At 52.0% G+C, this 57,671-nt stretch carries 56 protein-coding genes and 3 pseudogenes (1 of these 59 running past the window's edge); 46 read left to right on the forward strand and 13 right to left on the reverse strand.

Translation table 11 applies throughout. The annotated features are described in order from the left end of the window. The first annotated feature begins 116 nt into the window (after positions 1–116). The 19 genes and pseudogenes from IPI86_RS06260 (at position 117) to IPI86_RS06350 (ending at position 12,477) form a co-directional block, all read left to right on the forward strand. Positions 117–810, forward strand: a pseudogene (locus tag IPI86_RS06260) (aldo/keto reductase). After that, positions 804–962, forward strand: a complete 159-nt coding sequence (locus IPI86_RS06265) for an aldo/keto reductase (RefSeq protein WP_345297138.1) — start codon at positions 804–806, stop codon at positions 960–962. The pseudogene IPI86_RS06260 and the gene IPI86_RS06265 overlap by 7 nt, the downstream one beginning before the upstream one ends. A 1-nt stretch (position 963) precedes the next feature. After that, a complete protein-coding gene (locus tag IPI86_RS06270) occupies positions 964–1,155 on the forward strand; it encodes a hypothetical protein (RefSeq protein WP_345297139.1) in 192 nt (63 codons plus the stop codon). Positions 1,156–1,191: 36 nt separating this feature from the next. Further along, complete coding sequence (locus IPI86_RS06275) at positions 1,192–1,413, forward strand: hypothetical protein (protein ID WP_345297140.1); 222 nt, start codon at positions 1,192–1,194, stop codon at positions 1,411–1,413. 92 nt (positions 1,414–1,505) lie between these two features. Further along, positions 1,506–1,868, forward strand: a pseudogene (locus tag IPI86_RS06280) (chromate transporter); the annotation flags it as partial. 773 nt (positions 1,869–2,641) lie between these two features. Further along, the gene (locus tag IPI86_RS06285) at positions 2,642–2,980 is read left to right on the forward strand and encodes a hypothetical protein (RefSeq protein ID WP_345297141.1); all 339 of its coding nucleotides are present in this window, start codon (positions 2,642–2,644) and stop codon (positions 2,978–2,980) included. A 26-nt stretch (positions 2,981–3,006) separates the two neighbouring features. After that, positions 3,007–3,663, forward strand: a complete 657-nt coding sequence (locus IPI86_RS06290) for a M3 family metallopeptidase (protein ID WP_345297237.1) — start codon at positions 3,007–3,009, stop codon at positions 3,661–3,663. 93 nt (positions 3,664–3,756) lie between these two features. Beyond that, positions 3,757–4,791: a sugar phosphate nucleotidyltransferase gene (locus tag IPI86_RS06295; RefSeq protein ID WP_345297142.1), complete on the forward strand. Its 1,035-nt coding sequence runs from the start codon at positions 3,757–3,759 to the stop codon at positions 4,789–4,791. A gap of 6 nt (positions 4,792–4,797) precedes the next feature. Next, positions 4,798–5,007 (forward strand): hypothetical protein, encoded by a 210-nt coding sequence (locus tag IPI86_RS06300; protein WP_345297143.1) that lies wholly within the window; start codon positions 4,798–4,800, stop codon positions 5,005–5,007. A 9-nt stretch (positions 5,008–5,016) separates the two neighbouring features. Continuing rightward, on the forward strand, positions 5,017–6,204 hold the full coding sequence (locus IPI86_RS06305) for an aminotransferase class I/II-fold pyridoxal phosphate-dependent enzyme (RefSeq protein ID WP_345297144.1): 1,188 nt from the start codon (positions 5,017–5,019) through the stop codon (positions 6,202–6,204). A gap of 118 nt (positions 6,205–6,322) precedes the next feature. Then, positions 6,323–7,183 (forward strand): sulfurtransferase, encoded by an 861-nt coding sequence (locus IPI86_RS06310; RefSeq protein WP_345297145.1) that lies wholly within the window; start codon positions 6,323–6,325, stop codon positions 7,181–7,183. A 51-nt stretch (positions 7,184–7,234) separates the two neighbouring features. After that, complete coding sequence (locus IPI86_RS06315; protein WP_345297146.1) at positions 7,235–7,633, forward strand: STAS domain-containing protein; 399 nt, start codon at positions 7,235–7,237, stop codon at positions 7,631–7,633. 6 nt (positions 7,634–7,639) lie between these two features. Continuing rightward, positions 7,640–8,335: a Type 1 glutamine amidotransferase-like domain-containing protein gene (locus IPI86_RS06320; RefSeq protein ID WP_345297147.1), complete on the forward strand. Its 696-nt coding sequence runs from the start codon at positions 7,640–7,642 to the stop codon at positions 8,333–8,335. A gap of 77 nt (positions 8,336–8,412) precedes the next feature. Beyond that, complete coding sequence (locus IPI86_RS06325; RefSeq protein WP_345297148.1) at positions 8,413–8,784, forward strand: STAS domain-containing protein; 372 nt, start codon at positions 8,413–8,415, stop codon at positions 8,782–8,784. A gap of 148 nt (positions 8,785–8,932) precedes the next feature. Next, a complete protein-coding gene (locus IPI86_RS06330; protein WP_345297149.1) occupies positions 8,933–10,156 on the forward strand; it encodes an MFS transporter in 1,224 nt (407 codons plus the stop codon). A gap of 52 nt (positions 10,157–10,208) precedes the next feature. Continuing rightward, on the forward strand, positions 10,209–10,433 hold the full coding sequence (locus IPI86_RS06335) for a hypothetical protein (RefSeq protein WP_345297150.1): 225 nt from the start codon (positions 10,209–10,211) through the stop codon (positions 10,431–10,433). A 15-nt stretch (positions 10,434–10,448) separates the two neighbouring features. Continuing rightward, positions 10,449–10,763, forward strand: coding sequence for a redoxin domain-containing protein (locus tag IPI86_RS06340; protein WP_345297151.1), 315 nt, complete (start codon positions 10,449–10,451; stop codon positions 10,761–10,763). 24 nt (positions 10,764–10,787) lie between these two features. Further along, on the forward strand, positions 10,788–11,741 hold the full coding sequence (gene msrP / locus IPI86_RS06345) for a protein-methionine-sulfoxide reductase catalytic subunit MsrP (protein ID WP_345297152.1): 954 nt from the start codon (positions 10,788–10,790) through the stop codon (positions 11,739–11,741). 58 nt (positions 11,742–11,799) lie between these two features. Further along, complete coding sequence (locus tag IPI86_RS06350) at positions 11,800–12,477, forward strand: protein-methionine-sulfoxide reductase heme-binding subunit MsrQ (protein ID WP_345297153.1); 678 nt, start codon at positions 11,800–11,802, stop codon at positions 12,475–12,477. A 119-nt stretch (positions 12,478–12,596) separates the two neighbouring features. Here the strand turns inward: IPI86_RS06350 and IPI86_RS06355 are convergent, their stop codons facing one another. Next, entirely contained in the window at positions 12,597–12,824 is a 228-nt protein-coding gene (locus IPI86_RS06355; protein WP_345297154.1) for a hypothetical protein, read from the reverse strand. A 79-nt stretch (positions 12,825–12,903) separates the two neighbouring features. Between IPI86_RS06355 and IPI86_RS06360 the strand changes: the two genes are divergently transcribed. The 6 genes and pseudogenes from IPI86_RS06360 to IPI86_RS06385 all read left to right on the forward strand — a co-directional run bounded on the left by IPI86_RS06360 (position 12,904) and on the right by IPI86_RS06385 (position 20,227). Continuing rightward, positions 12,904–14,265: a C39 family peptidase gene (locus tag IPI86_RS06360; RefSeq protein WP_345297155.1), complete on the forward strand. Its 1,362-nt coding sequence runs from the start codon at positions 12,904–12,906 to the stop codon at positions 14,263–14,265. Between the two features lie 92 nt (positions 14,266–14,357). Then, entirely contained in the window at positions 14,358–15,587 is a 1,230-nt protein-coding gene (locus IPI86_RS06365; protein ID WP_345297156.1) for an exonuclease SbcCD subunit D, read from the forward strand. A gap of 52 nt (positions 15,588–15,639) precedes the next feature. Further along, positions 15,640–16,923 (forward strand): MFS transporter, encoded by a 1,284-nt coding sequence (locus IPI86_RS06370; RefSeq protein WP_345297157.1) that lies wholly within the window; start codon positions 15,640–15,642, stop codon positions 16,921–16,923. A 108-nt stretch (positions 16,924–17,031) separates the two neighbouring features. After that, positions 17,032–18,057 carry a hypothetical protein gene (locus IPI86_RS06375; RefSeq protein WP_345297158.1) on the forward strand — a complete coding sequence of 342 codons (1,026 nt, stop codon included), beginning with the start codon at positions 17,032–17,034 and terminating at the stop codon, positions 18,055–18,057. Positions 18,058–18,158: 101 nt separating this feature from the next. Next, positions 18,159–19,557 (forward strand): annotated as a pseudogene (gene icd, locus IPI86_RS06380) (NADP-dependent isocitrate dehydrogenase); the annotation flags it as partial. 322 nt (positions 19,558–19,879) lie between these two features. Next, the gene (locus IPI86_RS06385) at positions 19,880–20,227 is read left to right on the forward strand and encodes a DUF1304 domain-containing protein (RefSeq protein WP_345297159.1); all 348 of its coding nucleotides are present in this window, start codon (positions 19,880–19,882) and stop codon (positions 20,225–20,227) included. A 79-nt stretch (positions 20,228–20,306) separates the two neighbouring features. Here IPI86_RS06385 and IPI86_RS06390 read toward each other — a convergent pair whose 3' ends face one another. The 3 genes from IPI86_RS06390 to IPI86_RS06400 form a co-directional block, all read right to left on the reverse strand. After that, positions 20,307–21,719: a c-type cytochrome gene (locus tag IPI86_RS06390; RefSeq protein ID WP_345297160.1), complete on the reverse strand. Its 1,413-nt coding sequence runs from the start codon at positions 21,717–21,719 to the stop codon at positions 20,307–20,309. Positions 21,720–21,802: 83 nt separating this feature from the next. Beyond that, positions 21,803–22,462, reverse strand: coding sequence for a cytochrome b N-terminal domain-containing protein (locus IPI86_RS06395; protein WP_345297161.1), 660 nt, complete (start codon positions 22,460–22,462; stop codon positions 21,803–21,805). Between the two features lie 2 nt (positions 22,463–22,464). Then, positions 22,465–22,962, reverse strand: a complete 498-nt coding sequence (locus tag IPI86_RS06400; RefSeq protein ID WP_345297162.1) for a ubiquinol-cytochrome c reductase iron-sulfur subunit — start codon at positions 22,960–22,962, stop codon at positions 22,465–22,467. Between the two features lie 302 nt (positions 22,963–23,264). On the opposite strand from IPI86_RS06400, the gene IPI86_RS06405 reads away from it, so the two are divergent. From IPI86_RS06405 to IPI86_RS06490, 18 genes are all read left to right on the forward strand, one after another. After that, positions 23,265–23,639: a hypothetical protein gene (locus IPI86_RS06405; protein ID WP_345297163.1), complete on the forward strand. Its 375-nt coding sequence runs from the start codon at positions 23,265–23,267 to the stop codon at positions 23,637–23,639. A 140-nt stretch (positions 23,640–23,779) separates the two neighbouring features. Beyond that, entirely contained in the window at positions 23,780–24,076 is a 297-nt protein-coding gene (locus IPI86_RS06410) for a hypothetical protein (RefSeq protein WP_345297164.1), read from the forward strand. A 79-nt stretch (positions 24,077–24,155) separates the two neighbouring features. Continuing rightward, on the forward strand, positions 24,156–25,949 hold the full coding sequence (locus IPI86_RS06415) for an FAD-dependent oxidoreductase (RefSeq protein WP_345297165.1): 1,794 nt from the start codon (positions 24,156–24,158) through the stop codon (positions 25,947–25,949). Positions 25,950–25,957: 8 nt separating this feature from the next. Then, positions 25,958–26,665: a succinate dehydrogenase iron-sulfur subunit gene (locus IPI86_RS06420; RefSeq protein ID WP_345297166.1), complete on the forward strand. Its 708-nt coding sequence runs from the start codon at positions 25,958–25,960 to the stop codon at positions 26,663–26,665. Positions 26,666–27,185: 520 nt separating this feature from the next. Continuing rightward, positions 27,186–27,416 (forward strand): hypothetical protein, encoded by a 231-nt coding sequence (locus tag IPI86_RS06425; RefSeq protein WP_345297167.1) that lies wholly within the window; start codon positions 27,186–27,188, stop codon positions 27,414–27,416. 71 nt (positions 27,417–27,487) lie between these two features. Further along, entirely contained in the window at positions 27,488–31,486 is a 3,999-nt protein-coding gene (locus IPI86_RS06430) for an S-layer homology domain-containing protein (protein WP_345297168.1), read from the forward strand. Positions 31,487–32,010: 524 nt separating this feature from the next. After that, positions 32,011–32,241, forward strand: a complete 231-nt coding sequence (locus IPI86_RS06435; protein WP_345297169.1) for a hypothetical protein — start codon at positions 32,011–32,013, stop codon at positions 32,239–32,241. A gap of 62 nt (positions 32,242–32,303) precedes the next feature. After that, on the forward strand, positions 32,304–38,888 hold the full coding sequence (locus IPI86_RS06440; RefSeq protein ID WP_345297170.1) for an MBG domain-containing protein: 6,585 nt from the start codon (positions 32,304–32,306) through the stop codon (positions 38,886–38,888). Beyond that, positions 38,885–40,177: an S-layer homology domain-containing protein gene (locus IPI86_RS06445; RefSeq protein WP_345297171.1), complete on the forward strand. Its 1,293-nt coding sequence runs from the start codon at positions 38,885–38,887 to the stop codon at positions 40,175–40,177. The genes IPI86_RS06440 and IPI86_RS06445 overlap by 4 nt, the downstream gene beginning before the upstream one ends. Before the next feature lie 211 nt (positions 40,178–40,388). Then, a complete protein-coding gene (locus IPI86_RS06450; RefSeq protein WP_345297172.1) occupies positions 40,389–40,910 on the forward strand; it encodes a PAS domain S-box protein in 522 nt (173 codons plus the stop codon). Continuing rightward, complete coding sequence (locus IPI86_RS06455; protein ID WP_345297173.1) at positions 40,870–41,220, forward strand: hypothetical protein; 351 nt, start codon at positions 40,870–40,872, stop codon at positions 41,218–41,220. Before IPI86_RS06450 ends, IPI86_RS06455 begins: the two co-directional genes overlap by 41 nt. A gap of 5 nt (positions 41,221–41,225) precedes the next feature. After that, positions 41,226–41,600, forward strand: a complete 375-nt coding sequence (locus IPI86_RS06460; RefSeq protein ID WP_345297174.1) for an ATP-binding protein — start codon at positions 41,226–41,228, stop codon at positions 41,598–41,600. Then, positions 41,567–42,067, forward strand: a complete 501-nt coding sequence (locus IPI86_RS06465; RefSeq protein ID WP_345297175.1) for a response regulator transcription factor — start codon at positions 41,567–41,569, stop codon at positions 42,065–42,067. The genes IPI86_RS06460 and IPI86_RS06465 overlap by 34 nt, the downstream gene beginning before the upstream one ends. A 609-nt stretch (positions 42,068–42,676) precedes the next feature. Beyond that, positions 42,677–42,991, forward strand: a complete 315-nt coding sequence (locus IPI86_RS06470; protein WP_345297176.1) for a hypothetical protein — start codon at positions 42,677–42,679, stop codon at positions 42,989–42,991. 15 nt (positions 42,992–43,006) lie between these two features. Next, positions 43,007–43,489, forward strand: coding sequence for a hypothetical protein (locus IPI86_RS06475; RefSeq protein ID WP_345297177.1), 483 nt, complete (start codon positions 43,007–43,009; stop codon positions 43,487–43,489). Positions 43,490–43,685: 196 nt separating this feature from the next. Beyond that, on the forward strand, positions 43,686–44,183 hold the full coding sequence (locus IPI86_RS06480) for a choice-of-anchor Q domain-containing protein (protein ID WP_345297178.1): 498 nt from the start codon (positions 43,686–43,688) through the stop codon (positions 44,181–44,183). 64 nt (positions 44,184–44,247) lie between these two features. Continuing rightward, entirely contained in the window at positions 44,248–44,478 is a 231-nt protein-coding gene (locus tag IPI86_RS06485) for an S-layer homology domain-containing protein (RefSeq protein WP_345297179.1), read from the forward strand. Between the two features lie 137 nt (positions 44,479–44,615). Continuing rightward, a complete protein-coding gene (locus IPI86_RS06490; protein WP_345297180.1) occupies positions 44,616–46,100 on the forward strand; it encodes an MFS transporter in 1,485 nt (494 codons plus the stop codon). A 66-nt stretch (positions 46,101–46,166) separates the two neighbouring features. Here IPI86_RS06490 and IPI86_RS06495 read toward each other — a convergent pair whose 3' ends face one another. Further along, positions 46,167–47,852 (reverse strand): methylmalonyl-CoA mutase family protein, encoded by a 1,686-nt coding sequence (locus tag IPI86_RS06495; RefSeq protein ID WP_345297181.1) that lies wholly within the window; start codon positions 47,850–47,852, stop codon positions 46,167–46,169. A 129-nt stretch (positions 47,853–47,981) separates the two neighbouring features. Here IPI86_RS06495 and IPI86_RS06500 point away from each other — a divergent pair, with 129 nt between their 5' ends. Both IPI86_RS06500 and IPI86_RS06505 read left to right on the forward strand, forming a co-directional pair. Next, positions 47,982–48,509, forward strand: coding sequence for a DUF3090 domain-containing protein (locus IPI86_RS06500; protein WP_345297182.1), 528 nt, complete (start codon positions 47,982–47,984; stop codon positions 48,507–48,509). 154 nt (positions 48,510–48,663) lie between these two features. After that, complete coding sequence (locus tag IPI86_RS06505; protein ID WP_345297183.1) at positions 48,664–49,263, forward strand: SCO1664 family protein; 600 nt, start codon at positions 48,664–48,666, stop codon at positions 49,261–49,263. A gap of 40 nt (positions 49,264–49,303) precedes the next feature. On the opposite strand, the gene IPI86_RS06510 is transcribed toward IPI86_RS06505, so the two are convergent. Then, positions 49,304–49,435 carry a hypothetical protein gene (locus IPI86_RS06510; protein WP_345297184.1) on the reverse strand — a complete coding sequence of 44 codons (132 nt, stop codon included), beginning with the start codon at positions 49,433–49,435 and terminating at the stop codon, positions 49,304–49,306. 274 nt (positions 49,436–49,709) lie between these two features. On the opposite strand from IPI86_RS06510, the gene IPI86_RS06515 reads away from it, so the two are divergent. Next, positions 49,710–50,744 (forward strand): homoserine dehydrogenase, encoded by a 1,035-nt coding sequence (locus IPI86_RS06515; RefSeq protein ID WP_345297185.1) that lies wholly within the window; start codon positions 49,710–49,712, stop codon positions 50,742–50,744. Positions 50,745–50,824: 80 nt separating this feature from the next. On the opposite strand, the gene IPI86_RS06520 is transcribed toward IPI86_RS06515, so the two are convergent. The 7 genes from IPI86_RS06520 to radA all read right to left on the reverse strand — a co-directional run. Beyond that, positions 50,825–51,673 (reverse strand): class I SAM-dependent methyltransferase, encoded by an 849-nt coding sequence (locus IPI86_RS06520; RefSeq protein ID WP_345297186.1) that lies wholly within the window; start codon positions 51,671–51,673, stop codon positions 50,825–50,827. Positions 51,674–51,724: 51 nt separating this feature from the next. Beyond that, positions 51,725–52,732 carry an alkaline phosphatase family protein gene (locus IPI86_RS06525; RefSeq protein WP_345297187.1) on the reverse strand — a complete coding sequence of 336 codons (1,008 nt, stop codon included), beginning with the start codon at positions 52,730–52,732 and terminating at the stop codon, positions 51,725–51,727. Positions 52,733–52,734: 2 nt separating this feature from the next. Beyond that, complete coding sequence (hutU, locus tag IPI86_RS06530; protein ID WP_345297188.1) at positions 52,735–54,396, reverse strand: urocanate hydratase; 1,662 nt, start codon at positions 54,394–54,396, stop codon at positions 52,735–52,737. A gap of 86 nt (positions 54,397–54,482) precedes the next feature. Beyond that, positions 54,483–55,331: a hypothetical protein gene (locus IPI86_RS06535; protein ID WP_345297189.1), complete on the reverse strand. Its 849-nt coding sequence runs from the start codon at positions 55,329–55,331 to the stop codon at positions 54,483–54,485. Positions 55,332–55,407: 76 nt separating this feature from the next. Then, complete coding sequence (locus IPI86_RS06540; protein ID WP_345297190.1) at positions 55,408–55,821, reverse strand: Rrf2 family transcriptional regulator; 414 nt, start codon at positions 55,819–55,821, stop codon at positions 55,408–55,410. 197 nt (positions 55,822–56,018) lie between these two features. Continuing rightward, entirely contained in the window at positions 56,019–56,867 is an 849-nt protein-coding gene (locus IPI86_RS06545; RefSeq protein ID WP_345297191.1) for a toast rack family protein, read from the reverse strand. A 67-nt stretch (positions 56,868–56,934) separates the two neighbouring features. After that, positions 56,935–57,671, reverse strand: partial view of a DNA repair protein RadA gene (gene radA, locus IPI86_RS06550; RefSeq protein ID WP_345297192.1) — the 3' portion only. The gene runs 682 nt beyond the window's last position; the window shows 737 of its 1,419 coding nt (coding positions 683–1,419); the start codon falls outside the window, past its right edge; it ends in the stop codon at positions 56,935–56,937.

Here is a 57,671-nt window from a genome sequence, read left to right on the forward strand (position 1 = left end):
ATACACCAACCTCGGCAAAACTGGATTGAAGGTCTCGCGTCTGTGTTTGGGGATGATGACCTACGGCTCAAAAGCAATGGCGCGAGTGGATATTGGATGAAGAACAGGCAAGCCATTTGTCAAGCGCGCTGGATGCGGGCATCAATTTCTTCGACACCGCGGATGTTTATTCATGGGGAAAGTGAAAACGTTACAGGCAATTTACTAAAAAGGAATCAAAAGAGAAATATCATTGTCGCTACAAAGGTATTTCCACCATGAGCGATGACGTAAATGACCGCGGCCTCGCGCAACACATCATGGACTCCATCGACAAATCTCTGAAACGCCTGCAAATGGATTACGTGGACTTGTACCAGATTCATCGCTGGGACTACAACACGCCCATCGAAGAAACGATGGAAGCCTTGAATGATGTCGTCCGCGGGGAAGGCTCATTACATCGGCGCATCGTCGATGTTTGCGTGGCAATTCATGAAGGCACTGCATGTTTCAGAGATGAACGGCTGGTCGAAGTTCGTGTCAATGCAGAATCACTATAACCTCGTTTACCGTGAGGAAGAGCGCGAAATGATCCCGTTGTGCAAAGATCAGGGCATCGGGCTGATTCCGTGGAGCCCGATGGCGCGCGGATTTTTTGCAGGCAACCGCAAACGCGGCGGGGGCGGCGAGACAAAGCGCGCACAAAGCGATCCATTTGCCAATGAGTTGTATTTCCGCGAAGAGGATTTTGTCATCGCTGAGCGCCAGCGGAGGTGGCGAAGAGTCACAATGCATCGGCTTCGCAGGTGGCATTGGCCTGGGTGCTGAACAAGCCCCATATCGCCGCACCCATTATCGGGTCCAGCAAGATCGAGCATTTGGATCAGGCCATCGCCGCGTTGGAGATCAAACTCAGCGAAGACGAAATCAAGTCGCTTGAAGAGTTGTATCAGCCGCATCCAATTCTGGGACATGCGTAAGATGTATATCCGTTTTCTATTCCTTGGCTATCGAATCTTTTGTTTTTTGTTTCGGCCTGTGCGCATGGGCGTGCGGGTGATGATGATCCAGGATTCGAAAGTGACGCTCGTGCGGCAAACGTATTTACCGGGCTGGTTCATGCGGCGGCGGACTCAAACGCGGCGAAACATTGGATCAGGCCGCGCGGCGTGAAGCATTCGAGGAAACTGGCGCGGAACTTGGGAAAGTTTGGCTGATGGGCGCGTACACCAGTTTCAAGGATTGGAAGACCGATCACAATCTTGTTTTTGTCTGCGAGATTTCAAGATCACGGGCAAACCCGATAGTGAGATCGCCGAAATCCAATCCTTCCCTTTGGATGCATTGCCCGCAGGGTTGTGGCCGGGACATGTGCGCAGACTCGAAGAATATAAAATGGGACAGGCGAACCCGCAATTTGGAGAGTGGTGAAATGGAATGGAAATTGCTTTGGGAAATTTTTATACTATTCACACGGGTGGCATTGTTTTCGTGGGGCGGCGGACCCGGCATCGCTGGCGTTGATGCAGCGTGAAGTGGTGACTGCGGGCTGGGCATCCAACGAAGAGTTCGCGGATGCGGTGGCAGTAGGCAACGCCTTGCCTGGGCCAATCGCGCCGCAGGTTTCTGCGTATGTGGGGTATAAAATATCCGGGCTGTGGGGTGCCGTCTCTGCGACGATGGGAACGGTGTTCCCAACAACTTTATTGATGCTGATCATGGTGGTTTATTTTTTCAGCATCAAAGACAGCCCGGCGGTGGCGGCCATGTTGAAGGCTGTGCGGCCTGTGGTTGTAGGTCTGCTTTTATGGACGGCATACACCATGGCGTATGCTGTTTTTAGTGTAAGCAAGGTCGGCTGGGGAAATGGCCTCGTGCAAAACTGGGACAAGGTCATCATCGCGATTATCGCTTTTGCGCTGCTTACTTTAACCGAGATCAACCCTGGTCTGGCTGGTCATCGCTGGGGCCGTTTTTGGGTTTATTGCATACAAGTAAAAAGGAGATTTCTCATGCTTAAGAATTTACCATCCACACCAGAGGCCATCCTTGCAATGGAATGGTCCGATTACGAACCGCATTTCAAGGCTTTGCAATCCGTCGAATTGACAGCCGCCAACGTAGGCGAGTGGCTCTCCGATTGGTCTGCGCTGGCAGATAGATTGGACGAGCAATTCACGCGCCGCTTTGTCGCGACCACGCAATACACGACCGATGAGGAAATCGAGAAGAATTTCAATCACTTTATCGAATCCATCCAGCCCAATGCGCGCACAGAGGAGCAGAAACTGAAAGAGAAACTGCTCGCCAGCGGTTTACAGCCCGCGAACTTCAAAATGGGGCTGAAGAAAATGCGTGCCGAAGAGGATATCTTCAAGCAGGCCAATCTTGAATTACTGACCGAGGAACAAAAATTGAGCGGCGAGTACGACAAGATCCTCGGCGCACAGACCATGATGTGGGAGGGCGAGGAACGCACCATTTCGCAAATGTTCCCCCTGTATCAGGACAAGGATCGCGCGGTCCGCGAAAAAGCGTGGAAACTGGTTGTGGATGTGCGCGTGGAGAACCGCGAAGCGATCCATAGCCTGTGGAAAAGTTCATGGACTTACGGCTCAAGATCACAAAAAATGCCGGCATGTCCAACTATCGTGACTATATGTGGGCGCAAAGATTCCGCTTCGATTATTCACCCGCTGATTGCAAGACCTTTCACGATGCGATCGAAGAGGTCGTTGTCCCTGCGGCAACTCGTCTTTATGAAAAACGCAGAAAGAAGTTGGGACTCGAAACGCTGCGTCCGTGGGACCAGATGGTAGATACATCAAATCACAGTCAGCTTAAGCCATATCAAACCATCGACGAATTCAAATCCAAGTCAAAGGATGTATTTACCAAAGTGGACCCGAAGTTTGGTGAGTACTTCCAGATCATGCTGGATCATGACCTGCTCGACCTTGAAAGCCGTAAGAACAAGGCGCCGGGGCGTACAACCTGATCTATGGGGTCAGTCAAAAACCATTCATCTTCATGAGCAATACCGGCACACCGCTGGATGTGGATACCATACTGCATGAAGGCGGACATGCCTTTCATGCATTTGAAGCGACCGTCGTTCCGTATTTCCATGAGCGCGCCGAGAATTATGTCCCTGCTGAATTTGCGGAAGTGGCCTCGATGGCGATGGAATTGCTGGCTTCTCCCTATATCACCAAAGAACATGGTGGTTTCTACACCGAAGGCGAAGCCGCGCGCGCGCGTTTCGAACACCTTGAAGGAATCGTCACGTTCTGGCCGTATATGGCGTTGGTAGATGCCTTCCAGCATTGGATCTACGAAAACCCGAAGATCAGTTCAGACCCGGTACAATGTGATGAGAAATGGGGGGAATTGTGGGATCGCTTCCTCCCCGGTGTGGATTACAGCGGACTCGAGGATGCCAAAAAGACCTATTGGCATCGCCAGGGACACATCCACACGGCTCCTTTCTATTACATTGAATATGGTCTCGCTCAATTGGGCGCGGTGCATTTGTTTGTGGAGGGCTTTGGGATTCAGTCACCCCCTCACCGCGATTACTTGAATTATACAGAAAAGCATTTTGGGAACGCAAACAATCCAAACAGATGGTGTCTCGAATGTTTTGCTTTTATTCGCCCCATTCACACTCGGTTTTCCTGAATTGGTTTCAGCCTTGAGTGATGAGGCGTTTTTACGTCATTGGCAGGTATTCATTGGTAAAATAAACTCGAAATCATTCACAGGAGAAATCTCTTGGCTGAAACTCTAAAGATCGTCATTCCCATGGCTGGCTGGGGAACCCGAATGCGCCCGCATACGTGGAGCAAGCCGAAGCCGCTGGTAAGTGTGGCTGGAAAAACGTCACTTGAACATTTGATGGATATGTTCAAGACTCTGCCGGAACCTGAAAATGTGGAATACATTTTCATTGTGGGGCCATATCTCGGCGAACTGCAAGTCCCCCCTTTCATCAAGGAAAAATATCCAAATCTCAAGGCGCATTTCGTGGTGCAGCATGAAATGAAGGGACAGTCGCATGCGCTGGCGCTGGCCCGCGAGTATCTGCACGGCCCGATGATGGTCTGTTTTTCAGACACTTTAATGGAAACAGACTTCTCCTTCCTCGCAAACGAGGCGGCGGATGGCGTGGCCTGGGTGATGCCGGTGCCCGATCCGCGCCGCTTTGGGGTGGCCGAGCTCAACAACGACGGCTGGGTGACGCGCTTCATCGAAAAACCGCAAAGCATGGACAACAACCTTGTGGTAGTTGGGTGTTATTACTTTAAGAGCGCCGAGAAACTCCTCGCCGCCATTGACGAGCAAATGCAGCGCGGCATCATGCTCAAAGGCGAATACTTCCTCACCGATACGATCACTATGATGATCGAACATGGCGCGAAGGTCCGCACGAATCAGATCAGCACCTGGCTGGATACGGGAACCATCGAAGCGACTCTGGACACGAACCGCATCCTGCTCGACCGAGGGGCTGATAATTCGTCCGAAGCAGCGACCAGGCCGACAGTTAAGATCGTGCCGCCGGTCTTCATCCACCCCACCGCTGAAGTGGATTCAGCTGTCATCGGGCCATATGTTTCCATCGGCGCGAATTGCAAGATCAGCGCAGCCGTGATCCAGGACAGCATCATTGAAGAAGGCACCCAGATCAAGCGGGCCGCTTTGAAGCGGTCTTTGATCGGGAGCAATTGTCACATTGAAGGTCAGACAGACAAGGAAGAAGCTTCATCGCTGAATATCGGCGATAACAGCAGCGTGATCCACCCGTAGAAAATTATGGAAACCGTCGAATGCCGTTCCGATACCGAATATGCAGAGAGGCCGCTTTCATTGTTATGGCAGGGATGCCGCTATGAAATTGCGGAGATCATTTCGCGCTGGCGCGGGCCCGGCGAAAAAGGGTTCTGCGTAAAAACGGCAAATGGCTCCACCTTTGAATTAACGTACCAGGAAATCTCAGACGACTGGCACGTACAACCCATATAAGGAGGCTCAATGCAGGCAGTAAGTGAAGTAGGTAGTGTGGCTCGATTGTCGAAGCGTGTGGCTGAATTAAAGCCCAGCGGCATTCGCAAATTTTTTGATATCGTTGCAACCATGAAGGATGTGATCTCTCTGGGGATCGGTGAACCCGATTTCACCACACCCAAACCGATCCTCGATGCGGGTATTCGTTCATTGCAAAATGGCGAAACGCACTACACATCCAATCATGGCAAGGTCGAGTTGCGTCAGGGGGTTGCGGAGAATCTGCAAAAACTCTACAACGTAAAATACGACCCGCTCACTGAAGTTGTGGCGACCGTGGGTGTTTCAGAAGCGTTGTATCTCACCTTCACCGCCATTCTGGAACCGGGCGATGAAGTCATCATCCCGACACCCTGTTTCGTTTCCTATCAAGCGGAAGTCATTCTCGCAGGCGGCGTACCGGTTGAAATTCCCGCGCGCCTCGAAAACAACTTCACCATTGACCCGGACGACATCCGCAAGGCCATCACCCCGCGGACGAAGGTCATCTTTATTGGTTATCCGTCCAACCCCACTGGAGCCGTGGCTCCCCGTGAAGTAATGCTGGAGATCGGAAAAATTGCAGAACAGCACGACCTGATCGTGGTCTCCGATGAGATCTACGACCGTCTCGTGTACGATTTCGAACACGTCTGCTTCCCCGCATTGGATGAAAGCCTGCGCCGCCGCACCGTTCTGCTCGGCGGATTTTCCAAGGCTTACGCCATGACGGGCTGGCGCATCGGCTATGCCTGCGGCCCGGCAGATATCATTCAAGGCATGGTGCGCATTCATCAATACACCATCATGTCTGCGCCGACCACCGCACAGGATGCCGCCATCGAAGCGTTGAAGATCGGTGAGCCGCATGTGCAGGAAATGGTGACGGAATACAATCGCCGCCGCCGTCTGCTGGTGGATGGATTGAACCGCCTCGGCCTCTCGACCTTTGAGCCGCGCGGCGCTTTCTATACATTCCCCAACATCAAAGCCACCGGCATGGATGATGAAACCTTTGCCGAAACTCTATTAAAAGAAGAGGGTGTGGCTGTTGTGCCGGGCAATGCCTTCGGCCCGGGCGGAGAGGGTTTTGTCCGCGCTTGTTATGCCACTGAGTACAGCAAGATCGAAGAAGCCCTGCGCCGCATGGAACGTTTCATGAGCAGGCACGGGTAAATTCAGTGAATAGCAATCAGTAATCAGTTGGGACGGGCTTCGTAAAGTGGTCCGTCCCTTTTTTATTTACATCCGCAACATATCGTATAATTTTCAAATTCAACAAAACAGGTGTCCCATGTCAAACGCAAAAATCACATCTTCGTTGGTGTCCGTTCAATGGCTGGCAGAAAATTTCGAGGCCGGGAATTTGGTCATTTTGGATGCGAGCATGAAACCGGTCACGCCCGTAGGGGATGCTTCTTCACAGGGAGGCACCGCCTGCATCAAAGGTGCGCGGCGATTCGACTTTGACAACGACATCCGCGAAAAGAACACCGACCTGCCGCACATGATGCCTTCAGCGGAATTCTTCACCGAAGAAATGCAAAAGCTGGGAATCAACCAGGACAGCGCCATCGTGGTCTATGACTATGTGGGCGTGTATTCCAGTCCGCGGGCATGGTGGATGTTCCGCGCGATGGGACATAATCAGGTGGCCGTACTCGATGGCGGCCTGCCTGCGTGGAAGAAGGCTGGGCTTCCGTGTGGAGAACAAGCTGAAAGAGAATCCAGCCAGCGCGGAGATTTCATTGCACATCCGCAGGCGGGATTGTTCTTTGATTCTGCGCAGGTTCGCGAAGCACTCACCGATTCCAATTTTGCCGTGCTGGATGCCCGCTCGGAGGGGCGCTTCAAAGGCGTGGAACCCGAACCGCGCGCGGGACTCCGGGGTGGTCACATGCCCAACTCGCTCAACCTGCCTTTCGCAAACGTCGTCGTGGATGGTTTCGTCTTGCCGCCCGCCCAACTCGAATCCGTTTTTTCAAAATTGGTTAAGAAAGAACAGAAGCTCATCTTTAGCTGCGGTTCCGGCGTCACAGCCTGCATCGATGCATTGGCGGCGGAATTGGCAGGTTATTCAAATCTTTCCATCTATGACGGTTCGTGGGCAGAATGGGGATTGCCATCTTCGGGATTACCGGTTGAAACAAATTAACACATTCACAATTCGATAAATTTATTTTTACAAAAATACAGGAGAGAGAAAATGGACAACACGTTAACCATCACCAAAAGCATGGAAGGAAACACCTGCGTTCTACACCTTGCTGGCAGAATCGATGGACAAAGCGAAAGCACCCTGATGAAATCCGCGCAGGATGAACATAACGCAGGCGCGCGTTACCTACTGCTCGACCTAAGCCAGGTGGAAATGCTCACCAGCGCCGGGTTACGCATCATTCATCTCATCTACAAACTCTTTACACCCAAGGCTGATGTTGAGGAATGGGAAAAGAATCACCCGGGCGAGCCTTATAAATCCACGTATTACAAACTTGCAGGCGCAAGCCCCGAGATCTATTACATCCTCAATATCGCGGGGTTCCTGCGCAACATTCCCATCTATGCAGACTTGCAGGAAGGCCTGCGTTCATTTAAAAGTTAGCAAAGCATGGGATACATCCTCCTCGAAGGCGGCGCTGAATTTGGCGGACAGATGTCCGAACCTGATCTGCGTGCCATTGAATTGGCAGGCGGATTCGATGCCCCGATCTGCATCATCCCCACAGCCGCCGCGCCCGATCACAATCACAAACGCGCGGGGAATAACGGCATCCGCTGGTTTCGAAGCCTCGGTGCGCGGAATGTCTTCGCTGTGGATGTGATCGACTCAACCAGCGCGAACGACCCCGCCCTCGCCGCATCCATTCGGACCTCGAAACTGGTCTATTTACTCGGAGGATTTCCCCGCCATTTGGGAGAGACTCTTGCAAACAGCCTGTGTTGGCAGGCGGCATTGGATGCCCATGAACATGGAGCGGTCATCGCAGGCAGCAGCGCGGGGGCGATGGTTCTGTGTGAACATTATTACGATCCCTACGAAAAGAAAGTAGTGCGCGGACTGAATCTAATTCCCAACGCCTGTGTCCTACCACATCACAATAACTTTGGGAGATCATGGGCGAAACAACTGCTTCAATTATTACCCAACGCCACCCTGATCGGCATAGACGAATCCACTGGAATCATTAATGATTTGGATGGCGGGTGGCAGGTCCACGGTGCGGGGGAGATCATGCTTTATCACGGGGACCAGTCCACAGGTCATGGGCGAGGCGCGCATTTTCATCTTCATCGTATTGCATGATTCAAGTCACCTGCAATTTCCGCTGATAAATTCTGGTTTATAAACAAGCGATAACGGATGTATAATTTTATTTATCCATGGAAACGACTTTAACCATCACACGGGAAGAAATCCAGGCAAACAACCCCATCACGGTGTTGCACCTGCAAGGCTGGCTCGATGCAAAAGGGGAGGAAAATCTGCTTGCCGCCGCGCGCGCCGCATACAGTGAAGGTGCGCGGTTCATGATCCTCGACCTTGCCGGAGTGGAGACGCTGACCAGCGCAGGCATGCGGGCCATGCACAAAGTTTATAAACTATACACTCCCACTGAGGAGCGCATGAAGAGACTGCGCGTATCGATCTGCAACGCTCCCGTTCAGGTGAATAATATCCTTGGCATCACGGGTTTTCTATTAAATATCCCCAGTTATCGCAACATGCAATTGGCAATCGATTCATTCAAGTAACAGCGCATTCAACCTGAATTTTTTTTGAAAATCTTTCTTCCCTGTTGACACAACACAAAGAAGAAAGATTATTTTATTAAATGATGTTGTGCAAAGGGTGCGGCGTGCCGCACCCGGGTGAATTCAATAAGCGAAGGCAGGCCTTATCATGAGATCCACATTCCGCGCTTTACGAAACAAAAATTTCGCAGCATTGCTTTTCGGCCAGACCCTTTCGCGCATCGGCGATTTTCTTTTTCAGATCGCGCTCGCATGGTGGGTGTTGGAAAAGACAGGTTCCGCCACGGCGATGGGCACGGTTCTCTTTTTCAGCACATTACCCATGGTCGTTTTTGTGCTGGTCGGCGGCGTGGTCGTGGATCGGATGCGGCGCGGCCTGCTGCTTTTCATGTCTGACATGGCGCGTTGTTTTATCATGGTGGTGGGGGCATGGCTCGCATTTACAGACCAGCTCGTGCTTTGGCAGATCTACGTGATCGCGATCCTCTTCGGCTTTGCCGATGCCTTCTTTTTGCCCGCATATAACGCCCTCATCCAGCAAATGGTCGCAGAGGAAGACCTGCCCAGCGCAAATTCCATCAATAGCCTGAGCATGCAATTCGGGCGCGTGGCTGGCCCAGCCATCGGCGGATTGATCGTCGGCTTCGGTGGAACAGCCGTCGCATTTGGATTCAACGCCCTGTCATTTTTCATCGGCGCGTTGACAGTGGCCTCGCTTCTTAACCTCCCCGCGCCTGCCTCTACAGACCAGGGCGGATTCACCCTCAAGCAGTTCAAGGAAGACCTGCGCGATGGATTCGGCACGATCTTTTCAACGCCCGTTTTATGGGTGGCGATCCTTGTTTTTGCGTTTACGAATATTACGCTTGCAGGCCCATACAGTATCGCCATGCCTTTCCTCGTCCAGCAGGAATTGGGCGGCGATGAAAAAATGCTCGGATTCATTTATGCCATCTTCCCCATCGGTTATGCCATTGCCAGCCTCATCATGGGAAGTTTTCAAAAGATCCGTCACCGCGGAATTGTTTTTTATGTCTGCGGCGCGATCGCAGGCATTGGTCTCGGCGTATTCGGTTTTGGGCTGCCTTTATATTTGCTGGTCATCGCCGCGCTTCTCAACGGCGCAGCGCTCGAAATCGACGGACTTATCTGGACCAACCTCATGCAGGAAAAAGTCCCCCCCGAAAAGATGGGACGCGTCTCCAGCGTGGATTCACTTGGGTCGTTCGTTCTACTCCCGATCGGTTTTGCATTCACAGGCTGGCTGATCGACACCATCGGCGTGACATCCGTTTTCATTGCCGCGGGCGCAGTGACGGCTGTGATCAGTTTACTGCCCCTGCTGCACCCTGTGATTCGGAAATTAGATTAGCCGCTCAATTCCTAAGCAAACTATCATCTGCATATAAGAAAGTTTTTTTAGAATGGGGACATCAACAAGACATGAAAACTTTCCTTGTCGGATTGTTATTTTATTAACCGCCTGCGCTGCAACTCCAAAAACTGCGCAAACGAATCTCACCACGCTGCCTGACCTCGGGCCAGCCCCCGAACTAAAAAATGATATCTGGCTAAATGTAGATTCGCCCCTGCGTCTTGCAGATTTGCGCGGAAAAGTCGTCGCCATCGACATGTGGACCTTTGGCTGAATTAATTGTCAACATGTGATTCCTTCGTTGAAGGAATGGGACGAAAAATATCGCGACCAGGGACTTATCATTATCGGCAACCATTACCCTGAATTTTTCTTTGAAGAAGACCTCGCCAACCTGAAAGCCGCCGTTGCCGAAAATGGAATCAAATACGCAGTTGCACAGGATAACGACGGTACAACCTGGCGGGCATACAAAAATCGTTACTGGCCTACACTATACCTGATCGACAAAAATGGACACATTCGCTATATCCATATCGGCGAAGGAAGATATGAGGAAACAGACACAGCCATTCAAAGTTTGCTTGCCGAGCAATACCCATAAAACATTAATATTAAGGAGAGAGTTATGACCAGCTTATTCAAAACCGTTCCGATCCGCTCATCCGAGATCACGCCGAAGAGTGTGTATCTTTCACGCCGTGATTTTATGAAAGCCGCCACGCTCACCACAGGGGCGGCTTTGTTGACTGCCTGTGCTCCTTCCGTGGCCGATGCTTCCGCAGATGAGGCACCCGTTCCAACGTCAGGTGCGACCGATGAATTGGGCGACCCGGTCAACTCCTATTCAGATATCACCAATTACAACAACTACTACGAGTTCACCGTCGATAAACAGCAGGTGGCCGACGAAGCGCAAGGGTTCAGCCTCGCCCCGTGGACCGTGGAAGTGGGCGGCCTGGTCAACAACCCGAAGACATTTGGCATCGAAGACCTGTTGAAGTTGTTCCCGCAGGAGGAACGCATTTATCGTTTGCGCTGTGTGGAAGCCTGGAGCATGGTCATCCCGTGGACAGGCTTCACCCTCGCCAGCCTGCTCGAAATGGTCGAGCCGACTTCAGATGCGAAGTATGTCCGCTTTGAAACTGTCTTCCGTCCCGAGGAAATGCCCGGGCAAAAAAGCCCGTTCTATCCGTGGCCGTATCAGGAAGGCCTGCGCCTCGATGAAGCCATGAACGACCTCACCCTGCTTGCCACGGGTTTGTATGGCGAACCCAACGTGGCACAAAATGGCGCGCCGATCCGTTTGGTGGTGCCGTGGAAGTATGGCTTCAAATCCATCAAATCCATCGTGAAGATCGAGCTGGTTTCCGAAGAGCCTTCCACGCTTTGGAGCAACATCGCCTCGAACGAATACGGTTTTTATGCAAACGTGAATCCCGATGTGGATCACCCGCGCTGGTCACAGGCCTCCGAGCGGCGCATCGGTGAGCTCAACCGCAGACCCACTCTGCCCTTCAACGGCTACGGCGAACAGGTCGCGAATCTGTACGACGGCATGGATCTGAGTGTGAATTACTAAACCAGAGATAAGCGGAGATCGCAACAGCATCTTCGTTTATATTCGACAAAAACACTTCATGAAAAAATTCCCATACACACCGTTACAGATCGCCGTTCACTTGTATGCATGGTCGGGTCTTGTACTTTTGCTTTTTGATTATTTCACAAGCAACCTCTCCCCCAATCCAATTCAAGACCTTGAACAGCGCACAGGCAGACATGCCATCACATTGCTTGTGCTTTCACTGCTATGCACCCCCATCAACACCATCTTCAAATGGAGCGAGCCGCTCAAACGCCGCCGCGCGCTCGGTGTGTATGCTTTCCTTTATGCAGCCATTCACATGATCATCTTCGTCGATCTTGATTTCGGGCTGGCGTGGAGCAGTGTCATAAAAGAAGTTATTGAAAAGCCGCGCCTGATCGTCGGTGTCATCGCCTTCATACTGCTAATTCCGCTGGCGCTCACTTCATTCGACATCTGGAAAAAACGCCTCGGCAAAAACTGGAAACGCCTGCACCAACTCGTCTATCTCATCGCGCCGCTGGTCTTCCTTCATTATATTTGGAGCAAAAAAGGCGACCTGCTTTCATTACAGGGAGAAGTCCTCAAACCGATGATCTACGGACTCATCATCGGGATTTTCCTCATCTTCCGCATTCCCCCGATTCGAAAAGCACTCGCCTCTTTTTCGACCCGCAGTCTGGCTCTGCTCAATAAAAAGGATCCACAACCCAAAGTGGATACGCCATAAGAACAAGTGCGTCGCACCAGCTCGTTCGGGGGGGGGGGGCGAAGAACCTCTGAATTTAGCGTAGGCGAGGGATTAAAAAGAAATTTCAACTCGCTTGGTGCGACGCACTCAATACTTCGTTAGAAAATTCCGCGCAGGAGCAACAGCAGACCAACGATTGCCAGCGGAACGCCGATGATCGCACCGATTACCGTCAGGCTGACAATCACGCCGACGAGGATCAAGACGAGGCCAAGCACCATCGCAACGAAGCGGCCTGTCAACTCCACGATCACGGCAAGCAGTTTCCAGATTGCGGCGAATGGCCACAAATACCAGGGGATATGTTGTTTTGTTTGAGTAGTCATAAGTACCTCCGCTTTGTTTTACGCAAAACCAGCCAAAACGATGCAAGATTGCAAATTCAATTTGCTTTATAATCCATCCATGAACATGAAAGCAAAATTCAATAAATATTGGTTGATTCCCATTGCGCTGCTGCTTGCCATCGGCGTTTATTACCTTCCGCCTGTTCACAGCCGCCTCGCCTGGCGCGTGGACGCCGTACGTGTGCAAATTATTTACTTCTTCAACCCGCCCGATGAAGTAGTCTTCGAACCCAGCGGAGAAACACCGCTCACCGTCGAAACGGCCCTCGCCACCGCGCGCGCCGAATACATGCTGACTCTCACCCCGCAGTTCACACCGACCGTCACTCCCACAACCGGACCAACTGCAAGGCCCACGATCACATCCACACCCCTGCCTGCGGCAGTCAATTTGGAAGGCGTCGTTTACGTAGACCAGCACGAACGCTGGAATTATTGCGGTCCCGCCAATATCACCATGGCCCTCAACTTCTGGAGCTGGAAGGGCAACCGCGATGATGTGGCAAAGATCGTCAAACCCGGCTCGGGCGATACGAAAGTCAATTTCATCGACCGCAGCAAAGACGATAAAAACGTCATGCCATACGAACTGGTGGATTTCGTCAACGAGAACACCGAATACCGCGCGCTCATGCGCCACGGCGGCGATGAAAATCTTGTCAAACGTTTGATTGCCGCGGGATTCCCCGTGGTTGTGGAAAAAGGTTATTACGAACACGACACCACCGGCAAAATCAGCTGGCTCGGACATTATCTCTTCACCACCGGCTACGATGACGCCCGCGGCGGATTCATCGTACAGGATGCCTACACCAAACCCGGTAAAAACCTTCTGAGCGATTACGCCACCTATCTGGAAGGCTGGCGCGCTTTCAATTATCAATTCATGGTCGTGTACCCACCAGAACGTGAAGCCGAGGTGCTGGCTCTGCTCGGTCCATGGGTGGATGAAAATTGGGCGGCCCAACATGCGCTCGAACTCGCCGAAAAAGATATTCAAAGCCTGAACGATAACAACATGTTCTTCGCCTGGTTCAACAAAGGCACCAGCCATGTCCTCCTCAAACAATACGTGGATGCCGCCACCGCATACGATCAGGCATTTTCCACCTACGCCAAATGGGATGAGAAGGAACAGGAACGTCCCTATCGCATCATGTGGTACCAGACCGGTCCGTACTTCGCCTATTACTATTCCGCCCGTTATGCCGATGTCATCAGTCTGGCCGACACAACACTCTTCGACCCCGCCAACAAGAAAGGCCGCACGCTCGAAGAGTCCCTGCTTTGGCGAGGGCGTGCCTACTACATGGCAGGCAATACCCAGGCCGCCATAGACGATTACCGCGCCGCATTGCGAATCCACGTGAATTGGGGTCCCGCCGTGCAGGCGCTTCAAGACCTCGGATTACAGCCGTAAGTTGTTGGCAAGTTATCAGGTCAACAGGTTTGAAGGTTAACTTGATAACTTGCCAACCTTCAAACCTGCGAATGAATCGCAGATGGAGTTGAATGAGAGTCCTACATTTCGCCGACGCACATATTGACATGGCCAACTATGGCCGCCACGACCCGCAGACAGGGCTGCCCATGCGCGTGCTTGATTTCCTCAAGTCGCTGGATACGATCGTGGATGCGGCCATCTCTCAAAAAGTGGACCTGGTCATCTTTGCGGGCGATGCGTATAAAGACCGTTCCCCCGCGCCGACGTTTCAACGCGAATGGGGTAGGCGCATCATGCGTTTGTCACAGGCGAAGGTTCCCACTTTATTGTTAATTGGTAACCATGATATTTCCCCGGCGGCGGGGCGCGCCCATGCCTTGCAGGAATTCAAAACCCTGCAAGTGCCGTTCGTGAAAGTGCTGGACCAGCCCAGTTTTCTAAAACCCGAAGATTTGTGGGGACTGCCCATACAGGTCATCGCCATGCCGTGGGTCACGCGTTCGGGGTTGATGGCTAACCTCGAAATGAGTGGAACCGAAACCGAGCAGATCTACTCGAACATCGAAGAACGGATCGCAGGCCTTGTGGACGAATGGGTCAGTGAAGCCGATAAAAACCTGCCGATCATTTTCACGGCACATGCCTCCATTGAGGGCGCGAAGTTTGGCGGTGAAAGACTCGTGATGCTTGGCAATGACCTCGTGCTTTCAGGTAGTTTGGTGAAGAATCAAAGATTCAATTATGTGGCAATGGGACACATCCACAAGCCGCAGGATGTGAATGAAGGCTATCAGCCGCCGGTGGTTTACCCAGGCTCCATCGAGCGCGTGGACTTTGGTGAGGCAAAGGAAGACCGTTTTTTTGTCATTGCTGAGATTGAGAGCGGAAAAGACACGCAGGTGGAGTGGGTCCAACTCACAGGGGCGAGAAAATTCATCGACCGCCGAACAGTTCTCAGGTCCAATGAGAACGTGACCGAAGCCCTTAAAGACGCATTGCCCAACCCGAAGGAAATGTCTGAGGCTATCGTCCGCCTGTCGGTTGAATATCCAAGAGAATGGGATACGTTGATCGATGAAACGGCTTTGAGAAAATACACCGAAGATGCCTTTGAATTTCATCTCGTGAAGCGGCCGCAAAGTGAGGCGCGTGTGCGCATCCCTGAAGGCCAGGTGGTAAGCAGTTTGAGTCCACTCAATCTGCTGGCGCAATATTTCGATGCCGCCAAAGTAAAAGACGCCGACGCGTTGAACAAGCTCGCACAGGAGATCATTTCAGAAGACGTACTCGACTCTTGACACCTGACACCTGACAATTGATACTAGGGCATCCTATCGCCGCGAGGTATTCATGTCAAAAGAGAATTCACGTTATCGCTGGTTCGTCGTTGCCGTTTTCTTTTTCTTTATGCTGCTGCACCAGACCGATAAGTTGATGATCGGATCCCTGCAAGTAGAGATCAGCGAAGATTTTCAACTCAATAACAAGCAATGGGGATTGATCAATTCGGGCGCGCTGATCGTAGCCACCATTCTCTACCCGATCTGGGGATATTTATACGACCGTTTTTCGCGCACAAAACTACTCTCCCTGGCTTCCTTCATTTGGGGCGGAACCACATGGCTCAATGCCATTGTGCGCACCTATGGAGGTTTTCTTTTTACACGCGCATCCACAGGCATTGACGATTCATCCTACCCCGGGCTGTTTACTCTCATCGCCGATTATTTCGGCCCTAACCTGCGCGGAAAAATTTATGGCATCCTGCAGCTTGCACAGCCGCTGGGATATCTGGTCGGCATGATCCTCGCGTTGATCGTCGCGCCGATGCTGGGAAGCTGGCGCGATGTGTTCTACATCACGGGGTCATTGGGGTTGGTGCTCGCCGTGCTGATCTATTTCGGCGTAAAAGAAATGCCGCGCGGACAGGCCGAGCCCGAATTCGAGAACATGCCTGAAATGCAGACCTTCAAATTCTCATGGGCTGAAGCCAAAGAGATCTTCAAAAAGAAGACCATGTGGTTCGTTTTCCTGCAGGGCTTTGCGGGCGTCTTCCCGTGGAATGTGATCACATTTTTCTTCTTCGCCTATCTTGAAAAAGAACGCGGCTATGATGCGAACAGCATTCTCTTCACAATGGCGCCTGTCATCCTCATTCTCGCCAGTGGATACTTCATCGGCGGTGCGCTCGGCGACATGGCCTTCAAACGTTCGAACAAGGGCCGCATCATTGTTTCCAGCATCGGCGTTTTACTTGGTGCATTGTTCATGTATCTCGCCATTACCACACCCATCGAAGCCAAGAATCAATTTTTCATTTTGATGTGTCTCACCGCCGTTTTTATGCCGCTTTCATCGGCAAACGTCATCGCCACGGTTTATGATGTCACTGTGCCCGAAGTCCGCTCTACTGCGCAGGCTGTGGAATATTTCATCGAAAACGCGGGCGCAGCCTTCGCCCCCATCCTCACAGGTTTCATCGCAGACGCCTACGATCTGAAGACCGCCATTCTGCTCATTTGCACGGCGGCATGGCTCTTATGTTTCTTCTTCTATCTCGGCGCGATCTTCACCATCGACAAAGACTCGCACGACCTCCGCAATCAAATGGCAGCCCGCGCAAAATCCATGTAACATGCACATCACGCAGATCGATCTCAATAACAAAAGGCAGGTGGAGGATTTCCTCCATTTGCCTTTTCCATTTACAGGGATATTCCCCAATGGGTGCCGCCTCTGCAAATGGACGAACGCATCCGACTTAACCCGAAGCGGTTTCCGTTCTACAAGCATTCTCATGCCGCATTTTTTATCGCTTACGAAGGAATCCACCCAATTGGCCGCCTCGCCATCCTCGACAATCGTCCCTACAATGAGTTCAACCATGAAGTCACTGCATTCTTTTATCTCTTTGAATGCGAAAACGACATCGCTGCTGCACAGGGATTATTCAATGCAGGCTTCGCTTGGGCACATTCACGCGGCCTGACCAAAGTCATCGGCCCGAAAGGCTTCACCCCCATGGACGGTTTCGGGCTATTGATCAAAGGCTTTGAGCACCTCCCCGCCTTTGGTCTGCCCTACAATCCCGATTATTATCCCGCCCTCCTGGAAGCCTGTGGATTCGAACCCGACCGCGATGCGGTCTCAGGCTACCTGGGCACCGATATTCAATTCCCCGAACGCATTCACGAACTGGCGGAACGCATCGCCCAACGCCGCGGATTGCACATTGCCCGTTTCAAAAAGCGCTCCGACCTGCGCGCACTCGTCCCAAAGTTAAAAGATTTATACAACAATGCCCTGCGCGGCACGGCAGGCAATGCGCCCATCTCCGATGAAGAAGCCGAGACTCTCGCCAACCAAATGATCTGGTTCGCAGACCCGAAACTGATCAAGATCGTGATGAAGGGCGAAACGCCCGTTGGGTTTTTGTTTGCCTATCCCAACATGTCCCTCGCGTTGCAGAAGATCAAGGGAAAGCTTTTCCCCTTCGGCTGGCTGACCGTTTTGCGCGAACTCAAGCGCACCGACCATCTCGATATCAACGGGGCAGGGCTCATCCCAGAATATCGCGGATCGGGCGGCATGGCCATTTTGTACAGCGAAATGTTCAAATCTGTGAAAGAAAGCGGTCAATTCCGCCATGCCGAGGTGGTTCAGATCGGCGTGGAAAACGAATCCATGCAGCGCGATCTTGAAAACTTCGGGGTGGATTTTTACAAGGTCCACCGAACCTATCAACGGTCCATGAAAGATGCGGCTTGAATTCCGCAAAAGGCGGGAATGTCGTGACAATCGTCACTGAAAGCAGGAAAAGTCAGCATGTTATAATCCGCATAAATTTTCACAAACCAAAAGAGGAAGACATGGCATACACAAACGTAAAAGTCCCTGAAGGTGGGGCAAAAATCTCGATTCACGATGGAAAGTTGAACGTTCCGAATAATCCCATTATCCCGTTCGTTGAAGGCGACGGCACGGGCCGCGACATCTGGCGCGCTTCGGTGCGTGTGTTCGATGCGGCCGTGGAAAAAGCCTACGGCGGCAAGCGCAAGATCCACTGGATGGAAGTCTACGCGGGCGAGAAGCCGTTCAAGATGTTCCAGAGCTGGCTGCCCGATGAAACCACCGAAGCGTTCCGTGAATTTTTGGTGGGCATCAAAGGCCCGCTTACCACCCCGATCGGCGGCGGCATTCGTTCATTGAATGTTGCGCTCCGCAAGTTGTTGGATTTGTACGTTTGCCAGCGCCCTGTGCGTTGGTATCAGGGCGTGCCTTCCCCCGTGAAGCACCCCGAGCATGTAGACATGGTTATCTTCCGCGAGAACACGGAAGATATTTACACCGGCATTGAATTCCAATACGGCACCGAAGATAACAAGAAATTCATGAGCATATTCAAGGAAGCATTCCCGAAGGAATATGCGAAGATGCGCTTCCCTGATACCGCGGGCATTGGCATCAAGCCTGTTTCTGTGGAAGGTACTGAAAGACTCGTCCGCGCTGCGATCCAATGGGCGTTGGAAAACAAGCGCAAGAGCGTGAACTTTGTTCATAAAGGCAACATCATGAAGTTCACCGAAGGCGCGTTCAAGGATTGGGGTTACACCCTTGCCAAGCGCGAATTCCGCAACCAGATTGTCACCGAGCGTGAGACCTGGATTTTGGGTAACAAAGAATCCAAACCCGGTTATGAGCGTGGAAGATAATGCCAAGGCAATCGACCCCGGCTTTGACATGATGTCTCCTGCCCAGCAGAACGACATCAAGGGCGAAGTGGAAGAAGCCTTGAAGTTGTGGGATACCCACGGCGACGGCAAGTGGAAGAAGATGCTGCTCATCAAAGACTCCATTGCTGATGTGAGCTTGCAGTTCACACTCATCCGCCCGCGCGATTATGATGTCATCGCCACCTTGAATCTCAACGGCGATTATCTCTCCGATGCGTTGGCTGCGCAGGTCGGCGGCATTGGTATTGCTCCGGGTGCGAACATCAACTATGAGACGGGTCACGCCATCTTTGAAGCGACTCACGGCACCGCGCCGAAGTACGCCGACCTGGACAAGGTCAACCCCGGTTCGGTCATTCTCTCGGGTGAGATGATGCTGCGCTACATGGGTTGGGGCGAAGCTGCTGATTTGATCGTCAAAGGCATGGAAGGCGCTGTGGCTGCCAAGACCGTCACTTATGATTTCGCCCGCCTGATGGATGGCGCGAAGGAGATCAAGTGCTCCGAGTTTGGCGATGCCATCATCAACTGGATGGATAAGGAAATCCCTGCGCCGAAGGCAGCAGCGGCTCCTGCCGCGAAGGCACCAGCCAAGAAGGTCGCAGCCAAAAAGACAGCAAAGAAGGTTGTTGCCAAGAAACCCGCAAAGAAGGCTGTTGCGAAAAAGGTTGTCAAGAAAGCCGTGAAGAAAGCTGGCAAGAAAAAGTAATCTACAAGTTTGAATCAAAAGATCGGGACCGAGGTCGGTTCCGATCTTTTTGTTTTGTGGGGTATCATCGTCGAATTGTCCTTCGACTACGCGCGCAAAATACGCGCTCCGCCTAGGACATAACTTTTTATTTTTATAAGGAGAAAAAATGAATATCGTTGTAAATATCATCACCGGTTTAGTAGCTGTTTTGCACGGATATTTCCTTATTCTCGAAATGTTCCTGTGGGAGAAGCCTGCAGGCCGCAAGTCCTTCCGCACCACGGCGGAGTTTGCGGCACAATCCAAAACGCTGGCGGCGAATCAAGGACTGTATAACGGCTTCCTCGCAGCGGGTTTGATCTGGGGCATTTTTGCAGGCGATGCAGTGAAGATATTCTTCCTGAGCTGCGTGATCATCGCAGGGCTTTTCGGCGCATACACGGTCAGCAAGCGGATATTTTATATTCAGGCTTTGCCCGCGATCATTGGGCTGGTGCTTCTTTTGGTGGTGTAGAATTATTTAACAAGCCCACATACAAAAAGAGTTCAGCCAAAAACGCTGAACTCTTTTTGTATCGAACGATTCGTTTCAGTTAAGGAGTTGTCGTGGCCTCGGGTGTCGGTATGGTGAAGAGTGCAGCAGCATCGATGGCTGTTTGGGGCATGCCATTCATGATCCAGCGGATGAAGACATCCACGATGTTGGGTTTGAGCGCGCGGTTGGGCGGCATGACGCCGATGAGTTCTTCCGCAGGCTTTTCAGGATTCATGATGGCATGTTCCTGAATGACTTGCAGGAGGTAACTGTTTTCATCACCTGCGATGATGTTGTTGGCGACGTTGTCACCTGTGGTGAGGATTTCCTCGTAGGAGGTCATCAGGTAATTGTTGTTTTCCTTGCCAGCGCGGTGACAGGAGATACAGTATCGTTTAACGATGGGTTGGATATGGACTTCATACGAAGGCACTTCGCCTTCCGCCAGCGGAGGGAACAGCGGCTTGAGCGCTTCAGCGGGAATCTCAAAGCGGTCATCCCACATGTAGCGCATGTACGTGACGATATAGTCGATCTCACTCCTGGAGAGTTCGCCGCCGTAGGCTTTGCCGAACGGGGTCATGCCCGCGTTGGGACGTCCGTAGGCGATGACTTCGTACATGGCGGAATCGGTGATGGTATAGAGCACGTCATGGCTGTTGATGGGTGTGATCTTTTCGCCTTCAAGACCTTCGACACCTTCGATAACCGCAACCGAACCATCGTCACCGTGGCATTCGGTGCAGTGGACGGAATATAAATCCTGCCCGGCGAATATCTGGTCCACGACGGTGTTGGCGACTTCGGTCTCTTCCACGGCGGGCGGCGTATGCAAGTTCATCACCATCCCTGAGACAATGACCATTGAAACAACGGTCAGGCCTGTCGTCCAGATGAAGAAGCGCGGATTCGTTTGCCTGGCGGTAAAGGATGCAATGAATAAAACGATCATTGCAACGCCGGGGATGGCGAGTCCCGCAGCCGCTTGCAACAAGCCCAATAGTTTCGATCCATCCGCAGAGACAGTCGGTATTTCAGACATCAAAGTTAGAAGGATAATGCCCACGACCATAATGGTCATAACCGAAATGGAGAGGGCGCGTTTTGCATAATGGCGGTCGGGGCTTTTTTCGATAAATGGCAGGAGTGTAAGCACGCCGACAGCGATACCGGGAATGAGCACGGTGGCAAGCCATTCGATTTTACCGAGCAGTGGAATTTGCCCATAAAGCGCGAGGAATTTGAAGAGGAAAAGGAAATACCATTCGGGGCGCGGAATGTAGGATGTATCGCTTGGATCAGCCTTGGGTTCAGGGGCAACACCGACAAAGCTTGCCAGTAAAACAAGCAGGATGAAAATGCCAAGTGAAACAACAACATCTTTGAAGATGCTATCGGGCCAGAAGCGCTCACCTTTATTTAATTCCTTTTCATACCGTGCGTTGATCTTCTTTTTGGTTTCTTCGTTCATGGTTGTATGCCTTGTATGGGGAAGCATCGGATTTTCTTTCTTCTTTCATCTTTTTACAAATGAAGGAAGAGAGAGGAAAGAAACTAATCTTCCTTTGTGGGGAAGTGCGACTCACCGTGTTTGATGATCAAAAACAAGTGGACGCCGATCAAGCCTGCCAGAACGGCGGGGATGATCCAGATATGTGCGGAGAAGAAGCGCTGCAAGGTAAGTGCGCTTAAATCAGGTCCGCCGCGCAGAGCTTTGAGAATGAATTCGCCGATGAAGGGAACGCTGCCTGCGATCTGTGTGCCGACCGTGGTCGCCCAATAGGCTTTTTGATTCCACGGGAGCAAATAGCCCGTGAAGCCCATACCAAGCGTGGCGAGGAACAGGCCGATGCCGATCAACCAGGTCAATTCGCGCGGGAATTTAAAAGAGGCGGTGATGAACACACGCAAAAGGTGAATAAAAACAACGATCACCATCAGGGTGGCACCCCAATGATGAATGCCGCGTATCAGCCAGCCAAATGCCACGCCTTCCATAATATATTGAACGGAATCATAGGCGTGATCGGGCGAGGGGGTGTAATAAACGGTAAGGAAAATACCGGTCAACCCCTGCAAAACAAAGAGGAAGAGGCTGGCTGAACCGAGGGTGTTCCACCAGTTGCCTTTCGGTTCAGGACGGTCAAGCAGGTTGGTGTACATGTCGTTCAAGCCAAGGCGTTCATCGAGCCATTCGTAAACTTTTTTCCACATGATCAGCCTGCCTTGAAGAAGATTTCAATTTGACCGTCTTCGGAAAGACGGAATTCATCGTACACATCCAGCGGGCGCGGAGGAGGACCGTCGAGCACCTTCCCATCCTTGCTGAATTTAGCGTCGTGACACGGGCAGAGGAATGCGTCTGATTCATCGCTCCAGTTCACGTTGCAGGCAAGATGCGTACAGCGGCTGTTGAGGATCAGCAGGTCTTTGGGATCATCCGATTTGCGGACGGCATACCCGCCAAAGGAGCTGGAAGTCCGTTCCCAGCCGTTGACCTGCACCCGTGTAAACGAAAACGGATAAGGTCTGTCAATTTGCATATCTTCGAATTTACCGATGGAAATCCATGCGTCTTTCCCGCCTTCCCGCAGGGCTGGATCAATTAAATACGACACCGAAGGTAACCCGAGTGCAACTCCGATTAAACCTCCGACGATCCCGGTGGTGACCTTTATAAAATCACGCCGGGAAAGCTCATTCGAACCTGACATGTACGCCTCCTTGGACTTTTTGTGAAAATCAATTTCTAAGCAAGGGAATATTAAGGCTGGTATTGTGTTGAATGAATTGGATTATAAAGGTCATTGTCCGCTTTATTATAGGATAGCTGAAACGAAATATGGATGACAATTGTCACCTTATTTTGCGGTTTCAAAGTTAAAAGAGTAAAATAGGCCCTTGTATCATAAGATGTCATAGGCGCATGAACCTGGAACCTGTCCGCAAAATGCGGGATTTGTCGCTCCATTTTCTGGAAAGACTCTTATGTAAAAATTCTTTCGAGGAGGCATAGATGGGCCTGAAAAGAAATGTCAGCCTATCCACGGGGTTGCGATACAAGGGGCAGGGTCCGATGTTGACGTTCATTCTGCACCGCATTGGCGGGCTGGGAATGGCGCTCTTCATTACCATACACATTCTGGCTTCGTTCCTGGGTGGAAAAGGCGGGGCGTTCGTAAACAGCATTTACGAGAACTGGGTCTTCCAGATCGTTATTTTCTTTTGCGTTTTGTTCCATGCCATCAACGGCTTGCGGATCACCATCCTCGACCTGTTCCCCAAACTGATCGACCATCATCGCGAAGCCATCTGGATCGAATGGGCGGTATTTATTCCCGTGTACAGCATCTGCGTCTTTGTCATCGTGAATACGGCGTTGGGAGGCTAGGATGACCACGAAATCAAGAACTCTTTCCATTAAACAACGCGGATTAACGAACTTCGAATCCATCATGTGGATCTTTACGCGCCTCTCTGCTTTGGCGATGTATGCTTTGATTCTCTTCGGCATGATCGGCGCCTTTGGTAATGGGCGCGCGCGAACAAATGAACTTTGCAGATGTGATGCGCTGGGCCTTCATGCCCAACGTCACCCACGTGCAAAGCACCGAGGTGCCAGACCTCAACCCGTGGTCAAACCCATTCTGGAAGTTGACCGCCAGTGCGCTGCTACTCGTTGCTGTAGCCCACGGCGTACACGGCCTGGTAGTCATTGCGGATGATTACATCACCAGCGAGGGCGGGCGCAAATTCGTCCGCTTGTTGAGCATCATCATGATGGCCTCCATGAGTCTCATGGGTTTGTACATCATTTGGACTTCGTAAAAATTCGACGAACGACAAAAGACGGAGGATGGAAGAACTCGGTCCTTCGTCTTTCGTCATTGGTCAATAGGAGTAATTCATGGCAAATGTTCATCAGTTTGAAGTGATCGTGGTCGGCGCAGGCGGTGCGGGACTCATGGCGGGTCTGTATGCATCGCGCGGCGCAAAGACCGCTGTGATCAGCAAGCTCTATCCCACACGCTCGCACACAGGCGCGGCCCAGGGCGGCATCTCTGCCGCGCTGGGTAACTACGAAGAAGACAGACCCGAATGGCACATGTACGACACCGTCAAAGGGTCCGATTATCTCGGCGATCAGGATGCGATCGAATTCATGACGAATGAAGCGATCGACGCCGTGCTCGAATTGGAACACATGGGCCTGCCGTTTGACCGCACCCCCGAAGGCCGCATCTCACAGCGACCGTTTGGCGGGCACACCAATAATGAAACTGGCAAACCCGTGAGAAGAGCCGCGCACGCCGCAGACCGCACGGGTCACATGATCCTGCAAACGCTGTACCAGCAGTGCATCAAGAACGAAGTGACCTTCTTCGATGAGTATCAAGTTCTCGATTTCATTATGGTGGATGGAAAAGCCGCAGGCGTCATCGCCATTGAGCTTGCTACTGGTGAGTTGCACAGTTTCCACGCGAAGGCTGTCATCTTCGCCACCGGCGGACATGGCCGCATCTTCGAAGTGACATCCAATGCCTATGCCTACACCGGCGACGGCGCGGCGATCCTGTTGCGTCACGGCATTCCGCTGGAAGATATGGAATTCTTCCAATTCCACCCAACGGGTATTTACAAGCTGGGCATCCTCATCACAGAAGGTGTGCGCGGTGAAGGCGGCATTCTGCTCAACGGCAACGGCGAACGCTTCATGCCGAAGTATGCCCCCACCGTGAAAGACCTCGCTTCACGCGATGTCGTTTCGCGCGCGATCTACACTGAAATCAAAGAAGGCCGCGGCATCAACGGCTCGAACTACGTTTATCTGGATATCCGCCCTGAAAGCGTGAATAAATTTGCAGCCATGGACGGGCGCACCAACCCCGATGGCACACCGTACACCATCACCGGTGAAACGGTCATGCAGAAAATTCCAGATATCGTGGATTTCTGCCGCGTTTATCTCGGCGTGGACCCCGTCACCCAGGTGATGCCGATTCAGCCGACAGCGCATTACACCATGGGCGGCATTCCCACCAACAAGTTTGGTGAAGTGGTGATAGATGACAAAGGCACGGCCTTCCCCGGTTTATTTGCGGCGGGCGAATGTGCTTGTGTATCTGTCCACGGTGCGAATCGATTGGGAACAAATTCATTGCTCGATTTGGTGGTGTTCGGAAAACATGCAGGCTTGCGCGCGGCGGAATATGCGAAGTCTGCGGATTACCAGAAAATGCCTGAGAACGCTGAAGCAGGCACAAGGTCCGCTTTGGAGACGCTGCGTAAGGGGTCTGGCAAGGAAAATGCGTTCGACATCGCCAACGAGATGAAGAAGGTCATGTTCGCAGACGTCGGCATTTATCGAAACGAAAAGGACATGCAGTCTGCGTTGGAAAAAGTCCGCGAACTGCAGGAACGCTTCAAGAATGTGACCGTGACAGACTCAGGCAAGATCTTCAACACTGAATTGCTGAATGCATGGGAACTCGGCAACATGCTTGAGATCGCAGAAGTGGTTGCGACAAGCGCATTGAACCGCAAGGAATCACGCGGCGGACATTCGCGCGAGGATTTCCCCGACCGCGATGATGCGAACTGGTTGAAGCATACATTGATCGCAAAGAAGAACGGAAAACTTGAGATCAATTACAAGCCTGTTGTGATCACCAAACATCAGCCGAAGGCAAGAGTGTATTAGAGGTAAACATGGAAGTTACAGTCAAAATTTTCCGTTACAACCCCGAAAAAGACCAGCGCGGCAACTATGTGACTTATAAAATAGAAGCCGATGAAAATGACCGCGTATTGGATGTGCTTGAATACATCAAAGGCAAAACCGACGGATCGCTTTCCTTCCGCCGTTCGTGCGCGCACGGCGTATGCGGCTCGGATGCGATGCGCATCAACGGCCGCAACATGCTGGCTTGCAAGGTTCTGATCCGCGATGTGGGTGCGAATATCACGGTTGAGCCGATCCTCGGCTTGAAGGTCAAGAAGGATCTGATCGTGGATATGGAGCCGTTCTTCGATAATTATCGGAAGATGCTTCCATACTTTATTAATGAAAGTCCGCTCCCCGCAGATGGCCGTGAACGTTTGCAAAGCCCCGAGCACCGTGCGCGTTTCGACGAAACGACCAAGTGTATTTTGTGCGCGGCCTGCACCACATCCTGCCCATCGTTCTGGGCCAGCGATGAATATTACGGCCCGGCGGCCATTGTTACAGCGCACCGCTTCATCTTTGACAGCCGCGATGAAGCCGCAGACAAACGCTTGCAGGTCCTCGCGGAAACAGACGGCATCGCCCGTTGTCATACCGCGTACAACTGCACCGAAGCCTGCCCGCGTGAGATCAAGATCACCAAAGCCATCGGCGAAGTAAAATTGGCGATCATTACCGGTAAATTGGACTAAATACAAAACGCTTCTAGCCTCACCCCTGAAACTGGTCTTTTCAGGGGTGAGTTTGTTTTTAACGAATGCAGTATGAAAACTAAAAAGACTTTGCCACAAATTTTCAAATTCATTGCATTGAGCCCTCTGTACCTCAGTAGTGAAGAAACACAAGGCGGAATCCTAAACTATGCATATAAGTGGGGGAATCAAACCTGTCTGGACAGCAACAAAAGTTGTTTTTTAGCTTGACTCTTTGTCGAATCTCATTAAAATCAAAGATATACTTATCAGAAATGCAAACAACCTTGCAAAAGCATTTGTATTTTTTTTAATCTTAAATATAAATCAATTTAGAAATTGATATCTGATCCTAGCTTGTGAAATGGATTTATAGCGCAAACGCACTTTATAAATTATTCCAGGCCGTGCGAACGATACCCACTACAACCATCAAAGCCCCAAAGTCTTCCACCGACAGGCCAACTTTACACATGAAGATGTAAAGCAAGCAGTATCATTTAACAAAGGATGTGACAAAATGGAAAAGAAAAGCAGAATTCAGGAACTTGCGGAAAGAGTAAACATGACCTATGACGAGTTTATCGGTGAGATGCGCAAACGGGGATGCAGTGAGCCAACCGCGTCCAAAATATGGAGGGGTGAATATGAAGATTTCGAGGATTTCAAGGACAACGATGTAAATCTAAGCAATTTACGCAAGGCCGCTGCCGTCTTGAAGGTAGGGACAGGTATCTTGCTTCCAAAGTAAAGGTCGAAACCACACACTACAAGTAAATATCGTGTCGATGTTTGACAACCATTAAAAGTGAGGAGCCTGTCATGCAAAAACAACTTATTGCAAAAGTATCAGCTGCACTGTTAATCGTATTCATCGCACTGGGGGCAATGCCTGTAACGTCGGTATACGCGGCAGATTGTGCCAATACCTCCGTTACACAATATCGCTCAGCCAACACCGGCAACTGGAACGTCCCCGCAACCTGGGAATGTTCCGACGATGGTACGAACTGGCAGGTTCCAACCACCAACACACCCACCAACGCAAACAGTTTCATCACCATTCGCAACGGACACAATGTGACAGTTTCCGCGAATGTCACCGCCGACCAGCTCACCATTGATGCAGGCGGGCAGGTGACGGTCAGCACCGGTATCACATGGACTCTCAACAACGGCACCGGCGCAACAGATCTCACCGTCAACGGAACGATCGAAAACTCCGGCACAATGGCGGATGTAGGCAATGCCGTGCTGGTGTTCAGCTCCGGCAGCATCTACCGCCATGCTCAAAATGGCGGCGTGATTCCATCCTCTGTTGATTTTGCTCCAGTCACATGGAATTCCGCTTCCACCGTTGAAATTACCGGTATAACCAATACCGTCCCAGCAAGCGGCCTCAATCAGTCTTTTGGAAATTTCACATGGAACTCGACAGGCCAGTTGGCAGGTACTCTTTCACTAGGCGGAAACCTGACTACCATAAATGGTAATTTCACGATTCCCAGCACAGGTGCTGGAGCCATTCGTATCAATGGCAGCGCCACAGATATAACCGTTAATGTCGGCGGGAATTACACCCAAAGCGCGGGCACCCTCATTTTCAGTTCCGGAACCGGGGATGTCACTTTCAATGTGGGTGGAAATTTTTCAGTGTCGAATGGCGTGTTCAACATGAGCAATAACGATGCCGCCGTTGGCACCGTGAACCTGACTGGCAACTTCACCCACACCGGTGGAACCATCCGCGAGATCGCCCTTAACACGGGAAACTTCAACTTCCTGACAGGCACACACTCCTTCACATCGGGCGGCACGGTCACCGGCGATATCAACTTTGTCGTCAACAGCGGGGCCACACTTAACATGGGCACCAGCACCATGTCGGGCAACGCCTTCACACTTTCCAATGGGGGCACGCTCGGCATCGGCTCGCCAAATGGAATCACTACCGCCCCTACTGCCTCGGGCAATATTCAAACAACCACCCGCACCTATAATACCGGCGCGAATTACACCTACAACGGCACAGCAAATCAAGCAACAGGGAACGGTCTTCCCGCCACAGTAAACAACCTCACCATCGATAACACGGGAGGCGCTGGAAATAATATTGTCACCCTCGGGGCCAGTCACACCGTGAACGGCGTGCTTACCTTTACCAACGGTAATATTGCCACAGGAGCCAATTCCATTATTTTGCCGGTTGCGGCAACCGTTTCGGGAGCGGGGACTGGAAAATATGTAAACGGGAATGTTCAACGGGCATTCACTGCCGGGTCCCCAACATTCACCTTCCCGATCGGTGACGGATCAAACTACGCGCCGGTTGATCTTACATTTACCGGCATCACCACCGGGGGAGATGTCACCGCATCCACCACCGCAAGCGATTGTGCGGGGAGTTCCGGCATCGACACCGCGAAGAGCGTCAATCACTGCTGGACCCTGACCAACTCGGGGACAGTGTTTACGAGTTACAGCCCCACTTTTAATTTTGTCGGCGTCGGCACCGATGCAGATGCCGGGGCAAACACCGCCAACTTTATCGTCAGAAGATTCTCGGGCGGGACATGGTCCGCCACAACCAACGGCACCCGCACAGCCACAAGCACACAGGCAACCGGGGTAACTGCCATGAGCGATTTTGCTGTTGGAGAATCTTCACTGGCCAACACAACCACAACCGTTAACTGCGCCACCAACCCGGTGACAGTGTTCTCTGGAACCGTCTGTACCGCCACGGTTACACGGGCCAGCGGCGCAAACACCCCCAGCGGCACAATCACCTGGGGCACGGATGGGGCGGGTGCTTTTACTGCGGCGAATACCTGTAATTTGGTTGCCACCGTCACACCCGGAGTTTCTGATTGTTCTGTCACCTACACCCCCAGCGCAGTTGGCACCGGTTCTCACACGGTCTCTGCATCCTACGGCGGCGATGGGAATTTCAACAGCAGCAACGGGAATCAAGTCGTAACGGTTAATAAAGCCACCCCAACAATTAATTTTGGCGCAGCACCAACACCCACTTATCTGGGCGGCAATTTCACCGTCAGTGCAAACACTACCAATACCGATAGCAGCACCCTGACCTACAGCTATGTGAGCGGTCCGTGTGCATTCGTCAGCGGTGCAGATTTCAGTTCCTCAGGTGCTGGAGCTTGTGTAGTTCAAGCCAATGGAGCGGCAACGGCTAACTTCAATGCCGCCACACAGACGCAAAATGTAACAATCGCCAAAGCCACACCGACGATCAATTTTGGCGCAGCGCCTACCCCCACTTATCTGGGCGGCAACTTCACCGTCAGCGCTTCGACCACCAATACCGATAGCAGCGCGTTGACCTACAGCTATGTGAGCGGTCCGTGCGCATTCGTCAGCGGCGCGACTTTCAGTTCATCAGGAGCTGGCGCCTGCGTGGTTCAAGCAGACGGAGCGGCGACGACTAATTTCAATGCGGCCTCACAGACACAGAATGTAACAATCGCCAAAGCCACACCGACGATCAATTTTGGCGCAGCACCGACACCCACTTTCCCGGGCGGCAACTTCACGGTCAGCGCTTCGACCACCAATACCGATAGCAGCACGTTGACCTACAGCTATGTGAGCGGTCCCTGTACTTTCGTCAGCGGCGCAGATTTCAGCCCAACTGGAACAGGCACTTGTGTCGTCAGAGCCGATGGTGCGGCCACGGCCAATTTCAACTCTGCCACGCAGACACAAAACGTTATCATTTCAGCAGTGGGTGCCACCACCCCGGTCATCACCTTCGACCCCGCACCAACGCCCACCTATTTGGGCGGCAACTTCACCGTCAGTGCAACGACCACAAACACCGATAGCAGCGCCCTGACCTACAGCTATGTGAGCGGTCCGTGCGCATTTGTCAGCGGCGCAACTTTCAGTTCATCAGGAGCAGGCACTTGCGTCGTCAGAGCCGATGGTGCGGCTACTGCCAATTTCACTGCCGCGTTCCAAACTCAAAACGTCAGCATCGCCAAGGCGAATCCGACCCTGTCCATTTCGAATCCATCGGTTACTTTTACAGGCGCTCCACAAACTGCGAACGTTGTTGGATCTGTAGCTGGGACGGTCAGTAACATCCTTTACAACGGTTCGCCAACTGCGCCAACCAGTGTGGGTACTTATGCCGTCACTGCAGATTTCGCACCGACAGATTCCACAAACTACAACGATCGGATCGCGGCTTCGGCGGGCAACTTCACGATTAACCCGGTAGGCTCCGGCGTTGACTATCCCACATTCCAGGATGTCCCAACCGATTACTGGGCATGGCAGTATATCGAGGCGATCTATGCCGCCGGTATCACTGGCGGATGCGGTAATGGGAACTACTGCCCAACCGATATCGTTACGCGCGCGCAAATGGCGATTTTCATTCTGCGCGGTATTCATGGAGAATACTACGCTCCCCCAACTGCAACAGGATCTGTATTCGCTGATGTCCCCGCCGATTATTGGGCCGCCGACTGGGTGGAACAGCTGGCCCTGGAAGGAATCACAGGCGGGTGCGGCAACGGCAATTTCTGTCCTGATGCACCCATCACTCGCGCAGAGATGTCCGTGTTCCTGCTGCGAACGAAATATGGAAGCGGTTATCTGCCCCCGGCCGCCAGTGGACTGCTCTTCACTGATGTCCCCGCCGATTACTGGGCTGTAGATTGGATTGAGCAGCTCGCCTTGGAAGATATTGCCCGAGGATGCGGAAACGGGAACTTCTGCCCTGACACACAAGTCACCCGTGATCAAATGGCTGTCCTTCTCCAAAAATTGTTTGGTTTCCCGCTGCCATAAAGATCGATCCCAAATAAAAAAATAACAAATCTGCCGCAGGCAACGTTGCCTGCGGCAGATTTGTTATAGGCAGCTCAAGTGCCATTTGCCACTATATATCCATATCAGCGAATTATGCAGATTTTCGCGGATAACTATTTTGGTTTTGTGCTTCCTCCAAAAGAACCCAACTTGGGTTAAGGAATTCGGCAACACTTACACAAGTATTCCTTAAACACACAGAAAGACGCGCAAGTAGGGCGTATTCATCTAAATACGCGTTTATATCCAATTTATCGACTTTGCAAATGTGTTATTTTCCCTCTTGACTTTTGCGTGAATCACATTAGAATACGCTTAACACCTTTCAAAATTGAAAACATCCTTGCAAAAGCATTGCGTGCTTTTTTTTTAATCAGTTTTTTAAATCAAATTAGAAACCTGCATACAGGTTTAACTTTCAAAACAAAATTGCAATAAAAGGTATTTTGGACTTTCGGAACGATTGTAGAACAAACAAAGCTATTAATGAGGATTCGATCTGAATGGAAAAGAAAAGCAAAATTCAGGAATTGGCAGAAAAAATCTGTATCTCTTACGATGAGTTCATCGGTGAAATGCGCAAGAAAGGGTGCAGTGAACCCACTGCGTCCAAGATATGGCGGGGTGAGTACGAAAACTATAGAGACTATAAAGACAACGATGTCAATTTAAGCAATTTACGCAAAGCAGCCGATGTATTGAAAGTGGGTCCTGGTTCGCTGCTTCCAAAATGAATTTTCCAGCCGTGCGATCATGGCTGGTATTTTTTTGCACAATATACGGCAAGGAGACGGGTATGAAAAATAGTTTGTTTATCAAGATTTCATCAGCTTTTTTGGTTGTTATGCTCGCACTGGCAATGCTGCCTGTGCAAAATGCATTTGCTGCTGTTACACGTCCCACGGACTGGACTTCCGTTGGAAGCTCCGTAGGAAACGGCACTACACTAAGCACAAGCGGCTCCTATGCCGCGGCGGCTGGAACGCAGCGCTACACCCTGCTCGCCGTGACGGTCGTCAATACGGGAGCTACCGTAACCAGCACAGTCAGCGGAACCTGGGGCGGTGTGGCATTCAACAGCAATACTCCCACGCGCTTCATCGGTCAGGTCGGTAATACGACCGGTCGCCGTGCGATCTATCTGTTCGGTTTCAACGAAACGGATATCGCTGCACGCGCCAATGACACGATTACGATCAATTCATCCCTGAACTCCGCCGCAACATATATGCACAGTTATATGTCAACCTACGCGGGAGTAAGTCAAACCTCGTCTTACACATTCAGTTCCGACGACAATGGCGGCGGCAATACGACGACGGCTCAATACACGTCAGCTCTTAACACTATCAATGGAAGCTATGGCGCCTCGATCCTGCTCGTTGGTGGGACTACAGGCGGCGGCGTCACCAACACGGATGCAGCAGCCAACCCCAACACTGCCTATGCCATGAACGTTAATAATGTTCAGGTGGGAACTGCGAGCGGCACCTATGCCACCTTGGGAACAAAGGCATTTACAGGCACTGCAACCACTCAGCCGACATTCACTTTTTCGAATAACAGAAATGTTTTGATCGGTGTGGTTCTTGCCCCATCCCTTCCCAACACCACTACAGTTGGTACAGCAACGGCAACTGCTGCCAGCACCACATCCATTAACGTCTCGATGCCATATACAGATGATGGAAATGCAAACAACACCTATACGGTTGACTACAAACTCTCTTCCGCCGTTGGTTGGACAAACTGGGTGACAAACGCGGCCCATACCGCATCCCCCTACACAACCACCATCACAGGCCTGAGCGCTGCAACCAGCTACGATGTGCGTGTGACCTATAATGATGTCAATGGCGTCACAGGGACGAACCCGCAAACCATCAGCAACGTCACGACACTAACAAATACATTCGACACAAGTGTCCGCTTTACTGGAAACGGGAATCCGCTGACCCAGAGCTACACGGTCGGATCAGGCGGAGATCTGCTTGTCGTATCCATCGTGGCAGGAGGGAATACAGCCAGAACCGGCGGCGCACCCACCTACAACGGCATTGCGCTTACCCAGGCAGATGCCAACAGGACCGCCAACGAAACAGTCACCGAAATGTGGTACCTGACAAACCCGCCGAACGGTGCGGCCTATAACATCAGCATTCCTAATAACGGTGGCCTCAACCTCTACGCAACAGCTTCCTCCTATTTTGCGCAGAGTGGCAACACCTTTGCACTCGATGTAGCGAACGGAAACACGAACGGCAATTCTGCCAACCCATCCGTCTCTGTAACGACCACTGCAAATGGGGATGTGATCGTCGGCGCAATGGGCAATGGCAACAACGCCGCCCCCACGGGCCGCAGCGGAACCATGCTTTACGAAAACGATAATGGCTTTTTCTCTGATAACAGCCAGTATTTTTACCAAACAACTGCCGGGGCTTATGCCACCAGTTGGACGATCACGGCCGATGATTGGGGTGTCGTCGTCGCTGCATTCAAGCAAGTACCCACAACAACCACCGTTGGCACAGCAACAGCCATTGCGGCAAGTTCGACCACGATCAATGTTTCCATGCCATACACGGTTGATAACAATGCAAACAACACTTACACGGTCGAGTATAAGCTCTCTTCCGCAGGTGGATGGACAAACTGGATTACGAATGCAACGCATACGGCATCTCCCTACACAACGACCATTACGGGGCTTTCGCCTGCATCCAATTACGATGTACGCGTAACCTATAATGATGCCGATGGTGTCACAGGGACGAACCCGCAAACGATTAACAACGTCATGACAGGCCTGACCGATACGAGCGTCCGCTTTACTGGAAACGGGAATCCGCTGACCCAAAGCTACACGGTTGGATCAGGTGGAGACTTGCTTGTCGTATCCATCGTGGCGGGAGGCAATACTGCCAGAACAGGCGGCGCGCCCACCTACAACGGCATTGCGCTCACCCAGGCAGATGCCAACCGGACCGCCACCGAGACCGTCACCGAAATGTGGTATCTGACAAACCCGCCGAACGGTGCAGCCTACAACATTAGCATTCCCAATAACGGTGGCCTCAACCTCTATGCAACGGCTTCCTCCTACTTTGCACAAAGCGGCTACACCTTTGCACTCGATGTGGCAAACGGGAACACGAACGGCAATTCTGCCAACCCATCTGTCTCTGTAACGACCACCGCAAACGGGGATGTGATCGTCGGTGCGATGGGAAATGGGGGTAACACTGCCCCCACCGGCCGAAGTGGCACCATGCTTTACGAAAACGACAACGGCGCTTTCTCTGATAACAGCCAGTATTTTTATCAGACGACCGCCGGGGCTTATGCCACCAGTTGGACAATAGGTGCTGACGATTGGGGTGTCGTTGTTGCAGCATTCAAACAGACAATATTACCCAACACCACCACAGTTGGCACTGCAACAGCCATTGCGGCAAGTTCGACCACGATCAATGTTTCCATGCCATACACGGATGACGGTAATTTAAACAACACCTACACAGTTGACTACAAGCTATCTTCCGCCGGTGGATGGACAAACTGGATTACGAATGCAGCCCATACAAGCTCTCCATACGCCACCACCATCACTGGTCTGTTGCCTTCAAGCGACTACGATGTGCGTGTGACCTACAATGATGCCGACGGCGTCACGGGAACGAATCCGCAGACGATCAGCAACATCACGACTCCTGCCATCCCCATTTCGGGAAGCTGGACAAATGTTTACAGCGGCACTGGAACGACGGTTGTTAACGCCGTATCCGCTACCAGCACAAGCACATGTACAGCAGGGGCAGGCAGCAACCGGGTAGTTTTGGTCGCTTTTTCTGCTTCCGCAGCGGCCGCGGCCAATTCCAATTTTTCAATGACAGTCCCAACTGCCACATTCGGCGGAGTATCGGTCACTGAAATTACAAGCACAAAAGCAAGCACGGACCTCCGACCACACGCATGGATCGGTTACATCAAGGAAGCGAATATTCCGGCTGGTGCACAAAATATCAGCATCACTTTTACCAAGGGCGGCACCAATAACAGCGCCATTGGCAATATCAGTATCTTCTGCGCCACGTTCACCAATGTGGATCAAACCTCGGTCTATTCGCACGCGGCGGTAGGCCCCAATGCTGCGTTTCAACCCGCTTCTCCAACCATCTCCATGAATGTTGGTGTGAATGACCAGGCCATCCTTTTCACACCCAATTCAGCAAACGCGACGGTCAACAACTACACTCCCACCTCCTATTCGGCCGCACTGTACTTCGCTAATGCTGGTTATAGTGTTGACATCGCGCACAGGACGATCCCAGCTACGGCAGTGACTGGAGAAAATACGTCCGTAACCTGGAGTGCAAATGGCAGGTCTTCCATCCTTGGCGTCACCTTAAAGCGTGCACCTGACAAGCTGGATCAGGTCATTACTGTTGGCACCGCAGCTCCTGCGAATGCAGCCTTCGGCACTACTTTCCCCGTGGATGCAACATCCGATTCGGGTCTGAATGTCGCAATTACAACCAGCGGAGGATGTTCCGGCAGCGGTACATCCAGCGCCGTAATCACGATGACCAGCGGCACGACCGCCTGTGTGGTTCACTATAACCAGGCTGGGGATACAACTTATAACGCCGCTCCTGAAGTGACCAGTTCCACCACGGCGCAAAAGGCAACCGCAACGATCACATTCAACGCGGCGCCTACCCCCACTTATTTGGGCGGCAACTTCACGGTCAGCGCTTCAACAGATAACACGGACAGCTCGACTTTAACCTACAGCTATGTGAGCGGCCCTTGTGCATTTGTTAGTGGTGCAACATTCAGCTCTTCCGGTGCAGGGACCTGTGTCGTTCAAGCCAATGGAGCAGCGACGGCTAATTTCAATGCTGCATCGCAGACACAAAATGTTTCGATCGCCAAGGCCACGGCCACCGTCACTCTCGGCAGCCTCGCACAGACCTATGACGGTACGCCGAAGTCCGCCACTGCTACAACGACTCCCAACGGCCTGACCGTGGACTTCACCTACAACGGCTCGCCCACCGCTCCCACCAATGCAGGCAGCTATACTGTCGTCGGTACGATCAACGATGCGAATTATGTCGGCACATCCACCGACACGCTCGTAATCTCGAAGGCGACGGCCACTGTCACCCTCGGCAGCCTTGCACAGACCTATGACGGCACGCCGAAGTCCGCTACTGCCACAACAACCCCCAACGGCCTGACCGTAGACTTCACTTATAACGGTTCACCTACCGCTCCCACCAATGCAGGCAGCTATACTGTCGTCGGTACCGTCAATGATCCAAACTACACAGGTTCATCCACTGACACTTTGGTGATTGCCAAGGCCACAGCTACCGTTACATTGGGCAGTCTGGCGCAGACCTATGACGGCACACCGAAATCCGCCACCGCTACAACAACCCCCAACGGCCTGACCGTGGACTTCACCTATAACGGTTCTCCCACTGCACCCACCAATGCAGGCAGCTACACCGTTGTCGGTACGATCAACGACGCGAATTATGTGGGTACATCCACTGATACTTTGGTGATCTCGAAGGCTACAGCCACCATCACCCTCGGAAGCCTCGCACAGACCTATGACGGTACTCCGAAGTCTGCCACTGCTACGACAACTCCCAATGGCCTGACCGTGGATTTCACCTACGACGGTTCACCTACTGCACCCACCAATGCAGGAAGTTATACCGTCGTTGGCACGATCAACGATGCGAATTATGTCGGCACATCCACCGATACTCTTGTGATCTCGAAGGCCACAGCAACCGTCACTCTCGGCAGTCTTGCACAGACCTATGACGGTACGCCGAAGTCCGCCACCGCCGCAACAACCCCCAACGGCCTGACCGTGGACTTTACTTATAACGGTTCACCTACTGCCCCAACCAACGCCGGCAGCTATACCGTTGTTGGCACCGTCAATGACCCGAATTATGTAGGGACCTCCATTGATACGCTTGTGATCTCGAAAGCCACAGCAACCGTCACTCTCGGCAGCCTCGCACAGACCTATGACGGTACACCTAAATCCGCCAGTGCTGTAACTAATCCACTTGCCCTGACCGTGGACTTTACTTATGATGGATCACCCACTGCTCCGACCAACTCAGGCAGTTACACCGTTGTTGGTACGATCAACGATGCGAATTATGTCGGCACATCCACTGATACGCTCGTAATCTCGAAGGCGACAGCCACCGTTACTCTCGGCAGCCTTGCACAGACCTATGACGGTACGCCGAAGTCTGCCACCGCCACAACAACCCCCAACGGCCTGACCGTGGACTTGACTTACAACGGTTCACCCACCGCCCCTACCAATGCAGGCGGCTACACGGTTGTCGGAACCATCAATGACCCGAATTATGTAGGAACCTCCACTGATACGCTAGTGATCTCGAAAGCCACAGCCACTGTCACTCTCGGCAGCCTTGCACAGACCTATGATGGCACACCGAAATCCGCCACAGCCACAACAACTCCCAATGGCCTGACCGTAGACTTCACCTATAATGGTTCGCCCACCGCTCCCACCAATGCGGGCAGCTACACCGTCATCGGTACCATCAATGACGTGAACTATGCGGGGTCATCGACTGACACGTTGGTCATCTCGAAGGCCGCAGCCACTGTCACCCTCGGCAGCCTTGCACAGACCTATGATGGCACACCGAAATCTGCCACCGCCACAACAACCCCCAACGGCCTGACCGTGGACTTCACCTACAACGGTTCACCCACCTCTCCCATCAATGCAGGCAGCTATACCGTTGTCGGAACGGTGAATGACCCGAATTACGCCGGTTCATCCACTGATACTTTAGTAATTTCGAAGGCTACAGCTACTGTTACTTTGGGCAGTCTAGCGCAGACCTATGATGGCACGCCAAAATCCGCCACTGCCACAACTACTCCCAATGGCCTGACCGTAGACTTCACCTATAACGGTTCGCCCACCGCTCCCACCAATGCGGGCAGCTACACCGTCATCGGTACCATCAACGATGCGAATTATGTGGGCACCTCCACTGATACCCTGGTGATCGCCAAGGCTAATCAGAACATCTCATTTACCACACCGGCTCCGGTTGGTGCTCTGGTCGGCGGCCCGGTCTACACCCCATCGGCATCTTCCACATCCGGTCTATCGATCGTCATCACCATTGACGCAGCCTCCGCAGCGGTCTGCTCCATCTCCAGCGGTGACGTTTCCTACTTCGGAACTGGCACATGTACTATTAATGCCAATCAAGCCGGAGATTCCAACTACAACCCCGCCCTCAGGCCCAACAGGCCTTTGGTGTTGGACTCGGAAACCAAACCATCACGATGACTTCGACAGCCCCAGCTGCTGCGGTCGTCAGCGGACCTGTCTACACCCCAAGCGCAACGGGTGGGCCTTCCGGTAACCCGGTCATATTCACAATCGATGCGTCCGCTGCCTCGGTCTGCTCAATTTCAAGCGGCGATGTTTCCTTCCAGGCGGTTGGTACTTGTGTTGTCAATGCCAATCAAGCAGGCAGTTCCACTTACGCCGCCGCTTCACAGGTTCAACAGTCATTTGCAGTTGGCAAGGGCACGCCCATTGTTTCGTGGTCCAATCCCGCAGACATCACCTACGGCACTCCGCTGAGCGCAATACAACTCAACGCCACAGCTTCAGTACCCGGCACCTTTACGTACAATCCCGTTTTGAACTCTGTTCTGGGGACAGGCGCAGGGCAGGTACTGTCGGTCGATTTCATCCCAACAGACTCGGCCAATTATCTCAACGTTAATGGCACCACCGTTACCATTAACGTCCTTACTGCCAACCCAACCCTGTCTGTTACCAACTCACCTGTTGTTTACAACGGCTCACCGCAGGCGGCAATTGTGGTTGGGTCCGTGCCTGGCACGGTCAGTAACATTCTCTATAATGGCTCTATAAACCAGCCAAAGAATCCTGGTACCTACTCGATTACGGCCGATTTTGCCCCAACTGACAGCGTCAACTATAACAATCTGACGGCAGCTTCAGCAGGCGACTTCATCATTAACTCAAAAGATCCGGACTACCCCACATTTGCAGATGTTCCCATGAATCACTGGGCTTGGGCATATGTTGAATCGATCTACGCAGCCGGGATTACAGCTGGCTGCGGTACAAACCCGCTGATTTACTGCCCAGATGAACCTATTACCCGCGCACAAATGGCGATCTTCATCCTGCGCGGGGTGCATGGTAAAACATACGTCCCGCCAGTTGCCAGCGGCACAGTATTTACAGATGTTCCTACCGACTACTGGGCTGCCGATTGGATCGAGCAACTAGCAGAAGAAGGCATCACAGTCGGTTGCGGTGACGGGAACTATTGTCCGGAGAATGCCATCACCCGTGCGGAAATGTCCATCTTCCTGCTGCGCTCGAAACTCGGCAACACTCACACCCCGCCACCGGCCACCGGCACGACATTTAACGATGTCCCTGCTGATCACTGGGCGGCAAGCTGGATCGAACAACTGGCATTTATGGAAATTACCAGCGGCTGCGGTAATGGAGCCTTCTGTCCGGAAGGACAGGTCACCCGCGACCAGATGGCGGTCTTCATCCAGCGCATGTTCGAATTCCCATTGCCATAAGTTTCAGATATCCATATAAGGGTTTTGGAGGTGGGGTGCGCGCCTTTTGTCGGCTGTTTGTGTGAAATACCTACTCTAGGGGGGAATAGGCATCCGTTTTTCTGGTTTTACACCAGCTCCGCCTTTCAATTACGAAAGCTGTATTCCTGTAACTCAAAAAGCGGATATGCCTGCGTTATAATTTTCACAAACAATTCTCAAGAGGTGTGTGGTGGAAAGCAAAAACCAGACATTCACGCAAGATAATTTTTCAGAAGAATTACTGCAGACTGTCTATTTACAAGCCGGGGATGGCATCTTTTTGGTCGACGATCAAAAGATCATAGCGGCGAATCCGTACGGTTGTGACATGTTTGGGTATTCCAGCGATGAAATCATTGGATTGCCACTGATGGAACAGGTTCCCGAAGATGAGATCACTCATATAACTGAAAAACTGGCATTGCTCGCAATCACCAAGTTTGTCATCTCTGAAACGTCCTTTTACCGCAAAGATGGCTCTCGTATGGAGGTTGAAATCAGCGGAAAAATATTGTCCAATGGACAAATTCTTGGAATCTGCGGGACATCTCAACGTAAAGCGGCGAAAAGGCCTCGGAAGCGCAAAACAAATAGTGGAAAACGCGTAGGCTTTTCGGGGCGTGAGCGTTGGCGCGGAAACAGACAGTGGGCAAACCCTCGGCTATATCAATATGCAAGTGGAGGCGATCCGCGATCTGAACAACAAGGGTGAGAAGGAAAGATTAAAGTCCATGCTGGCAAGGTTATCGGAGGCGGCGCAGGAGTCGCATCGCGACATCCGTACATATATTCAAGGCTTAAAGAACAGCATACCGGACATCCATCAGGAATTTTTTGTCGCATTGGCTCGATACTGTAATCACTATGAACAAACTTATATGTTCAAAGTCGAACTCAACCTGCCACGAAACCCGCCTGATCTGCTGGCAAGCGTCCAGGTTGAAACACATCTGATCTATATCATTCGTGAGCGCTGGGGAACGCGCGCAGGTATTCAGGGGAGAATCAAGCAAGCGTCGTAATTGAAGTGGAGAATGAATTCGTGCAAGCCGTGATAGAAGATCATGGTGTGGGCTTCAATGAGAAACTCAATCAATCGAACAGCAGCAAAAGCTCACACTTCGGGTTGAAGATCATGCGCGAACGCGCAGGAGAAGTCGGGGGGACAGTGCAGGTTGAAAGCGCACCCGCCAAAGGGACGCGTGTGATCGCACGTTTACCAAGAAAACTCTCCAGTGGAGAGGCACTCGCGGCGCGTGTCATGATCGCGGATGATCATCCGCTGTTTATGGATGGGCTGCGAAATATGCTGGCAGTGCGCGGCGTGCATGTGATCGGTACAGCCAGGGATGGCATGGAGCACGGGAGATGGCGCGCGCTTTGCAGCCCGATATTATCTTGATGGATATTAATATGCCGCGCATGAACGGGCTGGAGGCTACCCGCCTGATCAGGCTGGAGATGCCCCATGTCAAAGTTGTAATGTTGACTACTTCGATGGAAAAGGAAGACGTGCTCGAAGCCTTGAAGGTGGGTGCATCAGGTTATTTTTCCAAAGGGATGGGCGCAGACGAGTTCATGCTGCGACTGGAGGAGATCACGCGCGGCGAAGCGGAGTTCTCTGCCGAGGTGGCGAATCAATTACTGGAGATGTTCATTAAAAAATCCACCGCTATGGCTGAGTTGCCTGAAAGGCAGGTGGAAATTTTGCGGCTTGTGTCACAAGGCCTGACATACAGAGCAATCGGCGACAGACTATACCTGACTGAGCGCACGGTGAAATACCATATGGGAGAAATCCTCTCGCGCTTGCATTTGAAGGGACGGCAGGAGGCGGAAGAGTATGCCAGACGGCGGGGATTAGCGTGATTTTCAGACTCTAAAGGTTTTCCTTTAGGGTCTTTTTATTTAAGACTGTACTTTGTACTGTACTTCACAAACGCAGAAATATATTAATATCCCCTCATGACTTCCTTCCGCCAGCGGGCAATCGTGATCTATGGAGATTCCGTGCTTCTTGAAGGAATTGCGGAATCTCTGCACAAACGCGGGAATCTGACAGTGATGACCGTTTCTCCCAATGATCACCTACCTTGGTCTTCCGGCCTGTGCTGGTGGATGCTTCGCAAATTAAGCTCAATCAAATAGAGGAACTGACCACGGGCGTCCCTCCATCATCCACCTCAATATGGATTCTCAGAAATTGACCATCACTTCCACTCAACAATTCCCTGCCGCCAGTTTTGACGATTTGGAACAGGCACTCGAATTCATTGAGAAACCAATACAACTCGCAAGGAGAATGTTATGAAATATCATCTTTTCAGTAAAGCCCTCATCTTATCCTTTGGGGTTGGCTGTTGGGCGTCACCCCGCATATGGGCCACCCTCCGTCGCCAACTCTACTAGCGGCCCGGCTCCCTGCGTCAGGCCATTGCAGATGCAACGCCGGGTGACATAATTACTTTCAGCGGTGATATGACCATTCCGCTTGCCAGCGAATTGGTGATTAGCAAAGACCTTACAATTGACGCCACACCCAATAGCGTCATCGTCAGCGGCGAAAATGTCACCCGCGTCTTCAATGTCACCGACGGGACGGTAGCATTCAATCACCTGACGATTGCCAACGGCAACGTCCAAACCTTCGATTGCGGCGGATACCCTTTCCAATGCGGTGGCGGACTGATTTTACAAAGCAATGACACCATCCATGTGACGGTCACAAATAGTATCTTTTCAACCAGGCAGACTACGGAGGCGGCATTGATCATCAGGGGAGTGGAACACTAGTAATAGTAGACACATTTGACGTGGTCCTCCAAGGAGGTGGTATTCCCTTGGCACCTGACCGTAACGAACAGCACTTTTTCCAACAACAGCGCAGACTGGCGCGGTGGCGGCATTAATCAGGATGGCGGCACGGTTACCGTGACGAACAGCACCTTCTCCGACAACAACGCAAACGAGGGCGGCGGCATCTACAACTACATTGGCGCACTGACGGTAACGAACAGCACCATTTCCCATAACAGCGCAGGCTGGGGCGGCGGTCTACACACCGAGGTTGGAACGCTGACGGTGACGAACAGCAATGTCATTAACAACACTGCTTCAACGTTTGGCGGTGGTATTTATAACGCGGGAAAGTTGACCGTGACTAACAACAATGTGGCTGGCAACTCTTCTTACCTTGGCGGCGGTATTTTCAATCACGGTGAAGCAGATATAGCAAAGCATTTCAAAAACTTTTTGAATCAGGTGGGGTTTACAACTGTATGGCTCAAATAGGAACAGACCTTTTTGGTAAACGCGGATTGGGACTGGCGGCATTCAAAGCAGGGGCGGGACAATTACAATTGATAGCAGCACCTTCTATCAAAATAGTGCCGGTCATATTGGCGGCGGTCTGGCGAGTTATTTCACTTCTGCAATAGTAAATAATACGATTATCGCCGACAACTTGGGGGAAAATTGTGATACCACTATGAATCCAATTTTGGGAGCAAACAACCTTACAAATGATAGCTCCTGCGGTGATAGTTTTATTATTTCATCCACGATTCGGCTCGGCACGCTGGGCGATTATGGCGGGTACACTCAAACCATCCCGCTGCTGTCAGGCTCTTCTGCCATTGATGCCGGAAACGACGCCACTTGCACAACTACCGACCAGCGCGGAACAACCCGGCCGCAGGGGGCAGCTTGTGATATCGGCGCATTTGAATATGTTGAATCGGTATCCCCACCTCCTCCAGCAGTTTTTGCCGATGTGCCGTTAACCCACTGGGCAAATGAGTGGGTTGAGAAGTTGTATGCTGGAATCCGGGTGCGTACGAGACACCTGCTTGTCCCGAAGCCACGGTCACCCGCGCACAAATGGCAATTTTCATCCTGCGTGGGATTCATGGAAGTGCATATACCCCTCAGCAACGAGTCTTGTTCCGCTCCTTCGCCGATGCCTGGATTGAACAATTGCAAGTGAAGGCATCACCACAGGCTGCGGCAACGGAAACTACTGTCCCGAAGCCACGATCACCCGCGCTGAAATGTCCATCTTCCTCCTGCGCGGAAAATTCGGAAGTGCATACACACCTCCAACAGCAACAGGCACTATCTTTTCAGATGTTCCGCTCGGCTCCTTCGCCGATGCCTGGATCGAACAACTGGCAATCACAGGCATCACGACAGGTTGCGGCAATGGAAATTATTGTCCGGATGCTCCAGTCACCCGCGCTGAAATGGCGGTATTTCTGGTAAAGACATTTAACCTGCCATAACAGTCGTTTGACCCAACACAATAAAACAAACCTGCCGCTAATAGTCTGCGGCAGGTTTGTTTTATCTTTATGCTACACTATCCTTATCAACGTATCTCAAAATCTCGAACGGTGTTTACTGGTACACTATGCAAGTCTTGACGAAAAAACTTCCCTTTTGGCTTAAACTTTTATACGGCTCCGGTGACTGGGGACTCTCCAGCATCGGCATGATGCGCTCCATTTTTTATGCGCTATATCTCACCGATGTGGTTGGCATTGAGCCGCGTCTCGCATCTTTGGGCGCGCTGGCAGGTATTGTCTGGGATGCGATCAACGACCCCCTGATCGGTATGCTCAGTGACCGCATCAAAACGCGCTGGGGAAGAAGGCGACCCTTCCTTTTGTGGTTCGCATTTCCATTTGGCTTGAGTTTCGTCATCCTGTGGTCAGCACCAAATTGGGAAAGCCAGATCGCATTGACGATCTACGTCACCCTCGCCTTCATGCTCTCCGATACATTGACCACTCTCGTAGCAATGCCGTATCTTGCCCTCACCCCGGAACTGACCCGTGATTACGATGAACGCACCACGCTCTCAAGCTTCCGCACGGTGTTCCAATTACTCGCGGCAATGGCAATCGTCATCACCGCCCCCATGATCGTGGACGAGGTCATTTCAAACGGCGGCACACAGCAACAGGGATTCATGCTCGCAGGCGCGATCTTCGGCGGATTGGGTGCGGTTCCGCTCTTTTTAATTGGCTGGTTCGTACGGGAAAATTTCCAACCCGAGGCACAGGAAGATCTACCCTTCCGTGAGACCCTGCGCATCGCATGGAAAAACATTCCCTTCCGCTATGCCGCAGGGATTTACATGTTCAACTGGTCCGCAGTGGACATGATCGCCATCATCTTTCCTTACTTTCTTCTCTACTGGGTCGCTGAAGGCAACCTGCTTGCCAAGGTCAACGTGCTCGGCGTGGACCTTGCGCTCGAATCCGCCTTCTTCGGCATCATGATGCTCGTTTGCATTCTATGTGTCCCATTCTGGCTGTGGCTGGCAAAAACGCGCAACAAACGTGAAGCATACATTCTCGGAATGATCTTTTGGGTGATCGTACAGGCCATGATATTCACCATTCAACCCGGCGACACCGATTATTTATTGCTCATCGGCGCACTGGCCGGGGTCGGCGTTTCAGCCGCCTATATTTTGCCCGACTCCATTTTGCCCGACGTGATCGAATGGGATGAGCTTCGCACCCGCCGCAGGCAGGAAGGCATCTATTACGGCATCCGCACCCTCATCCGCAAACTGACAGGCGCGCTGGTGATCTTCCTCACCCTGCAAACACTGGGCTGGTCTGGCTATCAGGCCCCACCCGAAGGTGCCATTCAATCCACGCAACCAGAATCAGCTTTGCTCGCAATTCGATTAATGGTCTCCCTGCTCGGCGCCATCGTTCTCGCAGGCACGATCCTTCTGGCCTGGTCATATCCACTCTCGCGTGAAAAATACGAGCGGATTCAAAAACTGTTAAAGCATCGCAGGGATGAAAAGCCGGTCAAGCCCAAGCCGGTAACTGATTCTGTTTCAACAACAGACTCTCCCGAAATAGAGCCCCCAAAACCCGCCTGACGATTTTCGCTCAAACAAAAAACGGACAGCCCATTTGCTGTCCGTTTTTTATGCAATCCACTTTATTTAAATCACCGATAATTCTTCATACACACCGAAGGTTTCCTTCATCACTGCCACGATCTCGCCCAATGTAGCATAAGCATGGACACATTCCATGATATAGGGCATCGTGTTCTCTGTGCCTTCGCAGGCGATTCGCAATCGATCCAGCGTCTGACCCACGCGGCCATTATCGCGAGTCTTGCGGACTTCATTCAAGCGACCCACCTGACGGTCGTAACCATTCGGGTCCATCTTTAGGATCGGGATCGTGAATTGTTTTTCCTCGGCATAGGCATTCACACCGACGATCTTGCGCACACCCAGATCGATCTCGCGTTGATATCGATAGGCCGCATCGGCGATCTCGCTTTGGAAGAATCCTTTTTCAATGGCAGGGATCACACCGCCCAATTCCTCCACCCTGCGGAAATAATCATAGGCTTGCTTTTCCATGCGGTCTGTCTGCGCTTCGACGAAGAAACTGCCGCCCAATGGATCAATGGTGTTCGTCACACCTGATTCTTCAGCAATGATCTGCTGGGTGCGCAGGGCAATCGTCACCGCATGTTCTGATGGCAAAGCCAGCGCTTCATCCAGTGAATTTGTGTGCAGGCTTTGCGTTCCTCCCAGCACCGCCGCCAAAGCCTGGATCGCCACGCGGACAACGTTATTTTCTGGCTGTTGCGCGGTCAATGAAACACCTGCCGTCTGCGTGTGAAAACGCAGCAACCACGAGCGCGGATTCTTCGCCTTGAAAGTCTCGCGCATCTCACGTGCCCAAATGCGGCGCGCCGCGCGATACTTGGCGATCTCTTCAAAGAAATCGTTGTGCGCGTTAAAGAAGAACGACAGGCGCGGAGCGAACTCGTCCACGTCCATGCCGCGGGCAATGCCCCAGCGCACGTATTCGAGACCGTCGGCCAGGGTGAAGGCCAGTTCCTGCGCGGCGGTTGAACCCGCCTCGCGGATGTGATATCCGCTGATCGAGATCGTATTCCACTGCGGCACTTTTTGCGCGCCGAACTCCATCGTATCCACCACCAACCGCATCGAAGGCTCGGGCGGGAAGATGAATTCTTTTTGCGCGATAAATTCCTTGAGGATATCGTTTTGTGTGGTGCCGCGCAATTGATCGGGACGCACACCTTTATTTTCGGCAGCGGCGATGTACATGGCCCAAATGATCGCCGCGGGCGAATTGATGGTCATGCTCGAAGAGACCTTGTCCAATGGAATGCCTTCGAGCAGGATCTCCATATCCTTCAATGACGAGATCGCCACACCGCATTTGCCAAATTCACCCAACGCCTCGGGCTGGTCGGTATCGTAGCCCATTAACGTTGCCAAATCGAAGGCAATGCTCAATCCTGTTTGACCCTGCTCCAGCAAGTATTTGAAGCGCTTGTTCGTTTCCTCCGCAGTGCCGAAGCCCGCGAACATTCGCATGGTCCACAATTTGCTGCGATGCAAAGTCGGGTGAACTCCGCGTGTGTAGGGATATTCGCCCGGCAAACCGAGATCAGCTTCGTGATCCAGTTCGGCCACATCCTGCGGCGTGTAGACTCTGTTGATGGGTTCGGAGGAAGTAGTGATAAATTCGTTTTCGGCTTTGCGTTCAGGCAGTTGAGACAGCGCCTTCTTCAGGGAAGTCGCCTCCCATTTTTCAAGTGAGCTTTTTAGTTCGTCCAATTTTTTTCTATCGTACATGGCACACTCCTTTGGCGAGATGTACGGATTATACATGAGGCGTAGTCTGGTATACTACCAAAAATACATTTGGAAAAATAAACGAACAGGTGGATTCATCTGTCCAGCCGATTTTATAAAAGGTAAAACATGCCCCGTTTCGAACTTGACATAGATCCATGTGATCACATCACCGCAGATGCCATTGGCAGCCCGGGCCAGCGCGTCTTTTATCTTCAAGCCTATCAGGAACAACGCACGATCACGATTCTGATCGAAAAAGCCCAATTGCAATCGCTCGCCATCGGTATCGAACAATTCCTCTCGCAGATCGACCAGCAAAACCCCAACCTCGAAGAAGCGCACGGCGAATTCTCCGAAGACAAAATGCGCATCCATCCGCCCGTGGACCCGCTCTTTCGCGCAGGAGAGATCGGCCTCGGCTACGACAAGGAACGCGACCGCGTGGTCATTTTCACCAAGGAATTATTGACCGAGGAAGAAGAACCCGAATCGGCGGCGCAGATCCGCTTTTGGGCAAGCCGCTCCCAGGTGCGCAAACTCGCGCGCTGGGGCGCAGACGTGGTCAGCCGCGGCCGCCCCACCTGTCCACAATGCGGCCAGCCCGAGGAACCCGGCGGACATTTCTGCCCAAAGAAGAACGGACATTTGAGTTAAGTTGAAAGTTGAAACCTTCAACCTGTAACCTTCAACCATTCTATGCTCCCGCAAAACTCCCAAACAATTCAAGCTGCCCTTACTCACGGTGATTACGAACTCAAAGGTCAGTTCATGCTTGGTTCGAATTACACGTTCTTTGTGGATGTTCAGCATGAAGGCAAAACCTATAAAGCCGTGTACAAAACCCAGCAAGGGCGAACAACCACTTTGGGATTTCCCCGATAATACGCTTGCCCTGCGCGAAGTGGCCGCCTATCAACTAAGCGAGGCGCTCGGCTTTCACATCGTCCCATTCACCACCTATCGCGACGACGGTCCCTATGGCCCCGGCTCCCTGCAGCAATATATCGAATACGATATCGAGCATCACTATTTCAACTTCACGCCCGATGAACGGGAAACCCTTCGCCCCGTTGTACTCTTCGACATCCTCGCCAACAACGCCGACCGCAAGGGCAGTCACATCTTTTTTGAGGAAGGCACGCAAACGCTGTACGGAATCGATCATGGGATTTGTTTTCACGAAGAAAATAAACTACGCACCGTGATCTGGGATTTCTCCGGACAACAGATTCCAGACGATCTGCTTGCGCCTCTTGCCGAAGCCGAAAACTGGTCTGACCTCTTTGAGCAGTATCTCAGCCCACGCGAGATCCGCGCAATCCAGCGCCGTGCGCGGACGCTGTTAAAATCAAGAACATTCCCATTGAGACCGGCAGATAGAAGAGCATTTCCATATCCCCCGATATAGTAAAAAGAGACACTGAAATTCAGTGTCTCTTTTTGTCCACTTATAAATAGATCTTGACGTCTTCGCCGTTGTCTCTTTCGGCCTGACGAACATCAAGAATGGACTCTGTCGTGCGGGTAAGCCCGTATAATACGATGGCTGCTACCACTATGATAAGTAATCCGGTATTCATTTTGTTCTCCTTTCCATATGACACCTTAATCCCCAACTGCTCAGCAGGCACACGTGCGAAGGTTATAGACATTTGCGGACAAATAACGTCAACAAATTCGCAATAAAAAGACCTGCCAATAAAGTTCGTGAAGGGGCTCACAATTATTATAACCCAAATCCCCATTTCCATACCAGAAATAGTCCATGGCGGATAAAATAGCGCACACAAAAACGATTTGAAAACTTCCAGATAAATTCAGGAATTTACGAAACAACGAAAAACGGAGAAATCAATGAAACACTACAAACTTGCACTCATCGGATTCGGAAACGTGGCCCGCGCCCTCGCCCGATTGCTCGTCCGCAAACAGGAATGGCTCGAACAGCAAGGCATCACCTTCTCATTCACAGGCATTTCCACAGGCAGGCACGGATTCGCCGTCAACCCCGACGGCCTCGACATTCAAAAAGCGCTGCAACTCGTCGAAAGCGGACAATCCATTTCCGCACTTTCAACCTCCCCTGTTGAAGATTCTCTGGCTGTCGTCAAGAATTCGTCTGCCGATGTCCTATTCGAGAATTCCCCCGTCAACACACAGACCGGCCAACCTGCACTGGATCACATCCGCACCGGGTTGAATCTAGGTATGCACACCATCACAGCGAACAAAGGCCCCGTGGTGCATGGATACCGCGAACTGACCGCGCTGGCAAAGAGTAAGGGAAAAATGTTCCGTTTTGAATCCACTGTGTTGGGTGGCGCACCCGTTTTCTCGGTCATGCGTGAAGCGTTCCCGCTGGCAGAGCTTTCATCCATCAAAGGCATTTTCAATGCCACCACGAACGTCATCCTCTCTCGTATGGAAAACGGCGAATCGTACGACGAGGCGCTCAAGTATGCCCAATCCATTGGGCTGGCAGAGACCGACCCCACCAACGATGTGGACGGTTGGGATGCGGCCATCAAGGTCGCGGCGCTGGTCACCGTGTTAATGGATACGCCCATGACCCCGCAGCAGGTGAACCCAACGGGTATTCGAGGCATTACGCCGGAGATGATTGCCAATGCCAAAGCAGAGGGCAGGCGTTACAAATTGGTTTGCTCTGCCGAAAAAGTTGATGGCAAAGTGACTGCCAGCGTCGCGCCGCAATTGGTGGATTCATCTTCGCCGTTGTATGGGATGATGAACTCCAGCACAGGCATTACTTTTAGAACCGACGTCATTCTCGATTATTCGATCATCCTCTCCGAAAAACCAGGCATGAAAGGCGGCCCCATCGAAACCGCCTACGGTCTATTCGCGGATTTTGTGAATATCGTTAAGTGAGGAAAGCGTCTGGTGCGACGCACTCAAACAATAAACGGCGATGAAAAGATTTCATCGCCGTTTATCTTTGTTCATCATGGTTATTTTTTCTCGAACACCAAAAACCGATACTCTACAATCCCCATGTGCAGACATTGCTGCAGTGCCATGCTCCCCAGCATGGATGGCAGAATGGCATGTTTGATGGGCAAATGATTGCCAAGGAATAGGAGCACACGCGCAAGAAGATCGGGAAGATTGCGCAGGCGCAGATGCGGCGTGAGTTCGTCATTTCGGATGAGTCGCAAGCCATATTTTTCTGCCCATTCAATCACCTGCTCCACTGTCCGCACACCGGGGACGTACCAGCCGTCAATATAGGCTTTCAACCACACGGACTCGGCCTGTGAAAACGCACGCGCCGCCTGATAGTCATCCACCAGCATCAACCTGCCGCCGCTCCGCAGCAGACGGGCCGCTTCGCGGAAATATCGTTCGGGGTCCACGGCATGGCAAACGGCTTCCACGGAATAAACCGCATCCAAATCGCTTCCTAGTGGCACGGAAGTGAAATCACCTTCCGCAAAAAGGATGCGTTCCTCAAGCCCCAATTGGGTTGCGGTGCCGCGTGCCAGCCGCGCCTGCACTGGGCTCAACGTCAGTCCCAGCGCGGGTTTGGGCATTTGCAAGCGCGGATAAATGTAAAACAGGCTCGCGCCCACCCCGCAGCCTAAATCCGCAAAGTTGGCCTGCTGCGGGGCAATAGTTTCGATCTCTTTCATTATATTCGCATTGGAAACATTGAGCGCATCTTCAAGAGTCTGCACGCCTTCCACCCACAAAGAGCGGTGAATATTCTGCGCCTTGCGCTTGTTGTTTTTTCCAAACGCAAGGAAGAGGCGGGTGTTTTGGTCGTAATAGGTTTTAACGGAATCGCGGGTAATTGGCATGTTTTTTTCTTGTATCGTAAGGGCACAACGTCGCTGTACCCTTACCTGTTATCAACAACCTTCAGATGGAATGATCGGCATGCCGAATACTTCGTACACCGGCACACCGTCCCATTCGGGAGGAATGGGCAGCCCCAATGAGAAAGCGGCAGTGGCAGCCGTATCCATGGTATGGACTTGCGTGGAGATCGGCATGGGAATCACGCCCGGACCGCTCACGATCCACGGGATGGTCATATCTTCGGGCAGGTCGGTGCCGTGAGTGGAGTCATGTCCGCCGTGATCGGAAGTGATAATAATCAAGGTGTCGTTGAACATATCGCGCTTCCGCAATGACTCAAGAATGAACCCAAGCGACTCGTCGTCATTTGCATACGTCCTCAATTGCGCTACCGACATCCAGCCCGAATCGTGTCCTTCCAGATCGCCATTGGGGAAATGCACAAACATCAGGTCAAAACCTTCAGCGAGTTGTTGAATGGCAAGCTGCACAATCGCAAACTCATCATCGATCTTGTCGGTCTTATCCACGAATTCAAAATAATCGGTGCTGGTCGGCTCGGTGACTTGACGAAGTTTTTCCTTGCCCACCACCATCACCGTCCGCAGGCCCGCGGCTTGGGCAATATCAAACAGGTCAATGCCCTGCGCGAATCCATTTTCAGGCACGTACTCATTCCAGCGCACAATATGTTTTGCGGGGCAGGTCCCCACCAGCATGGATGAATGCGCGGGCAGTGTCAGGGTCGGCATGATGGTCTGCGCGGTCAATGTGTAGGCGCCGCTTTGCATCAACGACATCACATTCACCATGTTGGCCGCGGCAATGGCATCGGGCCGCAGACCGTCGAAACTCACGATCAGCACACGGCGGCTTTTCGGCACGGGCGTGGCAGTGCTCGTCGGAATGGGAGTCGCGGTCGGAGGCGGCGGGGTGATGCTCGGGGTCAGAGTCGCTGTCGGAGGCTGAACAAGGATCGGCTGGGAAGGAAGCGCAGTTGATCCACATGCGGAGAGAAGAACCGCAAGGAGAGTCAAATGCAAATAACGCCGAAGCATGTTCAGGATGATTTCCCAAGCATCGGCATTTTCAACCCGTGACGTTTTGCGGCATCGATGGCAATTTCATAACCCGCATCAGCGTGTCGCGCCACGCCCATGCCTGGATCTGTTGTAAGAACACGTTCCAACCTTTGAGCGGCTTCGGGCGTGCCATCGGCCACGATGACCTGACCCGCGTGCTGACTGTACCCCATGCCCACACCGCCGCCGTGATGGAACGAGACCCAGGTTGCGCCGCCGACTGCATTGATGAGCGCATTGAGAATCGCCCAATCGGAGATGGCATCAGAACCGTCCTTCATCGCTTCGGTTTCGCGGTTCGGAGATGCAACAGAACCCGAATCGAGATGATCACGGCCGATGACAATGGGAGCTTTCACTTTTCCGCTGGCAACGAGTTCATTGAACATCAAGCCTGCTTTGGCGCGTTCGCCATAACCGAGCCAGCAAATGCGCGAGGGCAATCCTTGAAACGGAACTTTCTCACGCGCCATTTTCATCCAGCGGTGCAGATGTGCATCATCGGGGAAAAGTTCCATGATGGCTTTATCTGTGGTGTAAATATCTTCGGGATCGCCCGAAAGCGCCACCCAGCGAAATGGACCTTTGCCTTCGCAAAACAACGGGCGGATGTAGGCGGGCACGAAGCCGGGGAATTCGAAGGCGTCTGTCACGCCGTGGTTATAAGCTTGCTGGCGCAGGTTGTTGCCGTAATCGAATACTTCCGCGCCTGCGCGTTGGAAGGCAAGCATGGCCTGGACATGTTTTGCCATGGAATCCATTGCCATCTTTTTATATTTTTCGGGGTCGCTCACGCGCAGTTGATTCGCGGCGGTAAGGCTGATTCCTGATGGGACATAAAATAATGCTTCGTGCGCCGAGGTCTGGTCGGTGACCACATCGGGGATAATGCCGCGCGCGGCGAGTTCGGAATATACATCGGCGGCGTTGCCGATCAGGCCGATGGATTTGGGAGTTCCATTCTTTACGTTTTCTTCCACAAGGGTCATGGCTTCTTCGAGATTATCCACAACCATATCCACATAGCCGATGGCGCGGCGGCGTTCGGCGCGTTCGGGGTCAACTTCGACGATCAAACCGACACCTTCATTCATGGTGATCGAAAGCGGTTGAGCGCCGCCCATGCCGCCGAGACCAGCAGTCAAAACAAATTTGCCTTTGAGTGATCCCCAGCCTTTGAGCTTGGCGAGCGCGCCGAAGGTTTCGTAGGTGCCCTGTAAAATTCCCTGCGTGCCGATGTAGATCCATGAACCAGCGGTCATCTGCCCATACATGATCAGTCCCTTTTTATCGAGCTCATCGAATTTTTCCCAGGTTGCCCAATGCGGCACGATGTTGGAGTTGGCGATCAAAACCTTGGGCGCATCCTTGTGCGATTTGAAGACGATGACAGGCTTGCCCGATTGCACGAGCAGGGTTTCATCAGCTTCGAGATTTTTCAACGATTCAAGAATGGCATCGAACGATTCCCAGTTGCGCGCGGCTTTTCCGCGCCCGCCGTAGACGACGAGGTCTTCGGGCTTTTCGGCCACTTCGGGATCGAGGTTGTTTTGGATCATGCGATAGGCGGCCTCGCTGAGCCAATTCTTGCAGGTCAGTTGCGTTCCGCGCGGCGAGCGGATAATGCGGGGTGTGGACATGGAGACTCCTTGTTGAAATTTTATAGCGTATTCACCTGGATGAACAAAGTCTCAAGGATTCCTTCATCTTTGTTCATCTTCGTTCATTACGGGTTAAGTTTGATCGTTTCGATCATTGAGTCAAATGCGGGTAGGGTGGATTCTTTCAAGCCTTCCACGGTAAGAAAGACGACAGATTGCGATCCGTTCTTAACTTTGAAAACAATCTGCTTTAGATAAATATTCACCAAATCTCCGGAGGTGTTCGTGAAAGACGACGTTGCCTCAATGACACCAAATTGTATTCCGCTCGGAGCAATGATGGTCTGAACGGTGGCGACTTCAAAACTGAACGCGGATGGCGCATCGGGGAGTTCATTGGCAATAGCTTGCAAATCTTCGATGGAGTTAAAGGCCCTTTGCTCATTTAGGTTAAAGCTGATGTCAGTTACGAAATCGCTCTGGATATGACCATCCTGTGTGTCTATGACTCGCAGACGGTGAATGTTTGGGTCCGCGGCTTTCATATCTAACAGAATCGCCTGAATGTTTGGGTCGGCGGCTTCGGCTAAATTCCAGGCGTCGTAATATTCCTTTTCGTTCACGCGTACGGCCAGCCAGCCATCAGGGATGGTGATCTGATATCCAGCGCGCTCGTCGACAAAGACTGTGGCCCCGTCATCTTGCAGGGTGAGCGTGCTTCCCGATGTGATCGGCTCCGCTGTGGCGGTTTGCGTGGGTTCAGAAGTTGAGACGAGTGTGGGGGTTGGACGGGCTTGTTCGGTTTCAGCGATGGCGGCGGAAACTGTCGCAGCGACCATGGTTTCCAGGCGGCCGGGATCAGTTGTCGGGGCGAAGAGAGACGGAGCCGTGGGGGTTGCAAGTCCCGGCACAACGCAGGCTGTGACCGTCGCAAGAAAAATCAATGCGAAGAAATACGTCTGTCTGTGGGTCATGGAGTCAGTCCTTTATGCAAAATAAAAAGCCTCCCGGCTATTATAGCCGAGAGGCTTCATTGTGCATTCGTACGGACTAGACTGTGGCGGTATTTTTTGCGATCATGTCTGCAAAGTTCGTGCCTTTTAACCTGCCCACCAATTCTTCCTGGGCATCGCACCAGACAGGGCGCAGTGGACATGAATCATCGAACGAACATATGCCATTATCGCCGACGCATTCATTAAGTTGGATCGGGCCATCGATTGCCTCGATGACTTCCAGCAAAGTAATGTCCTTGGCTTCACGGGCTAGTGTCACACCGCCGCGCGCGCCGCGGGATGTGTGCAACAACCCGGCAATGGATAATTGGGAAATGATCTTTGCGAGAAAAGATGGTGGAATGTGCTGCTCTTCAGCGATCATACTTGTGGCAGTACGTTGATCGCCGGTGCGGGCAAGGTGTAGCACAGCTCGAACAGCATAATCAGCTTGACGTGTAATCTGCATGGAAACCTCTCTTAAAACAGGTAAACTTTACCGACAATCACGATTTTATTGTGTAAAGTTGTACAAGGCAAGTGATGTAGGTCATAGATAAATTATGACCTTTTGCTCCGAAAATAGGATGGGACACCCATGCCATTTTGAACAAAAAAACAGTTCCCATTCCAAACTTGGTATGGGAACTGTCATGATAGGGGGTTCTAGTGCGTCAAAGTCACGTTCCCGGCGCCGATCTCAATCACAAATGTAAGGGTTGGCCCCTCGCCTTCCTGCATGTATATATTACCTTTCATGCTCCAGTTTGAACCTGCGCTGACGTTCGATGCGCCGCTATCTACTGTGACAACCGCATTCACGCCTTCCGGAACAATGACGATGATATTGCTCAATCCGCTGGAGATCTTGATGGAGGCATCACGCTGCAACTCGCCTGAAAAATCGAGGGTGTAATCACCCGCGCCGGATGAGAAATCCATCAGGCTGAAATTGGCATTAGCAAGCCCGGTCATCTTCACATTGGATGCGCCCGTCTCATAACGAAAAGTGGACATCTCAGACAGGTTGGGCTCGGAAAAGGAAAGCGTCACATTGGCTGCTCCATCCTGAACGGTCAGGTTTTCGAGCGCAAGTCCGCCAAATTCAAAGGTGCCGTCATATGCGCCGGATTCAATGCTCAGGTCCATGGGGGTGTCGCCCAATTTGAAATCCCATTCATTCTTGAGGTCATTGAAATTCGGGAACGTTTTAAAATCCACGTCGCTCATCTGAATGGCGATATCGCCGCCGTCCGTGTTGACCTCGGGCTTGAACGCGGAGTAATTGTACGTTGCGGTTCCTTCTACCAGCTGACTTGCACCAGGCGACAACTTGATTTCACCCGCACCAAATGAGAGTTTCAAACTGACATCATCGGCTTTTGGGGTCTTTACATTAATATCGTCAACAACTTCTGGGCCGGGTTTGGGCACTTCGGGGATGTCAATATTAAATCCGCAGGCCATGCTGGCCAATGCGAGGATCGCAATCAATAAGATTAATTTTCGTAACATGGAAATACCTCCTCAGGTAATGCATTATCTGAGGAGGTATACGGCTGATCTTTTATTTGGTTGCAGGTTATTCTGATTTTCGCGCTTTTGAAGCCAGACCATCTTTCATCAAAGCCGCGCTCAAAGCCTGATCGAGCGAGCGCACTTCAACAATTTCGATGCCCTTCGGATAAGCCTCACCCTGACGAATGGCTTTGGGTACGATCGCGGTCTTGAATCCCAATTTCTGCGCTTCACGTAACCGCGCCACCATTTGGCCGGGCATGCGCAATTCGCCAGCCAGGCCGATCTCACCGATCAATACGGCTTCGGCTCGCACAGGCACGTCTTTCCATGAAGAAGCGATGGCGGCGGCAATTGCAAGGTCTGCGGCAGGTTCGTCGATTTGAATACCGCCAACCACATTGACAAAGACATCCTGCTCCGAAAGTTTCAAACCTACACGGCGGGTCAATACTGCCGAAATCAATAACAAGCGATTAAAGTCCACACCGTTAGGCGTACGGCGCGCATTGCCAAATTGGGTCGGGGAGGTGAGACCTTGAATTTCAACAAGGATGGGCCGTGTGCCTTCCATAGTCACGGCAATGGTGGAACCCGCAGCATTGACCAGGCGCTCAGCAAGAAATGCCTCGGATGGATTCGTCACTTCAATCAATCCGCCTTCGCGCATTTCGAACACACCCACTTCGGCAGTCGCGCCGAAACGATTCTTCACCGAACGCAACAAACGATAGGCCTGAAAACGATCGCCTTCAAGATACAACACGGTATCCACAATATGTTCCAACACACGCGGACCTG

Origin of the sequence: Candidatus Villigracilis affinis (assembly GCF_016705895.1) — a bacterium.
In the GTDB taxonomy this organism is placed as follows: domain Bacteria; phylum Chloroflexota; class Anaerolineae; order Anaerolineales; family Villigracilaceae; genus Villigracilis; species Villigracilis affinis.

Excerpts from the sequence above, each read along its gene's own strand:
- IPI86_RS06270 (WP_345297139.1), top strand. The coding sequence starts at position 964 with ATGTATATCCGTTTTCTATTCCTTGGCTATCGAATCTTTTGTTTTTTG.
- IPI86_RS06285 (WP_345297141.1), top strand. The coding sequence starts at position 2,642 with ATGTGGGCGCAAAGATTCCGCTTCGATTATTCACCCGCTGATTGCAAG.
- IPI86_RS06300 (WP_345297143.1), top strand. The coding sequence starts at position 4,798 with ATGGAAACCGTCGAATGCCGTTCCGATACCGAATATGCAGAGAGGCCG.
- IPI86_RS06305 (WP_345297144.1), top strand. The coding sequence starts at position 5,017 with ATGCAGGCAGTAAGTGAAGTAGGTAGTGTGGCTCGATTGTCGAAGCGT.
- IPI86_RS06310 (WP_345297145.1), top strand. The coding sequence starts at position 6,323 with ATGTCAAACGCAAAAATCACATCTTCGTTGGTGTCCGTTCAATGGCTG.
- IPI86_RS06315 (WP_345297146.1), top strand. The coding sequence starts at position 7,235 with ATGGACAACACGTTAACCATCACCAAAAGCATGGAAGGAAACACCTGC.
- IPI86_RS06320 (WP_345297147.1), top strand. The coding sequence starts at position 7,640 with ATGGGATACATCCTCCTCGAAGGCGGCGCTGAATTTGGCGGACAGATG.
- IPI86_RS06325 (WP_345297148.1), top strand. The coding sequence starts at position 8,413 with ATGGAAACGACTTTAACCATCACACGGGAAGAAATCCAGGCAAACAAC.
- IPI86_RS06330 (WP_345297149.1), top strand. The coding sequence starts at position 8,933 with ATGAGATCCACATTCCGCGCTTTACGAAACAAAAATTTCGCAGCATTG.
- IPI86_RS06335 (WP_345297150.1), top strand. The coding sequence starts at position 10,209 with ATGGGGACATCAACAAGACATGAAAACTTTCCTTGTCGGATTGTTATT.
- msrP (WP_345297152.1), top strand. The coding sequence starts at position 10,788 with ATGACCAGCTTATTCAAAACCGTTCCGATCCGCTCATCCGAGATCACG.
- IPI86_RS06350 (WP_345297153.1), top strand. The coding sequence starts at position 11,800 with ATGAAAAAATTCCCATACACACCGTTACAGATCGCCGTTCACTTGTAT.
- IPI86_RS06355 (WP_345297154.1), bottom strand. The coding sequence starts at position 12,824 with ATGACTACTCAAACAAAACAACATATCCCCTGGTATTTGTGGCCATTC.
- IPI86_RS06360 (WP_345297155.1), top strand. The coding sequence starts at position 12,904 with ATGAACATGAAAGCAAAATTCAATAAATATTGGTTGATTCCCATTGCG.
- IPI86_RS06365 (WP_345297156.1), top strand. The coding sequence starts at position 14,358 with ATGAGAGTCCTACATTTCGCCGACGCACATATTGACATGGCCAACTAT.
- IPI86_RS06370 (WP_345297157.1), top strand. The coding sequence starts at position 15,640 with ATGTCAAAAGAGAATTCACGTTATCGCTGGTTCGTCGTTGCCGTTTTC.
- IPI86_RS06375 (WP_345297158.1), top strand. The coding sequence starts at position 17,032 with ATGGACGAACGCATCCGACTTAACCCGAAGCGGTTTCCGTTCTACAAG.
- IPI86_RS06385 (WP_345297159.1), top strand. The coding sequence starts at position 19,880 with ATGAATATCGTTGTAAATATCATCACCGGTTTAGTAGCTGTTTTGCAC.
- IPI86_RS06390 (WP_345297160.1), bottom strand. The coding sequence starts at position 21,719 with ATGAACGAAGAAACCAAAAAGAAGATCAACGCACGGTATGAAAAGGAA.
- IPI86_RS06395 (WP_345297161.1), bottom strand. The coding sequence starts at position 22,462 with ATGTGGAAAAAAGTTTACGAATGGCTCGATGAACGCCTTGGCTTGAAC.
- IPI86_RS06400 (WP_345297162.1), bottom strand. The coding sequence starts at position 22,962 with ATGTCAGGTTCGAATGAGCTTTCCCGGCGTGATTTTATAAAGGTCACC.
- IPI86_RS06405 (WP_345297163.1), top strand. The coding sequence starts at position 23,265 with ATGGGCCTGAAAAGAAATGTCAGCCTATCCACGGGGTTGCGATACAAG.
- IPI86_RS06410 (WP_345297164.1), top strand. The coding sequence starts at position 23,780 with ATGGGCGCGCGCGAACAAATGAACTTTGCAGATGTGATGCGCTGGGCC.
- IPI86_RS06415 (WP_345297165.1), top strand. The coding sequence starts at position 24,156 with ATGGCAAATGTTCATCAGTTTGAAGTGATCGTGGTCGGCGCAGGCGGT.
- IPI86_RS06420 (WP_345297166.1), top strand. The coding sequence starts at position 25,958 with ATGGAAGTTACAGTCAAAATTTTCCGTTACAACCCCGAAAAAGACCAG.
- IPI86_RS06425 (WP_345297167.1), top strand. The coding sequence starts at position 27,186 with ATGGAAAAGAAAAGCAGAATTCAGGAACTTGCGGAAAGAGTAAACATG.
- IPI86_RS06430 (WP_345297168.1), top strand. The coding sequence starts at position 27,488 with ATGCAAAAACAACTTATTGCAAAAGTATCAGCTGCACTGTTAATCGTA.
- IPI86_RS06435 (WP_345297169.1), top strand. The coding sequence starts at position 32,011 with ATGGAAAAGAAAAGCAAAATTCAGGAATTGGCAGAAAAAATCTGTATC.
- IPI86_RS06440 (WP_345297170.1), top strand. The coding sequence starts at position 32,304 with ATGAAAAATAGTTTGTTTATCAAGATTTCATCAGCTTTTTTGGTTGTT.
- IPI86_RS06445 (WP_345297171.1), top strand. The coding sequence starts at position 38,885 with ATGACTTCGACAGCCCCAGCTGCTGCGGTCGTCAGCGGACCTGTCTAC.
- IPI86_RS06455 (WP_345297173.1), top strand. The coding sequence starts at position 40,870 with ATGCAAGTGGAGGCGATCCGCGATCTGAACAACAAGGGTGAGAAGGAA.
- IPI86_RS06465 (WP_345297175.1), top strand. The coding sequence starts at position 41,567 with ATGGCGCGCGCTTTGCAGCCCGATATTATCTTGATGGATATTAATATG.
- IPI86_RS06470 (WP_345297176.1), top strand. The coding sequence starts at position 42,677 with ATGACCATTCCGCTTGCCAGCGAATTGGTGATTAGCAAAGACCTTACA.
- IPI86_RS06480 (WP_345297178.1), top strand. The coding sequence starts at position 43,686 with ATGAATCCAATTTTGGGAGCAAACAACCTTACAAATGATAGCTCCTGC.
- IPI86_RS06485 (WP_345297179.1), top strand. The coding sequence starts at position 44,248 with ATGTCCATCTTCCTCCTGCGCGGAAAATTCGGAAGTGCATACACACCT.
- IPI86_RS06495 (WP_345297181.1), bottom strand. The coding sequence starts at position 47,852 with ATGTACGATAGAAAAAAATTGGACGAACTAAAAAGCTCACTTGAAAAA.
- IPI86_RS06500 (WP_345297182.1), top strand. The coding sequence starts at position 47,982 with ATGCCCCGTTTCGAACTTGACATAGATCCATGTGATCACATCACCGCA.
- IPI86_RS06505 (WP_345297183.1), top strand. The coding sequence starts at position 48,664 with ATGAAGGCAAAACCTATAAAGCCGTGTACAAAACCCAGCAAGGGCGAA.
- IPI86_RS06510 (WP_345297184.1), bottom strand. The coding sequence starts at position 49,435 with ATGAATACCGGATTACTTATCATAGTGGTAGCAGCCATCGTATTATAC.
- IPI86_RS06515 (WP_345297185.1), top strand. The coding sequence starts at position 49,710 with ATGAAACACTACAAACTTGCACTCATCGGATTCGGAAACGTGGCCCGC.
- IPI86_RS06520 (WP_345297186.1), bottom strand. The coding sequence starts at position 51,673 with ATGCCAATTACCCGCGATTCCGTTAAAACCTATTACGACCAAAACACC.
- IPI86_RS06525 (WP_345297187.1), bottom strand. The coding sequence starts at position 52,732 with ATGCTTCGGCGTTATTTGCATTTGACTCTCCTTGCGGTTCTTCTCTCC.
- hutU (WP_345297188.1), bottom strand. The coding sequence starts at position 54,396 with ATGTCCACACCCCGCATTATCCGCTCGCCGCGCGGAACGCAACTGACC.
- IPI86_RS06535 (WP_345297189.1), bottom strand. The coding sequence starts at position 55,331 with ATGACCCACAGACAGACGTATTTCTTCGCATTGATTTTTCTTGCGACG.
- IPI86_RS06540 (WP_345297190.1), bottom strand. The coding sequence starts at position 55,821 with ATGCAGATTACACGTCAAGCTGATTATGCTGTTCGAGCTGTGCTACAC.
- IPI86_RS06545 (WP_345297191.1), bottom strand. The coding sequence starts at position 56,867 with ATGTTACGAAAATTAATCTTATTGATTGCGATCCTCGCATTGGCCAGC.